Origin of the sequence: Lichenihabitans sp. Uapishka_5 (assembly GCF_033947565.1) — a bacterium.
In the GTDB taxonomy this organism is placed as follows: domain Bacteria; phylum Pseudomonadota; class Alphaproteobacteria; order Rhizobiales; family Beijerinckiaceae; genus Lichenihabitans.
Map to the genome: position 1 here is coordinate 1 of NZ_JARPVX010000006.1, position 55092 is coordinate 55092.

General features: G+C 67.0%; 56 protein-coding genes and 1 pseudogene (1 of these 57 only partly in view). 30 read left to right on the top strand and 27 right to left on the bottom strand.

The features are described from left to right. The coding region (locus tag P7D22_RS03990) for an AAA family ATPase (protein WP_319932921.1) at window positions 1–791 on the bottom strand (791 nt) is incomplete at its 3' end. Between the two features lie 165 nt (window positions 792–956). Here P7D22_RS03990 and P7D22_RS03995 point away from each other — a divergent pair. The 5 genes from P7D22_RS03995 to P7D22_RS04015 all read left to right on the top strand — a co-directional run bounded on the left by P7D22_RS03995 (window position 957) and on the right by P7D22_RS04015 (window position 4076). Next, a complete protein-coding gene (locus P7D22_RS03995; RefSeq protein ID WP_319932922.1) occupies window positions 957–1541 on the top strand; it encodes a DUF1285 domain-containing protein in 585 nt (194 codons plus the stop codon). Continuing rightward, window positions 1538–2203: a CoA pyrophosphatase gene (locus P7D22_RS04000; RefSeq protein WP_319932923.1), complete on the top strand. Its 666-nt coding sequence runs from the start codon at window positions 1538–1540 to the stop codon at window positions 2201–2203. The genes P7D22_RS03995 and P7D22_RS04000 overlap by 4 nt, the downstream gene beginning before the upstream one ends. Continuing rightward, on the top strand, window positions 2200–2460 hold the full coding sequence (locus tag P7D22_RS04005) for a DUF6111 family protein (RefSeq protein ID WP_319932924.1): 261 nt from the start codon (window positions 2200–2202) through the stop codon (window positions 2458–2460). Before P7D22_RS04000 ends, P7D22_RS04005 begins: the two co-directional genes overlap by 4 nt. Then, a complete protein-coding gene (locus tag P7D22_RS04010; protein WP_319932925.1) occupies window positions 2457–3740 on the top strand; it encodes a CCA tRNA nucleotidyltransferase in 1284 nt (427 codons plus the stop codon). Before P7D22_RS04005 ends, P7D22_RS04010 begins: the two co-directional genes overlap by 4 nt. A gap of 75 nt (window positions 3741–3815) precedes the next feature. After that, window positions 3816–4076 (top strand): hypothetical protein, encoded by a 261-nt coding sequence (locus P7D22_RS04015; protein ID WP_319932926.1) that lies wholly within the window; start codon window positions 3816–3818, stop codon window positions 4074–4076. 106 nt (window positions 4077–4182) lie between these two features. Here the strand turns inward: P7D22_RS04015 and P7D22_RS04020 are convergent. The 4 genes and pseudogenes from P7D22_RS04020 to flgF all read right to left on the bottom strand — a co-directional run. After that, window positions 4183–4851: pseudogene (locus tag P7D22_RS04020) on the bottom strand (response regulator transcription factor); the annotation flags it as partial. Between the two features lie 221 nt (window positions 4852–5072). Next, complete coding sequence (locus P7D22_RS04025) at window positions 5073–5594, bottom strand: hypothetical protein (protein ID WP_319932927.1); 522 nt, start codon at window positions 5592–5594, stop codon at window positions 5073–5075. Between the two features lie 20 nt (window positions 5595–5614). Then, the gene (fliI, locus tag P7D22_RS04030) at window positions 5615–6949 is read right to left on the bottom strand and encodes a flagellar protein export ATPase FliI (protein ID WP_319932928.1); all 1335 of its coding nucleotides are present in this window, start codon (window positions 6947–6949) and stop codon (window positions 5615–5617) included. 34 nt (window positions 6950–6983) lie between these two features. Beyond that, window positions 6984–7709, bottom strand: a complete 726-nt coding sequence (gene flgF, locus P7D22_RS04035) for a flagellar basal-body rod protein FlgF (RefSeq protein ID WP_319932929.1) — start codon at window positions 7707–7709, stop codon at window positions 6984–6986. Between the two features lie 228 nt (window positions 7710–7937). Between flgF and motA the strand changes: the two genes are divergently transcribed. Genes motA through P7D22_RS04070 form a run of 7 tightly spaced genes read left to right on the top strand, consistent with a single transcriptional unit; the run spans window position 7938 to window position 13306 of the window. Then, window positions 7938–8813: a flagellar motor stator protein MotA gene (gene motA, locus P7D22_RS04040; protein WP_319932930.1), complete on the top strand. Its 876-nt coding sequence runs from the start codon at window positions 7938–7940 to the stop codon at window positions 8811–8813. 4 nt (window positions 8814–8817) lie between these two features. Beyond that, window positions 8818–9864 (top strand): FliM/FliN family flagellar motor switch protein, encoded by a 1047-nt coding sequence (locus tag P7D22_RS04045; RefSeq protein WP_319932931.1) that lies wholly within the window; start codon window positions 8818–8820, stop codon window positions 9862–9864. Between the two features lie 28 nt (window positions 9865–9892). After that, window positions 9893–10192, top strand: coding sequence for a flagellar motor switch protein FliN (fliN, locus tag P7D22_RS04050; protein WP_319932932.1), 300 nt, complete (start codon window positions 9893–9895; stop codon window positions 10190–10192). 28 nt (window positions 10193–10220) lie between these two features. Further along, complete coding sequence (locus tag P7D22_RS04055) at window positions 10221–11243, top strand: flagellar motor switch protein FliG (RefSeq protein WP_319932933.1); 1023 nt, start codon at window positions 10221–10223, stop codon at window positions 11241–11243. Between the two features lie 22 nt (window positions 11244–11265). Continuing rightward, window positions 11266–12369, top strand: coding sequence for a flagellar biosynthesis protein FlhB (gene flhB / locus P7D22_RS04060; protein ID WP_319932934.1), 1104 nt, complete (start codon window positions 11266–11268; stop codon window positions 12367–12369). Then, window positions 12366–12851: a hypothetical protein gene (locus P7D22_RS04065; RefSeq protein WP_319932935.1), complete on the top strand. Its 486-nt coding sequence runs from the start codon at window positions 12366–12368 to the stop codon at window positions 12849–12851. The genes flhB and P7D22_RS04065 overlap by 4 nt, the downstream gene beginning before the upstream one ends. After that, window positions 12848–13306, top strand: coding sequence for a PilZ domain-containing protein (locus P7D22_RS04070; protein WP_319932936.1), 459 nt, complete (start codon window positions 12848–12850; stop codon window positions 13304–13306). The genes P7D22_RS04065 and P7D22_RS04070 overlap by 4 nt, the downstream gene beginning before the upstream one ends. A 34-nt stretch (window positions 13307–13340) precedes the next feature. Here P7D22_RS04070 and P7D22_RS04075 read toward each other — a convergent pair whose 3' ends face one another. The 8 genes from P7D22_RS04075 to flhA form a co-directional block, all read right to left on the bottom strand. Then, window positions 13341–13880, bottom strand: a complete 540-nt coding sequence (locus P7D22_RS04075; protein WP_319932937.1) for a hypothetical protein — start codon at window positions 13878–13880, stop codon at window positions 13341–13343. Between the two features lie 73 nt (window positions 13881–13953). Beyond that, complete coding sequence (locus P7D22_RS04080; protein ID WP_319932938.1) at window positions 13954–14397, bottom strand: hypothetical protein; 444 nt, start codon at window positions 14395–14397, stop codon at window positions 13954–13956. Continuing rightward, window positions 14394–14786, bottom strand: a complete 393-nt coding sequence (locus tag P7D22_RS04085; RefSeq protein ID WP_319932939.1) for a hypothetical protein — start codon at window positions 14784–14786, stop codon at window positions 14394–14396. Before P7D22_RS04085 ends, P7D22_RS04080 begins: the two co-directional genes overlap by 4 nt. 25 nt (window positions 14787–14811) lie before the next feature. Continuing rightward, window positions 14812–15336, bottom strand: a complete 525-nt coding sequence (locus P7D22_RS04090) for a rod-binding protein (RefSeq protein ID WP_319932940.1) — start codon at window positions 15334–15336, stop codon at window positions 14812–14814. A 321-nt stretch (window positions 15337–15657) separates the two neighbouring features. Beyond that, window positions 15658–16188 carry a hypothetical protein gene (locus tag P7D22_RS04095; RefSeq protein ID WP_319932941.1) on the bottom strand — a complete coding sequence of 177 codons (531 nt, stop codon included), beginning with the start codon at window positions 16186–16188 and terminating at the stop codon, window positions 15658–15660. A 77-nt stretch (window positions 16189–16265) separates the two neighbouring features. Continuing rightward, complete coding sequence (locus P7D22_RS04100; protein WP_319932942.1) at window positions 16266–16721, bottom strand: hypothetical protein; 456 nt, start codon at window positions 16719–16721, stop codon at window positions 16266–16268. Then, window positions 16718–17473, bottom strand: a complete 756-nt coding sequence (locus P7D22_RS04105) for a flagellar biosynthetic protein FliR (RefSeq protein ID WP_319932943.1) — start codon at window positions 17471–17473, stop codon at window positions 16718–16720. The genes P7D22_RS04100 and P7D22_RS04105 overlap by 4 nt, the downstream gene beginning before the upstream one ends. After that, complete coding sequence (gene flhA / locus P7D22_RS04110) at window positions 17470–19554, bottom strand: flagellar biosynthesis protein FlhA (protein WP_319932944.1); 2085 nt, start codon at window positions 19552–19554, stop codon at window positions 17470–17472. The genes P7D22_RS04105 and flhA overlap by 4 nt, the downstream gene beginning before the upstream one ends. A 389-nt stretch (window positions 19555–19943) precedes the next feature. On the opposite strand from flhA, the gene ldtR reads away from it, so the two are divergent. From ldtR to P7D22_RS04150, 8 genes are all read left to right on the top strand, one after another. Then, window positions 19944–20459 (top strand): transcriptional regulator LdtR, encoded by a 516-nt coding sequence (gene ldtR, locus P7D22_RS04115; RefSeq protein ID WP_319932945.1) that lies wholly within the window; start codon window positions 19944–19946, stop codon window positions 20457–20459. Between the two features lie 288 nt (window positions 20460–20747). After that, entirely contained in the window at window positions 20748–21011 is a 264-nt protein-coding gene (locus tag P7D22_RS04120) for a twin-arginine translocase TatA/TatE family subunit (RefSeq protein WP_319932946.1), read from the top strand. A gap of 101 nt (window positions 21012–21112) precedes the next feature. Continuing rightward, window positions 21113–21742: a Sec-independent protein translocase protein TatB gene (tatB, locus tag P7D22_RS04125; RefSeq protein ID WP_319932947.1), complete on the top strand. Its 630-nt coding sequence runs from the start codon at window positions 21113–21115 to the stop codon at window positions 21740–21742. Next, on the top strand, window positions 21739–22536 hold the full coding sequence (gene tatC, locus P7D22_RS04130; RefSeq protein ID WP_319932948.1) for a twin-arginine translocase subunit TatC: 798 nt from the start codon (window positions 21739–21741) through the stop codon (window positions 22534–22536). Before tatB ends, tatC begins: the two co-directional genes overlap by 4 nt. A gap of 28 nt (window positions 22537–22564) precedes the next feature. Next, window positions 22565–23848, top strand: coding sequence for a serine--tRNA ligase (gene serS, locus P7D22_RS04135; RefSeq protein WP_319932949.1), 1284 nt, complete (start codon window positions 22565–22567; stop codon window positions 23846–23848). Between the two features lie 11 nt (window positions 23849–23859). After that, a complete protein-coding gene (gene surE / locus P7D22_RS04140) occupies window positions 23860–24624 on the top strand; it encodes a 5'/3'-nucleotidase SurE (RefSeq protein ID WP_319932950.1) in 765 nt (254 codons plus the stop codon). 80 nt (window positions 24625–24704) lie between these two features. Further along, complete coding sequence (locus tag P7D22_RS04145) at window positions 24705–25331, top strand: protein-L-isoaspartate O-methyltransferase family protein (protein ID WP_319932951.1); 627 nt, start codon at window positions 24705–24707, stop codon at window positions 25329–25331. 127 nt (window positions 25332–25458) lie between these two features. Further along, window positions 25459–26829, top strand: coding sequence for a peptidoglycan DD-metalloendopeptidase family protein (locus tag P7D22_RS04150; RefSeq protein ID WP_319932952.1), 1371 nt, complete (start codon window positions 25459–25461; stop codon window positions 26827–26829). An 87-nt stretch (window positions 26830–26916) separates the two neighbouring features. Here P7D22_RS04150 and P7D22_RS04155 read toward each other — a convergent pair whose 3' ends face one another. The 3 genes from P7D22_RS04155 to P7D22_RS04165 form a co-directional block, all read right to left on the bottom strand. Beyond that, a complete protein-coding gene (locus P7D22_RS04155; RefSeq protein WP_319932953.1) occupies window positions 26917–27285 on the bottom strand; it encodes a hypothetical protein in 369 nt (122 codons plus the stop codon). A gap of 71 nt (window positions 27286–27356) precedes the next feature. Next, window positions 27357–27689, bottom strand: coding sequence for a hypothetical protein (locus P7D22_RS04160; protein ID WP_319932954.1), 333 nt, complete (start codon window positions 27687–27689; stop codon window positions 27357–27359). Between the two features lie 229 nt (window positions 27690–27918). Further along, entirely contained in the window at window positions 27919–28242 is a 324-nt protein-coding gene (locus tag P7D22_RS04165; RefSeq protein WP_319932955.1) for a hypothetical protein, read from the bottom strand. Between the two features lie 167 nt (window positions 28243–28409). Here P7D22_RS04165 and P7D22_RS04170 point away from each other — a divergent pair, with 167 nt between their 5' ends. Further along, a complete protein-coding gene (locus P7D22_RS04170; RefSeq protein WP_319932956.1) occupies window positions 28410–28787 on the top strand; it encodes a response regulator in 378 nt (125 codons plus the stop codon). Window positions 28788–28791: 4 nt separating this feature from the next. Here P7D22_RS04170 and P7D22_RS04175 read toward each other — a convergent pair whose 3' ends face one another. The 6 genes from P7D22_RS04175 to rfbB all read right to left on the bottom strand — a co-directional run bounded on the left by P7D22_RS04175 (window position 28792) and on the right by rfbB (window position 37503). Next, the gene (locus P7D22_RS04175) at window positions 28792–31110 is read right to left on the bottom strand and encodes a sensor histidine kinase (protein WP_319932957.1); all 2319 of its coding nucleotides are present in this window, start codon (window positions 31108–31110) and stop codon (window positions 28792–28794) included. 194 nt (window positions 31111–31304) lie between these two features. Next, entirely contained in the window at window positions 31305–33968 is a 2664-nt protein-coding gene (gene pepN, locus P7D22_RS04180) for an aminopeptidase N (RefSeq protein ID WP_319932958.1), read from the bottom strand. 115 nt (window positions 33969–34083) lie between these two features. After that, entirely contained in the window at window positions 34084–34959 is an 876-nt protein-coding gene (rfbA, locus tag P7D22_RS04185) for a glucose-1-phosphate thymidylyltransferase RfbA (RefSeq protein ID WP_319932959.1), read from the bottom strand. Then, on the bottom strand, window positions 34956–35846 hold the full coding sequence (rfbD, locus tag P7D22_RS04190) for a dTDP-4-dehydrorhamnose reductase (protein ID WP_319933046.1): 891 nt from the start codon (window positions 35844–35846) through the stop codon (window positions 34956–34958). Before rfbD ends, rfbA begins: the two co-directional genes overlap by 4 nt. Window positions 35847–35865: 19 nt before the next feature. Then, entirely contained in the window at window positions 35866–36420 is a 555-nt protein-coding gene (gene rfbC, locus P7D22_RS04195; protein ID WP_319932960.1) for a dTDP-4-dehydrorhamnose 3,5-epimerase, read from the bottom strand. A gap of 3 nt (window positions 36421–36423) precedes the next feature. Then, the gene (gene rfbB, locus P7D22_RS04200) at window positions 36424–37503 is read right to left on the bottom strand and encodes a dTDP-glucose 4,6-dehydratase (protein ID WP_319932961.1); all 1080 of its coding nucleotides are present in this window, start codon (window positions 37501–37503) and stop codon (window positions 36424–36426) included. A gap of 285 nt (window positions 37504–37788) precedes the next feature. On the opposite strand from rfbB, the gene prfB reads away from it, so the two are divergent. Next, window positions 37789–38917 (top strand): peptide chain release factor 2 gene (gene prfB, locus P7D22_RS04205; protein ID WP_319932962.1). Its coding sequence is split into 2 segments (ribosomal slippage): window positions 37789–37857 and window positions 37859–38917, totalling 1128 coding nucleotides; the frame shifts between segments, so codons are not numbered across the junction. A gap of 456 nt (window positions 38918–39373) precedes the next feature. On the opposite strand, the gene P7D22_RS04210 is transcribed toward prfB, so the two are convergent. Together P7D22_RS04210 and P7D22_RS04215 are read right to left on the bottom strand one after the other, a co-directional pair. Continuing rightward, entirely contained in the window at window positions 39374–40642 is a 1269-nt protein-coding gene (locus P7D22_RS04210; protein ID WP_319932963.1) for a patatin-like phospholipase family protein, read from the bottom strand. A 146-nt stretch (window positions 40643–40788) separates the two neighbouring features. Further along, complete coding sequence (locus P7D22_RS04215; RefSeq protein ID WP_319932964.1) at window positions 40789–42024, bottom strand: M23 family metallopeptidase; 1236 nt, start codon at window positions 42022–42024, stop codon at window positions 40789–40791. A gap of 159 nt (window positions 42025–42183) precedes the next feature. Here P7D22_RS04215 and P7D22_RS04220 point away from each other — a divergent pair, with 159 nt between their 5' ends. Next, window positions 42184–43518 carry an LLM class flavin-dependent oxidoreductase gene (locus tag P7D22_RS04220; protein WP_319932965.1) on the top strand — a complete coding sequence of 445 codons (1335 nt, stop codon included), beginning with the start codon at window positions 42184–42186 and terminating at the stop codon, window positions 43516–43518. Window positions 43519–43719: 201 nt separating this feature from the next. Then, entirely contained in the window at window positions 43720–44115 is a 396-nt protein-coding gene (locus P7D22_RS04225) for a hypothetical protein (protein WP_319932966.1), read from the top strand. 44 nt (window positions 44116–44159) lie between these two features. On the opposite strand, the gene edd is transcribed toward P7D22_RS04225, so the two are convergent. Further along, window positions 44160–45980, bottom strand: a complete 1821-nt coding sequence (edd, locus tag P7D22_RS04230; RefSeq protein WP_319932967.1) for a phosphogluconate dehydratase — start codon at window positions 45978–45980, stop codon at window positions 44160–44162. A gap of 136 nt (window positions 45981–46116) precedes the next feature. On the opposite strand from edd, the gene P7D22_RS04235 reads away from it, so the two are divergent. Beyond that, window positions 46117–47457 carry an 8-oxoguanine deaminase gene (locus tag P7D22_RS04235; RefSeq protein WP_442916024.1) on the top strand — a complete coding sequence of 447 codons (1341 nt, stop codon included), beginning with the start codon at window positions 46117–46119 and terminating at the stop codon, window positions 47455–47457. Window positions 47458–47712: 255 nt separating this feature from the next. On the opposite strand, the gene P7D22_RS04240 is transcribed toward P7D22_RS04235, so the two are convergent. Then, complete coding sequence (locus P7D22_RS04240; RefSeq protein ID WP_319932969.1) at window positions 47713–48102, bottom strand: hypothetical protein; 390 nt, start codon at window positions 48100–48102, stop codon at window positions 47713–47715. A 118-nt stretch (window positions 48103–48220) separates the two neighbouring features. Between P7D22_RS04240 and guaD the strand changes: the two genes are divergently transcribed. The 5 genes from guaD (at window position 48221) to P7D22_RS04265 (ending at window position 54510) form a co-directional block, all read left to right on the top strand. After that, on the top strand, window positions 48221–49576 hold the full coding sequence (gene guaD / locus P7D22_RS04245) for a guanine deaminase (protein WP_319932970.1): 1356 nt from the start codon (window positions 48221–48223) through the stop codon (window positions 49574–49576). Between the two features lie 109 nt (window positions 49577–49685). After that, window positions 49686–51290: an ABC transporter ATP-binding protein gene (locus P7D22_RS04250; RefSeq protein ID WP_442916025.1), complete on the top strand. Its 1605-nt coding sequence runs from the start codon at window positions 49686–49688 to the stop codon at window positions 51288–51290. Next, the gene (locus P7D22_RS04255) at window positions 51280–52404 is read left to right on the top strand and encodes an ABC transporter permease (protein ID WP_319932971.1); all 1125 of its coding nucleotides are present in this window, start codon (window positions 51280–51282) and stop codon (window positions 52402–52404) included. The genes P7D22_RS04250 and P7D22_RS04255 overlap by 11 nt, the downstream gene beginning before the upstream one ends. Continuing rightward, window positions 52401–53324: an ABC transporter permease gene (locus P7D22_RS04260; protein WP_319932972.1), complete on the top strand. Its 924-nt coding sequence runs from the start codon at window positions 52401–52403 to the stop codon at window positions 53322–53324. Before P7D22_RS04255 ends, P7D22_RS04260 begins: the two co-directional genes overlap by 4 nt. Before the next feature lie 103 nt (window positions 53325–53427). After that, window positions 53428–54510 (top strand): BMP family ABC transporter substrate-binding protein, encoded by a 1083-nt coding sequence (locus tag P7D22_RS04265; protein WP_319932973.1) that lies wholly within the window; start codon window positions 53428–53430, stop codon window positions 54508–54510. A 36-nt stretch (window positions 54511–54546) separates the two neighbouring features. On the opposite strand, the gene P7D22_RS04270 is transcribed toward P7D22_RS04265, so the two are convergent. Next, window positions 54547–55092: the final stretch of an O-antigen ligase family protein gene (locus P7D22_RS04270; protein WP_319932974.1), read on the bottom strand. 747 nt of this gene lie beyond the right edge of the window; 546 of the gene's 1293 nt are visible here — the last part of the coding sequence; its start codon lies beyond the right edge, outside the window — the gene reads right to left on this strand; the stop codon is at window positions 54547–54549.

The following is a 55092-nucleotide window of genomic DNA, read 5'->3' on the forward strand; positions in this document are numbered from 1 at the left end:
ATCGAGGCGGCGTCGGCGCCGCCCTCGCCGGGGCGGGCCGCGCGCACCAGGTCGAGGATCGCGTCCACCACGCTGTCGCCGACCGGCAGGCGGCGCACCAGCCGCTGCGCGCTCATCAGATCCTCGGCCGCCATGGCCGGGCGCGACACGGCGTCGTGCTCGCCGGTCGTCTCGACCAGGATGCGGCGTTCGGCGACGCGGTCCGGATACGGCACGTCGATCTGCATCAGGAAACGGTCGAGCTGCGCTTCGGGCAGCGGATAGGTGCCTTCCTGTTCGATGGGGTTCTGGGTGGCCAGCACATGGAACGGGCGCGGCAGGTCGTGGCGATGGCCCGCCACCGTGATGTGGCCCTCCTGCATGGCCTGCAGCAGGGCCGACTGGGTGCGGGGGCTGGCGCGGTTGATCTCGTCGGCCATCAGCAGCTGGGCGAAGACGGGCCCCTGCACGAACCGGAAAGCGCGGCGATGGTCGGCCGCTTCCTCCAACACTTCGGATCCGAGGATGTCGGCGGGCATCAGGTCGGGCGTGAACTGGATGCGCCGCCCGGCGAGGCCCAGCACGGTACTGAGGGTCTCGACCAGCTTGGTCTTCGCGAGCCCCGGCACGCCGACCAGCAGCCCATGACCGCCCGACAACACGGTGATGAGCGTTTCCTCGACAACCGTTTCCTGGCCGAACACCACCTGGCCGATGGCCGTCCGGGCCGCGGCCACGCGCTCCAGCGCCGCATCGGCGGCGCGTGCCGCGGCGGCTTCGAGGTTGGTGGCCGTGGTGTCGAATGCGTTCATGCCGAACCCTCAGATGCCCTGCCGGCACCGCCTTGCCCCACGGCCGGCGCCGTCCAGCCGCCCGGCGAGACAAGCGCCGCGCCAAGCGTCGACCGTTCGGCTAGGGTGTGGATGCGCGCCCGCGTCGCATGGTGCAAGGCCATCAGGTCAGGTTGGAGCCGGAACATGGCGAAAGCAAGTGAAGCTCCATCCACCTCGCCGGCCGGGCTCGACGCCCTGCAGGGGGCCCTCAAGACGGCCAGGGGCCGGCCCCCCCTCCACCTGTGGAACCCGCCCTTCTGCGGCGACATCGACATGCGTATCGCCCGGGACGGCACTTGGTTCTACGCCGGCACGCCGATCGGTCGGCCGGCCCTGGTGCGCCTTTTCGCCTCCGTGCTGCGCCGCGAGGGCGACGCCTATGTGCTGGTGACGCCGGTCGAGAAGCTGGGCATCACGGTCGAGGACGCGCCTTTCGTCGGCGTGGAGCTCGACACCACCGGCCCCGTGCTGCGGTTGCGCACCAACGTCGACGACTGGGTGACGATCGACCGCGAGCATCCCCTGCGGTTCGAGCCCGGCGCGGCGGACGGCCTCAAGCCCTATGCCATGCTGCGGGACGGCCTTTGGGTGCTGCTCGGGCGGCCGTTGTTCTATGAGCTGGTGGAGCGTGGCGAGGTGCGGCCCCTCGACGGCGTCGCCACCTTCGGGGTGGCGTCGGGCGACAGCTTCTTCGCCATGGCGCCGGCCGATGCGATCGGCCTCGCATGACAGGAGCCATCCCGACGGGGCAGGCTCCGTCGACCGCCGATTTCGTGCGCCGCGCGACGACACGCCTCAGCTTCGACCTGCCAACCGATCTGTTTGCCGATGGATATGCGGTGCGGCCCGGCGACCATGTGGCCGAAGGGCTCGTGGCCGGGGAAACCCTGACGAGGGCCAAGGCGGCGGCGGTGCTGGTGCCGGTGGTCGATCATCGCTCCGAGGCGACCGTGCTGCTGACCGAGCGGGTCGCGACCCTGCGGGCCCATTCGGGCCAGATCGCCTTTCCGGGCGGCCGCATCGACCCCGGTGACGCATCGCCGCTGGCGGCCGCGTTGCGGGAAGCCTGGGAAGAGGTGGGCCTTGTGGCCGAGCAAGTCACACCGCTCGGCTATCTGCCGCCCTATCTGATCGGCACCGGCTACCTCGTGGTGCCGACCGTGGCGCTGGTCAGACCACCGTTGCGGCTGCGGCTCAACCCGGACGAGGTGGCGGAGGCTTTCGAGGTGCCGCTCGCCTTTCTGATGGACCCCCGCAACCACCGGCGCCAGTCGCGCGACTTCGGCGGCACATTGCGCAGCTTCATCGCCATGCCCTATGCCGAGCGGAACATCTGGGGCGCCACGGCCGGCATGCTCCACAGTCTTCACCGGCAGCTTTACGCCTCATGATCCGGATCACCCTTGAAGGCGTTCTGTTGCTGCTGCTGCCCTTCGCAGTTTATGCGGCGCTGCTCCTCGTCGGGCCGCGGCTCGGGCTGGAACGGCGCGGCGTTTTCGGGGCGCACGGGATCGGCCTGATGGCCGCCGGGGTGGCCCTGGTGGTTCTGGCCCTGTTGGCGCTCGGCCTCTTCAGCGACAGGGCACGGGGCCCTTATGTCCCGGCCCATATCGAGGATGGGCGCCTCGTGCCGGGGCGGATGCGATGAGCCGCCCGCTCGCCTGCGATGCCGAGGGGCGCCTCACCAACCGGGTGTTCCTCGACGACCCGCGCATCGGCACCGTGCTGGACCTGCTCAACCGCGATGGCGAAGCCGCACGCGTGGTGGGGGGCGCCGTCCGCAATGCGCTGCTCGGCCTCACGCCCGGCGACATCGACGTTGCCACCACGGCGCTGCCCGAAACCGTGATGGCGCGCGCCAAGGCGGCGCGCTTGCGGACGATCCCGACGGGGCTCGCACATGGCACCGTGACGGTGCTGGCCCGCGGCCTGCCTGCCGAGGTCACGACGTTGCGCGAGGATGTCGAGACCGACGGCCGCCATGCGGTGGTGCGGTTCGGGCGCGATTTCGCGGCCGACGCGCATCGCCGCGATTTCACCGTCAACGCATTGTCGGTCGATGGGGACGGACGCCTGCATGACACCACCGGCGGGGTTGCGGATCTCGCGGCCGGGCGGCTCCGCTTCATCGGCGATGCCGCGACCCGCATCCGCGAGGATTATCTGCGCATCCTGCGGTTCTTCCGCTTTTCGGCCAGCTATGCGACGGGCCCGCTCGATCCGGAAGGACTTGCGGCCTGCGGGGCGGCGGTCGAAGGCTTGGCGCGCTTGTCGCGCGAGCGCGTGCGGGCCGAACTGCTGAAACTGTTGGTGGCGCCCCGTGCCGTGCCGGTGCTGGAGGAGATGGCGGCGGCCGGCCTGCTCGACGCCGTGGTGGGGCTGCCGTGCCGACCCGAGCGCTTCGCCCGCCTGGTCGCCATCGAGGCCGCCGGCGGATGGGCGCCTGACGCCTTGCGCCGTCTGGCCGGGCTGGCGCTCCGCGAAGTCGGCGATGCGGCGCTGCTGCGCGACCGCCTGCGCCTATCGAACGAGGAGCGCGACCGGCTGGCCGGGATCGCGGCGGCGATCGAGGGCCACGCCCCTTCGGGCGACGCCGCGCCCGATGAGGCCGAGATCCTCGCGCTGCTGCACGATTATGGACGCCTCGGCGCCAGTGACGCGCTCCTGCTGCGGCACGCCGATAGCCGTGCCGCGCCGGACGACGCGGCGTGGGGGACCGCGATCCGGCAGGCCGGGTCGGCTCCCGTGCCGGTGCTGCCGGTGTCGGGCCGCGACCTGCTCGGCCGGGGCCTTCCGGCCGGCCCGCTGGTCGGGGCCGTGTTGAAGGACGTGCAGGCGCGCTGGATCCGGGGCGGCTTTCCGTCCGATCCCGCCACCCTGCACGGCCTGCTCGACGCCGCCATCGCGGCGCGACTCGCAGACCGGTGAGCGACCTGTTAAGCTTACGCCGCTACATCGCTGGACGGAGATGATCGGCCGGCGCGAGCCGGGAGGAGTCCGCCGATGGCAAGCGACAGGAAGCCGGTCGAGGTGGCGCGCCGCCTCGGTGAGCGGCGTGACGAGCGGGCACGAGCCGGCACCAAGCGGTCCGACGCCTGGTGCCGCGAAACCTTCACCTTGACGCGCGAAGATGCCCGGCGCGCGGCACGCGACTGGTTCCAGCGCTTTCCGAAGGCCGCCTATATGACCGAGATCGAATCCTGGCGCGTGCTCGAGGACGGACGCATCGCGTTTACGATGCGTCGCCTGCCGTCGGCCGATTGAGGGTTGGCCCTTATGCCGCCGTGGCGAGGGCCCGCACGGGGGCGAGCGGTGCGACAAGCAGCGGCGCCGGGGCGGCGATGAACTCGGGCGTGGCGCCGCGCTCTTCCAGGCAATAGCCGAGATAGCGCTTCGATTCGATGAGGTCGTAGCCGAGCCGTTCGCGGAGCTTCTTGCGCAGCTTGCTGATGTGGCTTTCCACCACGTTCTCTTCCACCTGCTCGTCGAAGATGCCGTAGATGGCGTTGAAGATCTGCGTTTTCGTCACGCGGCGGCCGCGGTTCTTCACTAGATATTCGAGAATGCGGCGCTCGCGGCGCGGCAGCGACATGGCCTCCCCGCGGATCTCCGGATCGCGCCCGTCGAAGAACACCCGGACGTCGCCGAACTGTACGTCGTCCTTCTTGGAGGCCTGGGCCTGGGCGCGGCGACGAATGGCGTCGATGCGGGCCATCAACTCCCGCACATGGATCGGCTTGCGCACCACATCGTCGAAGCCGGCATTGAAGAGATCGAGCGTCTGCTCGAGCGAATGGGTTTCATTGATGGCGATGATGGGGGCGTTCGAGCGTTCCCGGATCGCCTTGGGATAGCTGTTGCGGTCCGTGCAGGCGCCGACCAGAAAGGCTTCCACGGCCGCGATGTCGGATTCCGACACGCCCGACACCCAATCGCGGAAGTCCGCCGGGCTCAGGCCGCTGCTCGACACGCCCTCGTTGCGGAACCCACCCATATAGCCGGTCGAGACGATTTCGCGATCATCAATAAGAACCAACATGTCGCTTGCCTCGATCCTGCCGCGCCTCCGGGGTGACCTCCCCCGCGAGTCGCGATGCACTGTTCGTGACAAGGATTAAACGGCGTCATGCTTAACAAAGCCTTGCCCACCGGCACGGATCAGCGTCGCTTTGTGGGATGAATCGCCACGTGGCCGATCGGCCACGCATTGGTCCTGCTGGCCGATGGGCCCCGAGATGGCCCTGCGGGCAGATCGGCCATTCAGCGGCGCTGCACGATCAGACCGCCGCTGGTTTCCACCACCCAGCCTTTGCGGCCGCGGGCGATTGACAGCACGCGTCCGGCGCCCTCGATGGTGGCGCCGGGCTGCACCATCCGCAACGTCCCCTGCGCCTCGACCAGCGCCGTGCCGTCGAAAGCGTCCCGCACGGCGAAATCCGGCAGCACCGTCCGGCTCGACAAGAGCTTCGCGTCGTCGGAGCTCACCGGTGCCGCCGGGATGGTTCCGGTCGGGTCGAAGTCGATGGTGTCGCCGGGCTGCTCGGCAACGGCATTGGGCGTGCTTTGCGCTTCAAAGCGCGGCGCATGGGATGTCGCCGTGCCCATCGCCAGCAGCGGCATCGGCCGGCTGGCTGGACCGGAGGCCGGTCCCGACACCGCCATATAGGCCGCGAAGCCGGCCGACACCACGGCGGCCGAAACCCCGAGGCTGCCGAGCCAGGCGTCGACGAGACGGTCGCGCGCCTGGGCCTCGATCACGTCCTTCGGAATGGGGATCAGCATCGGCGATCTCGGGGCGAAGCTCATTTGGGTTTCTGCAGGGCGTTGGCGAGGTCGCGGAACGCATCCTCGCTCGCGCCGGTGGCGGGGGATTGCACCAGGGCGCCGTAGATGCGCGGCACGAGGGCCACGGCCTGGTCGAGTTCGGCGTCGCTGCCGCTCTGGTAGCCGCCCATGGCGCGCAGGTCGCGGGTGTCCTCGAAGCGGGCGATCATCTCGCGCAGCCGGCTGACCAGCGTTGCCTGCTCGGGGCTCCAGACCTGGTGGGCGAGGCGCGACAGCGAGCCCAGCAGATCGATGGCCGGGTAGCGCCCTTGTGCCGCGATCTTGCGGTCGAGCACGATGTGGCCGTCGAGCGTGCCGCGGATCGTGTCGGCCACGGGGTCGTTGTGGTCGTCGCCGTCCACCAGCACCGAGAAGACGCCCGTGATGGTGCCGCCGCCCTCGCGGCCGGGTCCGGCGCGCTCGAGCAGGCGCGGCAGGTCGCTGAACACACTCGGCGCGTAGCCGCGCGCCACCGCGGGTTCGCCCGCCGCAAGCGCCACGTCGCGCGCCGCATGGGCGTAGCGGGTGACCGAATCGACGATCAACAACACCGAATCGCCGCGATCGCGGAACGCCTCGGCCACCGCCGTCGCGGTCTTCGGCGCGAGGCGGCGCATCATCGGGCTTTCGTCGCCGGTCGCCACCACCGTGATGGCCTTCGGACGGTTCGCCCCCAGCGATTCCTCGATGAACTCGCGCACCTCGCGGCCCCGTTCGCCCACTAGCGCGATCACCACCGTGTCGAAACCGCTCGCGCCCGCCAGCATGGCCAGCAGCGTCGACTTGCCGACGCCCGAGCCCGCGAAGATGCCGATGCGCTGGCCGGCACAGATCGGGCAGAAGATGTCGATGGCGCGCACGCCCGTCTTGATGCGGCTCTTCACCCGGGCGCGGTGCAGCGCGTTCGGCGGCTCGCCCGAGGCGCCGAGCTCCGGGCCGGTGCCGGGCCTGAGCGGGCCCGCGTCGTCGATCGGCTGGCCGAGCGCGTTGATGACGCGACCCTTCCAGCTCGGATCGGGGCGGAACGTGAAGGGGCCGCGCTTGCGCACCGCCGCGCCAAGCCGCGCGCCGAGCTGGTTGCCGAACGGTTTGACGGTGGCCGACGAGCGGTCGATGCGGACGATCTCGCCCACTTCCTCGCCGCCGCTGCCGCCGTCGAGCGTCACCGTGTCGCCGAGGGTAACGAAGGGCGACAGGCCGCCGATCCGGTACGAGGTCGGGGCCACATCCGTGACGGCGCCCGCGATTTCGACGAACGGCACCGCCACCATCGTGTCGCGCACCGCGTGGCCGAGGCGCTGCAGGGCGTTCATCGGTGCCTCGCGCCTGCGACGCGTCCGGCCGTGGTCACGAGGTCTGCCCCAGGGTCTTGATGGCGTCCTGCAGGGACGTGTCGCCCGCCTGATTGGCGTTGCTGACGCTGTCGAGGTTGTGCTGGATTTCGATCAGCTTCGAGAGCTCGAGGATCGGGTTGACGTTCGAGCCCTCGACGAAGCCCTGCGCCATGCCGGCGTCGGTGAAGTCGAGGATCGGCGTCGCGGCCTTGTCGGGGATGACGCCCGAATTCGCGGCCCGGGTCAGGTTTGCGGTCGGGTCGATGCTGAAGAGCCCGATGGCGCCGACCTGGCGGCCGCCCTGGGTCATCATGCCGTCCTGGGCGATCACCGGCGCGCCGGCGCTCGGGTCGAGCAGCATTGCCGAGCCGCCCGCGTCGAGGATGGGCAGGTTGGTCAGCGTCGTCAGCTCGCCGCCGGGGCCGATCTTCATGCGGCCGTCATGCGTATAGGCGACGCCCTTGGGCGTCTGGATGGCGATCCAGCTGTCGCCCTGCGTGGCGACGTCGAGCGGGTTGTCGGTCTTGGTCATTTCGCCCGACCGGCGCGAGATGAAGGTGGTGCCTTCGGACGAGAAGGCGACGGGCGTCTCGCCCGTGTTCGACAGCACGGTATCGAAGCTGACGCCGTCGGCGCGGTAGCCGGCCGTGTTCATGTTGGCGACGTTGCTGGCGATCGTCTGCAGACGCTTCTCGATGGCGATCTGCCCCGACATGCCGACGTAGAAATTGGATTGCACGCGCGCGCTCCACGCCGAGGAACCACGCCACGACGGGTGGCGGCGGCGCTCGGGCAGGGTAGGACCGGGACGGGAAGGCCTGGCCGTGTTGGCTGGCAATCTCCCCCGGCCGGCTTGCCTCAACCTGACGTCGGCGGCGGTTCTGGCCGGGCCTCCGGGCCAGCCCCACGCAAGGCAATCCTGGTGTCTTGGGTGGCGGCAGCATGGCCGAACAGCGGAGCGCAGGCGTTGAATTTCGGCATCGGTATGATCATCGCGATCGGTTGCGTGCTGGGCGGCTTCCTGGCCGGCGGCGGCCACCTGGTGGTGCTGTGGCAGCCCTATGAATTCATCGTCATCCTGGGCTCGGCGCTCGGCACCTTCGTGATCGCCAACCCGATGGCGACCATCAAGGACACCGGCAAGGGCCTGCTTGAAGCCATCAAGGGGTCTTCGCCGAAGTCGCGCGACTACCTCGACATCCTCGGCCTGCTCTACACGCTGATGCGCGAATTGCGCGGCACCGCCCGCAACGAGCTCGAGGGGCACATCGACAACCCCAAGGAATCCGAGCTGTTCAAGAAATACCCCAAGGTCCTGGCCGACAAGGACATGACCACCTTCATCTGCGACTATTGCCGCCTCATCATGATCGGCAACGCCCGCAGCCATGAGATCGAGGCGCTGATGGAGGAGGAGATCCACACCATCATGCGCGACAAGACCAAGTGCTCGCACGCCATGCAGTCGGTGGCCGATTCGCTGCCGGCCCTCGGTATCGTGGCGGCGGTGCTGGGCGTCATTCACGCCATGGGGTCGCTCGACCAGCCGCCGGAAGTGCTGGGCGAGCTGATCGGCGCGGCGCTGGTCGGCACCATGGCGGGCATCTTCTTTTCCTACGGCATGGCGGCGCCGCTCGCCCATTCGATCAAGGTGACGCGTGAAAAGCGGGTGCGGCTCTACACCATCATCAAGCAGTCGCTGATCGCCTTCATGAACGGCGCCGTGCCGCTGGTCGCCCTCGAACATGGCCGCAAGACCATCTCGGCCTATGCGCGTCCGACCATCGACATGGTCGAGAACGAGACCATGGGCGGCGGCGAGGCCCAGGCCAAGGCGGCGTGAGCCGATGAGCGACGCAGCCACCCAGGATCGCCGCGCCCCCGGGCGCGGGACCGATCGCTGGTTCCAGAAACCGGGCGGCTCCCCGGCCGACCGGATCCCGGCCTTCCAGGAGGCCTTGGCAGAGGTCGCACGCGCCTGGCAGCAGCGCTTTCAGGGGTTGGCGGCCGCAGAGGGCGAGATCAGCGTCAGCGCGGTTTCGGTGTGCAAGGTCGATGATGTGCTCGCGCGGCGCGGCGCCGGGCCGGTGCTGGCCGTGGTGGCGGCGCCGGGCTGGAACACCCGCATCGGCATCGGCTTCGACCGGGTCCTGGTGTCCACCGTGGTGGAAGCCCTGTTCGGCGGCGTCGGCGACGACACCGATGCCACCACGGCCATGCCGTTATCGCCCGTCGACCTGCAGATCGCCGACGTGGTGGTGCGGCACGTGTCCGAGGCGTTGGCGCTCGGCTTCGCCAAATGCCTGCCCTCGGCGTTCCGCCCCGAGGGCCTGCAAAGCAGGCTCGATCCGAGCTTCCTGGGCAAGCCTCTGACGGCCGTGGTGGCCGGCACCCTGAAGCTCGAAACGCTCGGCAGCGTTGTTTACCTCGATATCCTGGTGCCCCTCGCGGCCATGATGGCCTTCGCGGACGAGCTGGCTGTGCCGGTGGACGTCGAGCCCTCCTACGAGGACCCCCGCTGGACGCAACGCCTCGAAACCGAGATCAGCCGCACCAGCATGGTGCTGCAGGCCTGCGTCGACCTCGACCCGATGGCGCTCGGTGCCATCGCGAGCTTGAGCGTCGGCCAGCTGATCGCGTTGCCCAAGGGAGCCACCGGCAAGGTTCGCCTGCAATGCGTTGGAGACGATCTGTTTCGCTGCGAACTCGGCCAGTCGGCCGGCCTTTACACCGTGCGGGTGGAGGAGGTGGTCGGCACCGTGCCGGGCGAACCTCCGCCATCCGAGCCCACGCCCGACCTCGCGTCCGATGGAATGCCCGACTTCCCGTCGGGCCCTGGGCCCGACCAAGACCCCTTCGCGATGTCGTTGTCCATGCCGGACCTCGACCTGTGACCCTTGAACCCGTGACCCGAGGAGATTCATGAACGCCTCCGAAGCCGTTGCAGACGCGGGGGGAACCCCGAACCTCGACGCCATTCTGAAGATCCCCGTTTCTGTGCAGATCATGCTCGGCGGCACCACCATGCCGCTCGCCACCTTGATGAAGCTCGGCCGCGGCGCCGTGGTGCCGCTCGACCACAAGGTGGGCGAGCCGGTGGATGTGGTGGTGAACGGCCGCGTCATCGCCCGCGGCGAGATGGTGGTGATCGAGGAAGATGCGACGCGCCTCGGTGTGTCGCTTACGGAAGTGGTCGGACAGGACGCGAGCCGCCGGGACTAAGATCCCGCCTCCTTTCAGGAAACAGTCCATGAGCATGACCATGTCGGCCCCGGCGGGCCTCGACCGCCTCACGATGAGCGGCCCCGAAAAGGTTGCGGCCCTGTTGCTCGGCATGGGCAAGCCGCTGGCCAGCAAGCTCCTGAAGCATTTCGACGCCACCGAGCTCAAGATGGTGACGCGCTCGGCCGCAAGCCTCGGGGCGATCTCGATGGGAACGCTGGAAGAGCTCGTCGACGAGCTCGGGGCCGAGTTCTCGAAGGGGCTCGACCTGCACGGCACCGCGGCCGAGATCGAGCACCTGCTCGGCACCGTGCTGCCGCCCGACCAGGTGGCCGAGATCATGGCCGACGTGCTGGGCAACTCCAATTCCTCGATCTGGGTGCGCTTGTCCGGCCTGCCCGAGAAGGACATGGCCGCCTATGTCACCAAGGAACACCCGCAGACCGCCGCCCTGATCCTGTCGCGGTTGACGCCCGAATCGGCCGCCAAGACCCTGGCGGTGCTGCCGCGCGAGCAGCGCAACGCCTTGACGCGACGCATGCTGACCCAGAAGCCCGTCAGCGAGCCGACGATCCGCATCCTGGAAGCGAAGCTGCGCGACGACCTGTTGATCAACGTGTCGCGCGAGAAGGAAGGCGCGACGCAGATCCGCGTCGCCGACATCCTCAACCGCATGGACCCGGAACAGGCCGAGGACATGCTGAGCGCCATCGCGGAATCGAAGCCCGAAGACGCGGCCGTGATCCGCTCCAAGATGTTCTCCTTCACGGACCTCGTGGCATTGTCGCAGAAGTCGCGCTCCGTGCTGCTCGAGAAGGTGCCGGCCGAGCAGATCACCGTGGCCCTGAAGGAGTCCGACGACGCCCTGAAGGAAGCCGTGCTGTCCGCCATGGGGGCGCGCGCCCGCCGCCTCGTCGAGAACGAACTGAAGAACGCGCCCGGAACCACCAAGGAGGTCGCGGCCGCCCGCAAGCTCGTCTGCACCACCGTGCTGGAACTGATCGCGCTCGGCGAGATCGAGCCGCCGGACCTCAGCGGCGAAGCCAACTGATCGCCCGTCCCGGCCACCTCCGATGAGCGATCAATCCGGCGATCACGAAGACAAGACCGAGGAGCCGACGGAGAAGAAGCTCCGCGACGCCCATGAAAAGGGCGACCTTCCCCGCTCGCGCGAGGCGCTGTTGTTTTCCGGCCTGCTGGCTTCGCTCGTCGTGGTGTCGCTGATGCTGCGCCCGGCGCTGGCCCAGGTGGCCGAGGCGCTGGCCCACCTGCTCGACGGCATGGGGCAGATCGACCTGCGCAGCGGCGGCGACGTGGTGGCCGTGGTGGGGCGACTGGGGGCACCGGTCGCCACCCTGCTGATTCCCATCTTCCTGATCTTCATCGTGGCCGGGATCGCGACCTCCTGCGCCCAGGCGATGCCGAGCGTGGTGCTCGACCGCATCATGCCGGACCTGTCGAAGATTTCGCCCATGAAGGGCTTCGGCCGCCTGTTCTCGGGCCATGGCCTGATCGAATCCGGCAAGGGCGTCGGCAAGCTCATCGTGGTCGGCGTCGTGGTGTTCATCCTGTTGCGCTCCGAACAAACGGCCGTCATCGATGCGCTGTTCATGGAGCCGGCGGCGGTTCCCGACCTGATCCTCGGCATCGTGACCCGGCTGCTGGCCGGCGTCGCCACCGCCTTCGGGGTGATTGCGGTGCTGGATTTTCTGTGGACCAAGACGAGCTGGCGCAAGCGCCAGCGCATGACGCGTCAGGAGGTCAAGGACGAGATGCGGCAGGCCGAGGGCGACCCCATCCTCAAGGCCAAGCGGCGCTCGCTCCAGCTCGACCGGTCGCGCCGGCGCATGATGGCCGACGTGCCGCGCGCCACGGTGGTGATCGCCAACCCGACCCATTTCGCCATCGCGCTGCGCTATGTGCGGGCCGAGGGTGGGGCGCCGGTCGTGGTGGCCAAGGGCAAGGATCTCGTGGCGCTGAAAATCCGCGAAATCGCGGAAGAATGTGGCGTCGCCGTGATCGAGAACAAGCTCCTGGCAAGGTCGATGTACGACCATGTCGAGGTTGCCCAGGTCATTCCGCCGGAGTTCTACAAGGCGGTGGCCGAGATCATTCATTACATCCAGTCCCGGGCGGCCGGCAGGCCGGCGCCACGACCTCAGGCGGTACTGCGTTGACCTTTCTTGTTGAAAACGAACAGAACGCCTACGCCCGGCTTATCGCCGACGGCCTTAGGGATGTGCTCGAGGAACTGCACGCGATCGACCTCGTCGATCTGGTCAGCTTCATCCGCTTCGATCGCCACGCGGCGATCGAAGACCTCCTGCAATCCTCGACGGAGCTCTTCTTCAAGGAAGGCACCATCACTTTCGGGTGGAACGCCTGGGTCGACATGGCCTGGGGCGACATGCCGAGCGTCACGCTCGGCATGGAGTTCAATCATCGCGACGTTTGCGTGTTCTTCAACCTGACGCTGCGCGCCATGGAACAGGCCGTCGAGGTGGTGGCCGTGGTGTTCGACCCGGAATGCCCAGAGCCGGCCGAGCGGCGGCGGCGCCTTAAGAAGGCGCTGAGCGACGCCCTTCTGCCCCGCGCCGCCCGTCGGCTGCCGGTGCTGCCGCTGCGTCGGGGCTCCGGTCGCGCCGCGAGGCCGCGATGACGGCACGCCCGGCGCGCGCCGGCGTGGCGCCGATCATCGACGCCATCCGGGTCGAGGGCGATGCCGCCGCGGCCTGCGGCTTCACCTATACGGTGTTGATCGACCGCAAGCCCGCCGCCACGCCTGCGCGCGCGGGTGACGACCGCCGCGAAGCACCGCGGCGCCGCACCCGCCTGCGGTCCGGCAAGATCGTCGATGCGGCGGATCTCTTCGTGACCGAATGCCTTGTGCACGACCTGTCGGACACCGGCATGCGCCTGCGGCTGCCGATCGGCGTCGCGATGCCGGACCGCTTCCAGGTCTACGACGACCAGTCCGGGCAATTGCTGCGGGCGGAACTCTCGTGGCGGCGCGCCGACGAGGTGGGCATCCATTTCGTGCCCTACGAGGAAACGCCCCGCAGCCGCACGATCGCGGCCGACATGCGGCGCAAGTTCTACAAGCTGCCCCGTTAGCGCGGCGAAACCTGCGGCCTCTCCTTCATCCCGCTCAGCGGATGAAATCCTTCGCTTCGTCGAGTGTGGCGAAGACGCGGGTGCCGAACATGGTCTCCACCTCGACGGAGCCGTCCGGCAGGATCAGGTAATTGCGGTCCTTGGTGCGCGCCGGCTTCGGGCGCTCGGGCGGTTGCTGCCGGTCGGTCGCCATGCGCTCCGGTGCGATGACCGTGGGGGTGACGGTGATGATCTCGGGGGCCCGGGGGGCGTGGGGCTCGGGCGGCGTCATGACGGGCTCGGCCACGACCGGCTCAGGCTCGAGCGTGGCAGCGCCCCGGCCGCGCGGCGCGGCGGAGCGCTGCAGCACCGCATCGAAGAAGCGCGTCAAGGCGCCGAAGCCGGCCCGCAACGCCCCGACGATCGCGACCCCGAACCCCGTGCCGATCAGCGTCTGCGCCAGCGTCACAACATCGCCGCGCCACGCCAGGACGTCCACCAGGGTGCCGCCCCGGAACACGGTTTCGCCAGCCACGAGGCCGGTGACGAGGAGCACCCATCCGATCAGGGCGAGGCCGAAGCCTACCCATGTCATGCGGCCAATCTTCACCGTGCGGCTCCCTCGGCCGGTGACGCACCCGCGGCGCGGGCTGGCTTGATCGCCACCCTCAATCCTGGACGTTCTTCGGCGTGTAGTTGAACGACTCGACCAGCACGTCCTTGATCAACGCTGCGCCGAGGCGTGCGTTCGTCTGCTCCACCAGCAGCTTGGTGAAGGCCGGCATGTCCATGCGGTCCAGATGGTTGAAATCGGTCGTCTTGTCCATGTAGACGTCGTTGAAGGCGGCATCCATCAGGTAGGGCTCCGGCGGCACGCTCACGGTCTTCAGCACGGCGCTGTCCACCACATAGGTGAACTGCATGCCCACATAGCCCTGAAGTGCCCCGTCGACGATCACCGGCACGTTGATGTTGCGGGTTTTTTCGTGATGCAGCGCCGCCGTGTCGGCATGCGCCTCGGCCTTGCCGGCATTCGAACCCATCAGGCTGGCGCCATAGGTCGACCCGAGCGCCACGAGTGTCAGCCAGAGGCCGACCAGGAAGATCTTCACGCGCGTCCGGCCGCCATGGAGTAGGTGCCGTCCGACTCGGCGTCCCGCAAGGTGCGCGAGATGATGTCGGCCACCTGGCGCACGGCGCCGATGCGCACGTCGAGCACCTGACGGTTGGTTTCGAGCTTGGCCTCGAGCCGTCCCAGCCGGCCGCGCGCCCCTTCGCGTTCGGCAACGCTGGTGAGGCGCGGCATGAAGCGGCTCAGTTCGAGCAGGCTCTGGCGCTTGCGGCCGCAGGTGTCGATCAGGTCGCAAGGGCGGTTGCGGCGCAGCGACTCGGTTTCGTGGTCGAGCACCGCCTCGAGCCGCTCGGCCACGGCCAGAAAGGCCGCGAAGCTGAAGGTGCCGTTGGCGGCGGAAGGGTCGTTGGGGGCCGGACGCGCGGACATGGGTGGGGGCCTTGATCTGGCGCGGCTAGCCGCGCGGCAGTTGGGACAGGAGGGTTGCGGCGGGGTCGGCCGGCAGGGTGGCGGCCGGATCGGGGACGCTTGGGGCGGCTGCGGGGTGCAGCGACGCTTCCTTCTTCTCGATGGTCTGCGCGATGCCGAGGCGGCCGCTCTTGGCCACCTGGGCGGCGATCTGCTCGGCCAGCATCGACCGGTAGGCATCGCCTGAAAAGGCGTCGCCGAACAATTCGGTGTTCTTCGGCAGAACCTCCTGGATGAAGTTCTGCAGCACCACGGCCTCGAACTTCTGGTAGGTCGAGCCGGGCGCCGCGTGCATCTGGTGGCCGCGTGTGATCTCGGGTGCCTGGCGGGAAGCCTGGTCGCTTCCGTTCAGGATCGGCCGCGATCGCGCCTGCAGCACGGAAGCGAAATCGATGTCGCTCGCGGCCGTGCCGGCCATGCTGGCGAGCTTGGCGGCCGCCGCCTGCACCCGGGTCGGGTCCGCGGCCTGGGCGACGTCGAGGACGATGTCTGAGGGCGGTGCGATGGACACGGGGGAAGCGGCGATCCTCGGTGGGCTTGCTCGCGCTGGGCGAGGCTGCCACTACCCTGGCGCTTCAAGCTTTCGGCAGGCTTGCCGCTCCCGTGAGGGCCTGTCGGGCTCTTTCAGGTCTGACGGGCCCTGACGCTCTTTTTGGTCAGCAGCCCGATCAGGCGAACTGGGGTCTACTCCGCCTGAGCTTCCTGGGTATGGTTCATCCGCTGACATCCGTTGACACACAAGATGTGCTAGGATGCGTCGCTCCTTTAAATCGTGGCCAGACCGGCGGCAAACGACTGATTGTATTTTGGTTTTAAACCATGAACATACAATCTACAATGTCGAGTTCTTCGATGTTGGCCGACCGATAGAAAGTTCATGGTCTATTGTTGCGTTCCAGAATAGATTGATCATGCTAAGCGGCGCAGAGAGACCGGCCGGGCAGAACGCTATGGTGGCATTAAACCTGCCATCAGCGACCTTTCCCTGGTAGGCACACTGGAAATACCGAAAGCCGCATCCGTTCACCTGTTTGAGAACGGAGACGCAGGACCTGCTTTCCATGCTGATCGGGCCAGTCTTTTGGATCTTGACCTCGAGGTCTTCGAGCTTGGCTCGGCTCACATAAGGCGATGGGAAAAGGCTTGGCCGATCTGCCGCGGCTCCCAACTTGGCAAAATCGGTCAGCATGGCTTCACCGTGAGATTCCGCATCAGACAACCCGCTAAAAAGCCACACTGCGCTTAGGGCGGTCGTCAGGATAACGCCAATCAGTGCGATGAAACCGATCTTCCAGACGTTTCTCCCTGGAGCTTGCGGGCGGCTCGTCGAGACCGAGCTGTCTGGAACGATGCTGTTGGTCATCTATCATCACGCGTCGCAGACAGAGATTAGGCACCCAATTCATACAGCGTAAACAGGAGGGTCGGAAAGTGCCGCGCCTACGACCGTATCGTACTTGCTTCGTCATCCGCGATGCTTTGTTGGTCGATGCGGTTGACGCCCCCCTCCTCGGCCTGCTGCCGCGCCACGGCACCCTCGATGAGCACTTCGAGGCTGCGCCGGTCTTCGACCACCCGGTCTTCGGCCGCCACCGTCTCGGTGATGCGTTCGGCCAGCCGGTGGCGCCGCTCGGCCGCCTGCACCTCGCCGCGTTGCCGGTCGCGCTCGATGCCGGTGTCGGCTTCGCGCTCGGCCAGGCGTCGCGTCTGCCGCAGGGCCAGCACCGCCAGCGGCCCCACCAGGCTTTCCGTTTCGACGAAATCGCCGAGCGCGGTGCGGGCGGTCACGAGGGCGGCCTTGCGGTTTTCGATCTCGATCAGCTTCCATTCGGCCAGCCGCTTGCGCTGCGCCTGCATGGCGACGATGCGCTGCATGGATTTCAGGCGATCGCTCATCCGGACACCAGGAACCGGCTGAAGGCGTCGGTGAACAAGCGCAGCAGGGTCGGCATGGTGAGATACAGCAGCACCAGCCCGAGCATCAGCACGATCGGCGAGGCCAGGAAGAAGGTCTGCACGTTGGGTACCAGCCGGCTCGCAAGCCCGATGCCGAAATTCATCACGAGCGCCAGGATCAGAAACGGCGTGCCGAGTCGCAGCGCCAGCGTGAAGGCGAGCGTCGCCTTGCCGCCGAGCTGGTTCAGGGCGAATTGCGCCGTGAAGCCGTCGCTCACCGGCAAACTGCCGTAGCTGGCCGCGATGGCGCGCAGCACCTCGAGGTGCTGGTCGGTGAGAAAGATCATCAGCGTCGCCGACAAGGTGATGAGCGTCGTCACGGCCGGCAGCGGCTCGTCTTCGTTGATCGGCACGCCGAGGTTCTGGGTGATGCCGATCGACATCGCCACCGCCATGCCGATGGCCTCGAGCGCGATGAAGAAGAAGCGCCCCATCAGGCCGATCGTGATGCCGATCAGCAGTTCCGACCCGAACACCCGCAGCAGGCCGAGCGGCGTCACGCTTTGGATGGCGCCCTGCAGCGTGTCGAAGGAGAGCGGCGCCAGCGTCAAACTGAGCGACACCGCCACGAAGAGCCGCACCTGTATCGGAATGCGGCTCGACGAATAGCCCGGCATGAGCAGCAGGCAGGCCCCGACCCGGCAAAAGATCAGGAAGGCCACGAGATCGAGGTCGGAGGCCTGTCCGGTCACGAGATGGAGCCTAGCGCCTTCATCTCCACGCCTCGGGCGATCTCCAGATGCGACAACACCGGCAGGGTCGCGAACATGCGCTCGACGATCATCCGGACATAGGTGCGTACCTCCGGGGCCGCGATCAACACGAACTGGTGGCCCTGGTCCATGCGGTCTTTGATGGCGTTCTGGGCTTCGGCGCCGAACTGTTCCACCATGCGCGGGTCGAGCTCGAACTCCACCACCTCGCCCTTGCCGTCGCGCTTGAGGCTTTGGTGGAAGGCGAGGTCCCATCGGTTGCCGAGCCGCAGCACCTTCAGGGCGCCGCTGTCCGACAGGTCGCCGCAGATCTGCTGCGAGATGCGCATCCGCACATGCTCGACCACCTGTTCGGACCGCCGGGCATGCGGCACGATCTCGGCGATCGATTCGAGGATCAGGTGCAGGTTGCGGATCGACACCCGCTCGGCCAGCAGCAGCTTCAACACCGCCTGCAGCCCCGAATAAGAAATCTGCGACGGGCAGATATCGTCGACGAGCTTCTTGTATTCGGGCTCGAGCCGGTCGAACAGTGCCCGCATGTCCTTGTAGGACAAGAGCTGGCTGAGGTTGTTGCGGATCACCTCGCTGACGTGGGTCAGCACCACCGACAGGGTGTCGACGGCCTGCAGGTTCTGCCGCTTCAACTCGCCCACGAAGGCTTCGGACACCCAGACGGCCTTCATGCCGAAGGCAGGTTCGCGCACGTCGGTACAGGGCACCCCCGGCTTCGGCCGGTCGCCGGTGATGACCAACACCTCGTTGATCCGCATCTCGAACGACGCCACGACGGTGCCGTGGATCTTGATCTGGTAGAGCTTCGGGTTGATGTCGATCGACTCGGTGACCTTGATGTCCGGCACCACGAAGCCGTATTGCCGCGCGAATTTGCGGCGCATCTTGATGACGCGGTTGCCGAGCTCGTCGCGGGCGCCGAGCATCTTGGCGGCCAGCTGCTTGCCGATGCAGAGCTCGATCTCGGCGGTCTTCAGGATGTCCTTGACCGAGTCCTTGGCTTCGGCGGTGGTCTTCTTCTCGGCGTCGGCGGCCTTCTGGGCGTCGACTGCCTTCTGGGCCAGCAGCTTTCTCGGGATCGTATAGGCCACGAACAGCATGCCGCCGCCCAGCAGCGCGAAGGGGAAGAACGGCAGGCCGGGCACGAAGGCCAGCAGGAACAACAACACCGCCGCCACGAAGAGCGCGCGCGGAAAGTTGCTGAGCTGGTCCAGCACCGCCTTGTCGGTCGAGCCGCGGGTGCCGCCCTTCGACACCAGCAGCGCCGCGCCGAGCGACACGATGAGGGCCGGGATCTGCGACACCAGGCCGTCGCCGACGGAAAGCTTGGCGAAGACGTCGGCCGCCTTGCCGAGCTCCATCCCGTGCCGGGTGACACCGATGATGATGCCGCCGAAGATGTTCACGGCCAGGATGATGAGGCCCGCCACCGCGTCGCCGCGCACGAACTTCGAGGCGCCGTCCATGGAGCCGAAGAACGAGGACTCTTCCTCGAGCTCGCGGCGGCGGCGCTGCGCTTCCTTGTCGTTGATAAGGCCGGACGACAGGTCGGCGTCGATGGCCATCTGCTTGCCCGGAATGGCGTCGAGCGTGAAGCGGGCCCCCACCTCGGCGATGCGGGTGGCGCCCTTGGTGATAACCACGAAATTGATGGTCAGCAGGATGGCGAAGACGATCAGGCCGATCACGAAATCGCCGCTCATCACGAGGCGCGAAAAGCCGCCGATGATGTAGCCGGCTGCCGTCTCGCCCTCCGAGCCATGCGCCAGGATCAGGCGCGTCGTGGCGATGTTGAGCGCCAGACGGGTCAGCGTCGCCATCAGCAGCACGGTGGGGAAGGCCGAGAAGTCGAGCGGCCTCTCGATCCACAGCGCCACCATCAGGATCAGCACCGACAAGGCGATCGAGAAGGCCAGCCCCAGGTCGATCATGAAGGCCGGGATCGGCAGAAAGAAGATCGACAGGATCACCACGATCACCAGCGCGAAGCCGATGTCGCGCGCGCTGCGGCGTTCGGGTTTGGCGGGCTTCGGGGGAGGGGTCATGCCGGATCCATAGGGGGTCCGGTCGGCAGTCACGGCCGGAACGCGTCGTGACACTCGCGTGCGAAGCTTGCGTCAGCGTGATGCTGGCGCGCTGAGCCATGGCCGCGGCGGAGCCAGCGGGCCCGCAACGTCGCCGCGGAGTATTGATTCGGTCCTGCAAGTGTTGCGATGATGAAGGCTGTGGAAAGCGGCAAGGTTGCCAAGCCATGAACGGTCAAGTGGGCCGGCTAAGCCCTCGATTTGACAGTGTTGGTTTACCTTGCGCTGTGGACATCTCGTAAAAAACGCATTCATTCTATTTTTTAGAGCCGCATTCACGAGGCGTGGGTAGGGTCTTCCCATGACAGGCGCCGCATGATGCAGGCGCTCCCCGACCCGGAAGGCCCGCCATGAACACCGCAGCCAAGATCGCACCGGACGCCACAAGCCGCTCGAGCCGCGTCAAGGACGTGCGCCCGGTTTATCTCGAATGCCTCACCATGGTGGAGCGGCTGCATCGCCGCCTGCTCGACGTCATCAAGGACGAGTTCGACCGCAAGACCCGCAGCGACATCAACTCGGTGCAGGCGCTGCTGCTCTACAACATCGGCGACAAGGAGCTGACGGCGGGCGAGTTGCGCACCCGGGGCTATTACCTCGGCTCCAACGTTTCCTACAACGTCAAGAAGCTCGTCGAGCTCGGCTTCCTGCACCACGCCCGCTCGCGGATCGACCGCCGTTCCGTGCGCATCAGCCTGACCGAGAAGGGCAAGGAGGTGCATGACATCGTGGCGGCCTTGTACGAGAAGCACGTCATGACGGTGGAGCAGATCGGCGGCATCAGCCTCGAAGAGTTCCAGGCCCTCAATGTGTCGCTGGCACGGCTCGAGCGTTTCTGGACCGACCAGATCAAGTATCGGCTGTAAGAATTGATGCGCGGTCCGTCAGAGGAGACACCGAGACCGAGAAACCTCCTGCCGTCCTTGCGAGGCAACGCAGTTGCCGCGGCAATCCAGGCGGCGCTGGGTCCTGGATCGCTTGGCTCCGCTCGCAATGACGGGATCGGGTGAGACATAAGCACCGCCACCCGGGTGCAAACGCAATCGCCGGTGGGCACAGGAGCCGCGATCTTGTTTTTGCCGAGGTCAGCGCCTACGGTCTAAGCCAGAAGGACGCTCGGAACGCGTCAGGCACGATTGCATGGAGTGGCTGTCATGGGCGGCATGAGCATGTGGCACTGGATCATCGTCGGCGGCATCCTGCTGCTGCTGTTCGGTGGCAAGGGCAAGGTCTCCGACATCATGGGTGACTTCGCCAAAGGCATCAAATCCTTCAAGAAGGGCATGGCCGACGACGATGTGGCCGAGGCGCCCCGCGTGACGCCGGTGGACACCACCCGTCCGGCCGACCCGCTGCGCACCATCGATCACCGCACCGCACCGGTCGACGCTCCGGTGGATAGCCGCCGCGTCGGTTGATCGGCCTGCAGTCCAGGCGGTTCCAGTCTCGAGCCGGTTCGGCGATCCCCGCCGCAACCGGCTTTTCTCCGTCCATCTGACCCGGTGCCGTTCGCGACCCCATGTTCGACATCGATACCAGCAAGCTGCTGATCGTCGCCGTCCTGGCTTTGATCGTGATCGGTCCGAAGGAACTGCCGCGCGTGATGCGGCAGATCGGGCAGGCCGTGGGCAAGCTCCGCCGCATGTCGGCGGAGTTCCAGGGCCAGTTCATGGACGCCATCAAGGATGCCGAGATCGAGGACATCCGCCGCGAACTGAAGGACCTGGAGAAGACCAGCCACTTCAATCCCGTGGCTGACATCCAGGCCGAAGTGTCGAGTTTGAAGACCACGGTCGAGAGTGCGATCGGCAGCGTCGATACCGACGCTGCCGTTGTGTCGCCAGCCTCGCATTTCGATCTGCCGGCCGTTCCCGAGGCTATGCTGGCCGAAGCCGAAGCCGATGCCGCCGCGGAACCGACGCTGCTGGCCGAGGGGATCGCCCCCGTGGCCGGGGAGGACACGCCCGTGGCCACACCCGCGCCGCTGGACGACAGGCGCAAGCGCAAGCTGTTCGTCAAGCCGCATCGCAGCCGCTTCGCCCGTATGAACAGCGAGCGCACGGCCGACCTGACCGGTCAGGCGATCGCCACGCGGCAGCGCTTGGTCCGGGCTCGCAGAACCATGCCGCACGAGGCGCTGAGCCGATGAGCACCACCCAGGCCGACGCCGATGCCATCGAGGCCAGCAAGGCGCCCCTCCTCGAACATCTGGTCGAACTGCGCTCGCGGCTCATCAAGGCAGTTGCGGCCTTTCTGGTCGCTTTCGTGTTCTGCTTCTATTTTTCCCGGCATCTCTACAACATCCTGATCTATCCCTTCGTGGATGTGGTCGGGGCCGCCAACGCCAAGCTGATCGCCACCCATTTCCTCGAACAGTTCTTCACCAACATGAAGCTGTCGATGTTCGGGGCCGCCGTGATCGCCTTTCCGGTTATCGCCAGCCAGATCTACATGTTCGTGGCGCCAGGCCTTTACCGGCACGAGAAGAAGGCTTTCGTGCCTTATCTGGTGGCGACGCCCGTGTTTTTCGTGGCCGGCGGCGCGCTGGTGTATTTCGTCGTGCTGCCAATGTTGATCCGCTTCTCGGTGTCGATGCAGCAGCTCGGCCAGCCCGGCGAGGCGACGATCGAGCTGCTGCCCAAGGTCAGCGAATATCTGTCTCTCATTGAGTCGCTGATCTTCGCCTTTGGGGTGGCGTTTCAGCTACCGGTGATCCTGACCCTGCTCGGCCAGATCGGCGTCGTCGATGTGGCGTTTCTCAGGGCCAAGCGCCGTTATGCGATCGTGCTCGTCGCCGTGGTTTCAGCCGTGCTGACGCCGCCCGATGCGATCTCGATGCTGGCGCTTGCGCTGCCCATGCTGCTTCTCTACGAAGGCGCCGTCGTGGCTGTGGCCATGATCGAGAAGCGACGCGCGCGCAAGGCGGCCTCCCCGTCGACCTGAGCGGGCCAATCCGCAAGGCTTTCAGCTCATGTACGACATCCGGTGGATACGCGACGCCGCGGCGGCCTTCGATGCCGGCCGCGCGTCGCGGGGTCTGCCCCCCCTGGCCGATACGCTGATCGGCCTTGATGACCGGCGACGGGCCGCCATCGCGGCGTCGCAAGCCTCGCAGGAGCGGCGCAACCAGGCCGCCAAGGCCATCGGCCAGGCGATGGGCCGCAAGGACATGGCAGAGGCCGAGCGCCTGAAGGCCGAGGTCGCGGCCTTGAAGGCCGAGGCGCCGGCGCTCGAGGCCGCCGAACGCGAGGGCGTCGCGGCCCTGCATCAGGCCTTGTCGGAGATCCCAAACACACCGCTGGCCGACGTGCCGGCCGGCCGCGACGAGCACGACAACGTCGAGCTGCGCCGTGTCGGTGCGCCGCGTGAGTTCGGCGCGTTCGCCCCCCAAGAGCATTTCACCATCGGCGAGGCGCTCGGCCTGATGGACTTCGAGGCCGCGTCCCGATTGTCTGGCTCCCGCTTCGTGGTGTTGAAGGGCGCGCTGGCACGGCTCGAGCGCGCCATCGGCCAGTTTATGCTGGACCTGCAGACCGACCAGCACGGCTATCTCGAGGTGAACCCGCCGTTGCTGGTGCGCGATGCCGCCGCCTTCGGCACCAACCAGCTGCCGAAGTTCAAGGACGACCTGTTCCGCGTCGGCAATGAATTCTGGCTGATCCCGACCGCCGAAGTGCCGCTGACCAATCTGGTGCGCGAGGGAATCGTCGAGGAAGCGGTGCTGCCGCTGCGCTTCACCGCTTTGACGCCGTGCTTCCGGTCGGAAGCCGGTTCGGCCGGCCGCGACACGCGCGGCATGATCCGCCAGCACCAGTTTTCCAAGGTCGAGATGGTGTCCATCACCACGCCCGAGACGTCCGCGGCCGAGCATGAACGCATGACCGGCTGCGCCGAGGCCGTGCTGAAGGCGCTTGGGCTGCCCTACAGGGTGATGCTGCTGTGCAGCGGCGACATGGGGTTCGGAGCGCAGAAGACCTACGACCTCGAGGTCTGGCTGCCAGGGCAGGGACGCTACCGCGAAATCTCATCCTGCTCGGTCTGCGGCGACTTCCAGGCCCGTCGCATGGACGCGCGCTACCGTCCCACAGGCGCCAAGTCGACCCGCTACCTCCACACGCTGAATGGCTCCGGTCTCGCGGTCGGCCGCACGCTGGTGGCGGTGCTTGAAAATTACCAGAACGCCGACGGCTCCGTCACGGTCCCGGAGCCGCTCCGGCCCTATATGGGCGGGCTCGACGCCATCCGGCCGGCCTGACGGGAGTTTCCATGCGCATCCTCATCACCAATGACGACGGCATTCATGCGCCTGGCCTCGCGGTGCTGGAACGCATCGCGCGTGCGATCAGCAACGACGTCATCGTGGTGGCGCCCGAAACCGATCAGTCGGGCGTCGCGCATTCCTTGTCGCTGAACGATCCGTTGCGGCTGCGTGAACTCGGCGACGCGCGTTATGCCATCAAGGGTACCCCGACCGATTGCGTCATCATGGGCCTCCGCTCGATCCTGGCCGACCGGCGGCCCGACCTCGTGTTGTCCGGCATCAATCGGGGTCAGAACGTCGCCGAAGACGTGACCTATTCGGGGACTATCGCGGCCGCCATGGAGGGGACGTTGCTGGGCGTGCCGTCGATCGCGCTGAGCCAGGCCTATGGGCCCGAGTCGGGCCGTAAGAACATCCATTGGGGCTGCGCCGAAGCCCATGCGGCGGCGGTGATCCGCAAGGTTCTCGATCAGCGCCTGCCGCGCGAAACCCTGGTGAACATCAACTTCCCCGATTGTCCGGCCGACGCCGTGCAGGGGGTCGCCGTGACCCGGCAGGGCAAGCGCGACACCGAACTGATGCGCGTCGAGGCGCGCGAGGATGGTCGCGGCAACCCGTATTACTGGGTGGCTTTCGCCAAGGGCAAGCACGTGCCGGCCGAAGGCACCGACCTTTATGCCCTGGCCGAGAAGAAGATCTCCGTGACGCCGCTGCGGCTCGACCTGACCGACGAAGCCAGCCGCAAGGCCCTGGCACAGGGCTTCGCCTGAGCCAGGGCCCCGATGACGCGGCGGCGCCTACGGCCGCGACGCTCCCCGCCTTCGAGGCCCGGGCGGCCTTTCTGCTGGGCTTGCGCGAACGGGGCATCCGCGACCTCGCGGTGCTGCGGGCCATTGAGGCGGTGCCACGCGCGGGTTTCGTGGCCGAACGCTATGCGGATCTGGCGCTCAAGCCCATCGACCTGCCGGCCGAGCGGGGCCAGAGCGTGCCCGAGCCGTTCTTCGTGGCGCGCATGCTGGTGGGGGCGCGTTTGGCGGCCCACCACCGCGTCGCCGTGGTGGGTGTGGGGGCCGGGTACCTGACGGCCGTGTTGTCGGGCCTCGTCGCCAGTGTGGTGGGGTTCGAGCGCCTGCCTTCCCTGGTGACGGCGGCGCGGTCGCGGTTCGATCGGATGGGCCTCAGCAATATCGCGCTCATCTGTGCCGACGGCCTCGCGGCCGATCACGACGGCCTCTACGATCGCATCCTGCTGGTTGGCAGCGTCGATCCCCTGCCGCCGCGACTTTGGGCCAGCGTGGCGCCCGCGGGGACGATCCTTTACGCGCGGCGGGACGCGACCGGTCCCCGCCCTGGCGATCAGGTCCTGGTGCGCGGTGAGCGGCAAACCGACGGCATCCTGCGTCAGGTGGTGCTTGGGCCGGCCCGTCTCGCCCCGCTGCGCCCAGGCGTGGTGGCGGCTTCGGGTGTCCAACCGTAAACGACTTGTTTACACGTTCGGCCCTGTTGCGTCGACTTTGCGAAAATCGATTCATCTTAAACCGTCCCTTAACCGGGCCCCTGTTTACTTCAATCCATGCAAGGGTTCTGGTGCGGGTGCGGATCCGATGAGTAAGGTATTGTTGACCGGTCGACACCGCGTTGCGCTGAATGTTTGCGCAGCCGGTGCTCTGGCGGCCCTGATGAGCGGCTGCTCGGCCGATGCGACGCGCCTCGGCGACCCCTTCGGCAATCCGTTCTCGTCGGCCTCGAACGACGCCCCGATGGCGCAGCGCCGGCATGTGGCGGCCCGTGACGTGATCCCGGCCGGTCGCATGCCGCCGGTGACCAGCACGGCCCTGGCTCCAAGCGCCGTGTCGGTGGCCTCGCTGGCCCCGTCGCGACCCGCGTTCCGGGCGCCGGTGTCGAGCGAAACCACAGGGTCGATCGATCGCGGCCCGACCCGTATGGCCAGCGGGGCCTCGTTCGGCGGCTGGTCGTCGGCCGGCGGCACGCCGATCCAGGTCGCGGATGGCGAATCCGCCGAGATCATCGGCAAGCGCTATGGTGTGCCCACGACCGCGCTGCTGCAGGTCAATGGCCTGCACAGTGCCGCCGAGGTGCGTCCCGGCACGCAGATCACCATTCCGATTTATACAGCATCAGGCCGCGAGGCCGTGGCGCCCCGCATGACGGAAGCCGCCCCTCAGGCCAGCGCGCCGGTGCGGAAAGCCGAAGCGGTGCCGGCCCGGGCCACCACGCCGACCACCCATGTGGCGGCCGTCGCAACGCCGCGCGCCGCCAAGAACATGGCCGAAACCACGCCGGTCTCCAAGGCATCGGGTCAGCCATCGTCCAGCAAGACCGTTGCGGCCAAGTCGACGCCGGTCACGACCGCATCGCTGCAGCCGCACCCCTTGGGTAAGCTCCCCGTCGGCAAGGCCGCCGTTGCGGCAACGGCGCCTCAGGTTGCCAAGGCTGAGCCGGTCGCGGCTCCGGTCCCTGCCGCGAAGGCCATGAAGGTCGCCACGGCGGCGGCCGCCGTCCCGGTGGCGCCTGCGGCAGCCCCGGCCGTCGATCCCGCTCCTGCGCCAAGCGCCGCTCCTGCGGCTACGGCCGAGAACAACCCGGAATTCCGCTGGCCGGCACGGGGCCGCATCATCCAGGGCTTCAAGGGCGGTTCGGGCGGCAACGACGGCATCAACATTGCGGTGCCGGAAGGCACGGCCGTGAAGGCGGCCGAAGGTGGCGTCGTGGCCTATGCGGGGAGCGAGCTCAAGGGCTACGGCAATCTCGTGCTGATCCGCCACCCCAACGGCTATGTGTCGGCCTATGCCAACAATGGCGAAATCGACGTGAAGCGCGGCGAAACGGTCAAGCGCGGCCAGCAGATCGCCAAGTCGGGCCAGTCCGGCAACGTGTCGTCACCCCAGCTACACTTCGAGCTCCGCAAGGGCTCAACCCCTGTCGACCCCACCCAGTATCTGGCCGGGCTCTGACCAAGGAACTCACCTGATCGCCCGCGAGACACGTGCGGACAGGTGCAAGCGGCGGGTCCAAAGACAGGCCCGCCGCTTTTTCGCGTTCTACCAGCGGTTGACGGACCCCCGGTCGTAAAGCGCCGTATCGTCCCCGCCGCTCGGCCCAAGGTCGTTGCCGTAGCCGCCGACGCCATCGAGGCCGTAGGGAAACTGCACGCCGCTCGTCACATAGGGCGACGGCGAGAAATCACGGATGTTGTTGTAGCGCGTCGGCCCGTCCTGGTAAATTTCCTCATCGTCCCGCGGGACGACCGGAGGACGGGTCACGGTCAGGCCGCGATATGCGGGCATCGGCGCGGTCGGTTGTGCCACCAGCCGCGCGCCACGATGATGACCGTCCTGCGCGGCCGCAGGGACGGCCAGACAACAGAGCGCCATGCCGGCAGCCCAGGCGGCTTTTCGCGTTTGGTTCATGGCACCACCGATCACACCCTGAAGCTATGCCGGGTGAACGCGGGGCTAGGCCGAACGGTTGCCAAGCCGCTTCATGGCATCGCTGGGGCGAAGCTGATCAGAACCGTGGCGACGATCGCCAGTACCACGCCGGCCCCTTGCAGGATCGACATGCGCTCGCCGTAAACCAGCACGCCCACAAGGCTGACGGCCACGAGTTGGAACACGGCCGACAGGCTGAAGGCCGTCGCCATGCCGAGACGCCGGATCAGGCGCAGCATGACGAGGTTGCCGGTGGAATAAAGAGCGAGCGTCAGCACCAGCAGGCCAAGCCCCGGCGACAGGGCCCAGGCCTTTGCGGTCGTGGCCGCCGCGATGAAGATGCCGGTGGCGAGCGCCAGCAGCACCAGGGCCGCCATCGTCATGCCAAAGCTGCCCGGGCGGGAAGAGACCGGCACGCCGCTGCTGTGTTTTCGGCCAGGAGGGATGCCCAGCTATGCAAAAACATCATTTGTGTTTTCGTAGCTCCCGCGACTAGACTGTGGTGTGGCGCTCCGGCGTCACTGCCCTTTTGGGCGTTTCCTCCCTAGACTTGGGCCGCCTTCGGGCGGCTCTTTTTTTGTTCCAACGCCTCGGCGACCGAGTAGCCTTCGCCTACGGGGCGGAGCCATGCGTCAGAAGCGCAAGGATTTGCGCGCCGGCTCGGGCCAATTGAGGCTGGAACAACAGCAGAGCGGTCAGCACCAGAAGCCACAGCAGGCCGAACAGCAGGAAAAACGACCGGGTCGGCGCCGAACTGTGCTGGTGCGTCAGCACCACGAGGTTGTTGCGGATGTCGTGGTAGTCCTTCCGCACCGTGATCAGGTCGCGCTTGATCAGGTCGAGGTCGCGGCGCGTGAACGTCGCCTCGCTGGCCGGAACCGGGAGGGCGGCGCGAGGGGGCGCAGCTTCATCCGGAACGATCTTCAAGTCGCTCATCCAGTTGTCCTTTGCGGCAGCCTGCGCCGCGCTCGAAGATAGGGCCGATGTTTCCGCCCTGACAAGCGTCTCGGCGGACGATCCCTCGGCGCGGTGAGCGCCAGGTTTACGGGTGCGCGGAACGAAGGTCAGCGACGCGCGTTGCGTGCACACATCGGAGGCCTCACATGCCAAGGACAATCGTGCTCGTGGTCGAGGACGACCCGATGAACCGCCTGCTGGCCGTCGACGCGCTCGAACGCTCCGGTTTCGAGGTGGTCGATTTCAGCAATGCCGATGCGGCGGCGCTCTACGCCAACCAGGGGGCCGAGAACATCGTCGCCCTTCTGGCCGACGTCAATGTGCCGGGCGAGTGCGACGGTCTCGATTTCGCAGCTGATTTTGCGCGGCGCTGGCCGGAAAAGTTCGTGCTGGTGACGTCCGGCTGCACCAGGGACGACGTGATGGCCGGCCTGCCGACCAGCATCGACTTCCTGCCGAAGCCCTGGACCGCCAAAATGTTGATGGACCGGATCGCGGCGGCGCGCCCGGGCGGCGCCGCCTGATCGATCAGGCGGCGGCCGAATTCTGATGGGGAACCTCGTTCCGGATCGGCAAGGCCGACGGGATCGAGGCGGTGACGCTGGTGCCGTGGCCCACCGTCGACTGGATCGACAGCGCGCCGCCATGCAGCTCCATGATCGAACGCACGATCGCCAGACCGAGGCCGGACCCCTTCATGCCATCGACCAGGGTGGCACCCGGCTGCTCGAAGGGGCGACCCAGGCGTGTCAGGGCCGCCGGTGCGATGCCGACACCATTGTCCTCCACCACCAGCGCGACGCCATGTTCGGCCAAGCTGGCCCGGGCCACGATCCGCCCCTGCGAGGGCGTGAACCGGATCGCATTGACCAGCAGGTTGTGGACCACCTTGCTCAGCGCCATTCGATCGGCCCGAACCAGGATGCCGGAATCCGCCTCGAGCGTCAGCGACACACCGCGCGCCGATGCGCTGTCGCGGTGGCGGTTGATGGCGTCTTCGAGGACGCCCTTCACGGCGAACAAGGAATAATCGAGATCCACCCGGCCGGCCTCGAGCCGGGACATTTCCAGCACGTCCGAAATGACGCCAAGCAGACGCCGGCCACTGTCGTGGATGTCGACCGCGTAATCGACGTAGCGGGTCGAGCCGAGGGGACCGAGCACCTGCTGGCTCATCATCTCCGCAAAGCCGATGATGGCGTTCAGCGGCGTCCGCAGCTCGTGGCTCATGTTGGCCAGGAACTCGGATTTGGCGCGGTTGGCGCCTTCCGCCTCGCGCTGCTTTTCGGCGTGGCGCTGCGCCAGATCGGTCAGCTGCAGCGCCTGCCGCTCGAGCGTCTGACGGGAGCGGCGTAGGTCCGCCACCATGGCCATTAGGCGTCGCTCGGAATCCATCAGTTGTTCTTCATGGCGCTTCAGCGCCGTGATGTCGGTACCGACCGACACATAGCCGCCGTCGCGGGTGCGGCGCTCGTTGATCTGCAACCAGCGACCGTCAGCCAGCTGCGCCACATAGGAGCTTCCCTCCGACACGGTGCGGTCGGGCCCGGGCATCGCGGCGCGCACCGGGGGCGGCGTCGAGTGGTCGATGATCTCGCTGTAAAGCATGCCGGGCTGCGCGAGGTGGGGTTCGAGCGCGTGCAGGTTGAGGAAACGCGAATTGTAGGTGACGAGACGGTTGTCGGCATCCCACAGCACGAAGGCCTCAGACAGCCCCTCGACGGCCTCGCTGAGCCGTTCGTTGGCGGTGCGGGTCTGTTCGGCCTGGCGCTTTTCGTCGCTGATGTCGATCGCGATGCCGACGAGATGCGGCGACTGCTTGGCCTCGTCGCGCTTGATAACGGCGCGGATGCGCAGCCACGTCCACAGGCCCTGGCCATTGAGCAGGCGGAACGAATGGTCGAGAACATCCGGAACGTGGCTCGACAACAGGCTGTCGACATCGAGCAGCGCCCGGTCGTCGGGGTGCAGCCGGTCGAGGAGGTCGCCAAACGAGATGAACTCGGAATCGGGCTTGAGGCCCAGGATGGCGTACATCGATTCCGACCAATAGATGCGACCGCGCGCGAGGTCCCAGTCCCAAAGGCCGCAGCGCCCCTGGTTCAAGGCCGTGTCGATGCGGCCATGCACGCGGGAATGGATCGCCTCGGCCGCCATGGCCTGCCGGGCCTGCCAGGAATAGGCGGCCGCGAGACCCATCAGGATCAGGGCGGCGGCCGCGATCAGCGTCATGGTGCGGCAGGAGGCCGACCACCAGTCGCCGAGCAGGCCCGACATCGGGTCGATCAGCGCCACCTGGCCGAAACGACCGTGCAGGCTCCGCACCGTGGCCAGCGCCTCGGTGCCGTCCGGCAGGGTCACCTGCATGACGCCGGCCTTGTCGGCGAAGATCGTCAGGGCCTGGGTGGGACCGAGCGCCTCGGGCAGGGTTTCGCGCCCGGTGAGCGGCGGCAGCGCCGCCACGATGGCGCCGGCGGGGTCCGACACCAGGATCTGTCGGCCGGCCGCCAGGGTGCGCGATGGCAGATGGCGCTGCAGCGTATCGGCGATGTCGAGGTCCGGCGCTTGCGTGATGGCGGCGTTGAGATCGTTCGCCACCAGGGTGGCGATAAGTTCCATATCGCCGAACCCGTCCGCCTTGGTGCGTTCGCGCGCCTGCATCATCTGCACGAAGGATGCGATCGCAAAGGCGAGCACGAAGAACAACGCCGCCGCGGGAACGAGACGGCCGGCCCTCGGCGCCATGGTCGCGATGCGACCGGCCTGTGCTCCTGGCTGCAAGCTGCGGACCAGCCCTTGCATGGAGCCCGCGCGTGCAGAACCACAGGCCACGTTCGCACGCGCCATCAACCGGCCTCCTGCATCTGATGAAGCGAGGCCAATGTGCCGCATCGAGCCTCGAATCGAGCCTATATGAGTCCCGCTTTAAGGCTTTGTCCAGGTTTCCCGGTCGCCGATTCGGGGTTTCGGCGACCGGTGTTCCGGTTCGGCAAGAGTGTGTCGTAGGGGACTCACATCTTCGTGAGCCGGAGACCGGGCGGTCAGTTGGCGAGCAGCCGGGTCAGGATGTCGCCAACATCGGTCGACAAGGAGGTCTGCTGGGTGATGCGCCGCAAGGCGGCCTCGGCCAGGGTCCTGCGCGTGCTCTCCATGGTGCGCCACAAGCGGAACGCGTTCAGCATGCGCGCCGCCACCTGTGGGTTCTTGCCGTCGAGCACCAGCACGATCTCGGCCAGGAAGGCGTAGCCCGCGCCATCGCGACGATTGAACTGCGATTGGTTGGCCGCGAAGCCGCCGATCAGCGCATAGATCCGGTTGGGCGTGCCCATCGAGAAAGCCGGATGCGTCATCAAGTGGCGCACCCGGTCGAGCGTTCCCGGCTCCGGGATCGACGCCTGCAAGGCGAGCCATTTGTCGGTGACGAGCGGCTCGTCCGCGAACGATGCGTGGAAGCGCGCCAACATGTCTTCCCGGCCCGGTCCAGGCACCAGGCAGGCGGTCGCCAGGGCCGCGAGTTGGTCGGTCATGTTATCGGCCGCGGCGAAACGTGCCTCGGCCAGGGCCTGCCCTTCCTCGGGCGCACCCGCCGCCAGCAGCGACAGGGCGGTGTTGCGCAGGGCGCGCCGCCCGGCATCCGCGGACGCAGGTGAATAGGGCGCCGCGGTCTCGGGGGCCGCTGCATGCCGCCGCAGGCTGTTGCCAAGAGCGCGGCCGAGGCCGAGCCGCATGGCCTCGCGCGCGGCATGCAGGGCATCGGGGTCGACGTCCTGCCCGAGGTCGCGCGCGAGGTCGGCTTCGCCCGGCAGGGTCAGAACCTGGGCCACGAAAGCGGGATCGGCCTGCGGGTCGTCGAGCACCGCCGCGAAGGCCGCCGTCAGGGATGGCGGCAGCGGGGCCGCGGCTTCGCCGCGTCGCATGCGCGCTGTGTCGTCGAGCAGGACACGGGTCGCAAGCGTCTGGGCCGCCTGCCAGCGGTTGAAACTGTCGCTGTCATGGGCCAGCAACGTCGCGAGATCCGCTTCCGACAGGTCCGTCACCAAACGCACCGGCGCCGAGAAGCCCCGCAACAGCGACGGGACCACCGGATGGTCGAGGCCCCGCAGCACGATGCGTCGTTGGGGCGTGTCGAAAGCGATGACGCCGCTGCGCAACTCGGCCTCGCTCAGCCCGTCGGCCGTGATGCCGTCGAGACGGACCGGCGCTCCGTTCCGGTCCACAAGCCCGAAGTCGATCGGGATCACCATCGGTCCCTTCGAGGGTTGCCCCGGCGTCGGCGCCGTGATCTGGGCGAGATCGATCACCAAACTGTTCGAGGCGGCATCGAACTGGGTTGAGACCCGGAGCTCGGGTGTGCCGGCCTGATCGTACCAGCGCCCAAAGGCCGTGAGATCGCGGCCCGACGCTTCGGCGAAACAGCTGAGGAAGTGTTCGATCGTGGCGGCGGTGCCGTCGTGACGATCGAAATACAGCGTCATGCCCTGATCGAAAGCGGTGCGGCCGATCAGGTGCCGCAGCATGCGGATAATCTCGGCGCCTTTCTCATAGATGGTCGCCGTATAGAAATTGTTGATCTCGACGTAGCGGTTCGGCCGCACGTTATGGGCCAGGGGCCCGGCATCCTCGGTGAACTGGCGCAGCCGCAGCGTGCGGACGTCGGCGATGCGCTTGACGGCCCTGGAGCGTTCGTCGGCCGAAAACTCCTGGTCGCGGAACACCGTCAGGCCTTCCTTCAGGCACAGCTGGAACCAGTCGCGGCAGGTGATGCGGTTGCCGGTCCAGTTGTGGAAATATTCGTGCGCGATCACCGTTTCGATGCCGGCGTAATCGCCATCGGTGGCGGTGCGGGGCGAAGCGAGAATGTATTTGTCGTTGAAGACGTTGAGGCCCTTGTTCTCCATGGCGCCCATGTTGAAGTCGGACACCGCCACGATGTTGAAGACGTCGAGGTCGTATTCGCGCCCGAACGCCGTCTCGTCCCAGCGCATGGAGCGCTTCAGGGCGTCCATCGCATAGACGGCCTGGGCGGTCTTGCCGGGCTCGACGTAGATGCCGAGTTCCACGATGCGGCCGCTCGCCGTGGTGAAGCTGTCGGACAGGCAGTCGAGAGCACCGCCAACGAGCGCGAACAGGTAGCAGGGCTTTGGAAACGGGTCGTGCCAGACGGCATAATGCCGGTCGGGGTCAGGGCAGGGGCCGGCCTCGATGCAATTGCCGTTGCCGAGCAGCACGGGCGCATCCCGCCGGTCGGCCTCGATCCGGGTGGTATAGACCGCCAGGACATCCGGCCGGTCGAGCATATAGGTGATGCGCCGGAACCCCTCGGCCTCGCATTGCGTGCAATAGGCCGAGCCGGACCGGTAAAGGCCCATCAGCTGGGTATTGGCCGAGGGGTCGAGCAGCGTCTCGACCTCGAGCGTGAAGGCGTGGCGCGGCGGCGTGGCCAGCATCAATCGGTCCGGCGTCACGAGGTCGGCCGTCACCGGCAGGGCGGTACCCTCGAGCCAGACCGCATGGGGCACAAGCCCGTCGCCGTCGAGCCGCAGCGGCGCGTCGGCACGCCCGGCCGGGTTGGGCCGGATGCGCAGGCGCGAGCGGACCCGGGTCGCGGTGCGGTGCAGGACGATGTCGAGCTCGACCGTCTCGATCAGGTGGTCGGGCGGCCGGTAGTCGCTGAGGAGGATTGGCTGGCCTTGGTCGGTCCGCATCGGGGCGCTTCTCCTGGATGATTCAGGAGCGGGGTAGCGCCTTCGCGGGGCAGGCTCAAGGCCGGCGGGACGCCGTGGTGTCGGCGCGGTCCCGGCCGGCCATCGTGACGCCGGCTCAGAAGCCGGGCGTGTCGGCGATGCGTAGGAGGTACTGGCCGTAGGTGCTCTTGCCGAGGGCCTTGCCGAGCGTGCGCAACTGTGCCGCGTCGATCCAGCCCTTCTCGAAGGCGATCTCCTCGGGGCAGGCGATCTTGAAGCCTTGCCGGTGCTCGAGCGCCTGCACGAAGGAACTGGCCTCCGTCAGGCTGTCGGGCGTGCCGGTATCGAGCCAGGCGAAGCCGCGGCCCATGCGGGTGACGCTGAGCTTGCCGCGTTCGAGATAGACCTTGTTGACGTCGGTAATCTCGAGCTCGCCGCGCGGCGAGGGCTTCAGGTCGGCGGCGATCTTTACAACCTCGGCGTCGTACAGGTAGAGGCCCGTGACGGCCCAGTTCGAGCGCGGCTGCGGGGGCTTTTCCTCGATCGAGATGGCGCGGCCCTCACCGTCGAACTCGACCACGCCATAGCGTTCGGGATCGGTGACGTGATAGCCGAAAACGCTGGCGCCCTGCAGGGTCTTGCAGGCGTTGGCCAGCAGGTCCGGCAGGCCGTGGCCGTAGAAGATGTTGTCACCGAGCACCAGCATGGAATCGTCGGTGCCGACGAAGTCGGCGCCCAGGATATAGGCCTGCGCCAGCCCCTCGGGCTTGGGTTGCACCACATATTCGAAGCGCACGCCCCATTTCTCACCCGTGCCGAGCAACTGCCGGAAGCGGGGCAGGTCGTCCGGGGTGGAGATCACCAGAATCTCGCGGATGCCGGCCAGCATCAAGGTTGACAGAGGGTAATAAACCATCGGCTTGTCGTAGACGGGCAGCAGCTGCTTCGAGACCGTCAAGGTCATCGGATGCAGGCGCGTGCCGCTGCCGCCGGCCAGGATGATGCCCTTCATGGAGTGGAGTCCTTCACAAGGCGGATGACGCAGCGCTCGACCGCGTCCTGCCAGGGCGGCAGGGCGGCGCCGTGCAGGCGCGCGAGCTTGGTGCAGTCGAGCCGCGAATTGGCCGGCCGTCGGGCCGGCGTGGGATAGTCTGCGGTGGTGATGGGGTTGACTCGGGCCGTCGGGCCCCCGGCATTCCGCGACGCTTGGAAGATCGCTTCCGCAAAGGCGGCCCAGCTGGTTTCGCCGGAGCCGCTCATGTGGAAGGTGCCGCGCAGGGCCGGGTCGGGGCGCTCGACGAGGTTGCGGGCGACCCGCAGGATCGCATCCGCCATGTCGAGCGCCGACGTCGGGCAACCGATCTGGTCGCCGACGACGCCGAGCGCGTCGCGGCCGGCCGCGACCCGCAGCATCGTCTTGACGAAATTGGCCCCGAACGGGCTGTAGACCCAGGCGGTGCGCAGGATGGCGTGGTTGGCTGTGGCGGCCGCCACCGCTTCCTCGCCGGCGCGCTTCGACTGCCCATAGATGCCGAGCGGCGCCGTGGGGTCGTCTTCTCGGTAGGGCCTGTCGAGGCTGCCGTCGAAGACATAGTCGGTGGAGATCTGGATCACCGGCACCCCGAGGGACGCCGCCGCCTCGGCCACCGCCTTGGCGCCGGCTGCGTTCACGGCCCAGGCCTGCTCGGGTTCCTGCTCCGCCTTGTCGACGCCCGTATAGGCGGCCGCGTTGACGATAACGTCCGGCATGGCTTCGGCCAGCACGGCCGCCACCCCGGCCGGATCGGCGAGGTCGAGGCTCGGGCGGCCGAGCGCGACCACATCCGCCATGCCGGCGGGCCCGCGCTCCATCAAGGCGCGCACGACCTGGCCGTCGCGTCCGGTGACGACGACGCGGATCAGCTCGGGATCGGCCGCCTCAGGCGAAAACATGCGGCTGGTCCTTGAGGCGCGGGTGCTTGCCGTCCTTGACCGAGAGCGTCGCGCCGCCGGGCGCGACCGGCCAAGCGATCCCGAGATCCGGGTCGTCCCAGGCGATGCCGCAATCGTTGGCGGGGGAATACAGGTGCGTGACTTTGTAAAGCACCTCGCAATCCGGCACAAGGGTGCAGAACCCGTGTGCGAAGCCCGGCGGCACCCAGAGCTGGCTCCAGTTCTCAGCCGACAGCTCGACCGCCACGTGCTGGCCGAAGGTCGGAGACGAACGACGGATGTCGACCGCCACATCGAGGATGCGCCCCTTGGCGCAGCGCACCAGCTTGCCTTGGGCGGCGGGCTCCGTCTGGTAATGCAGGCCGCGCACCGTGCCGGGCGTCGCCGACAGGGAATGATTGTCCTGCACAAAGGTGAAGAGGCCGAGCGCCTCGGTAAAGGCCTGGGCGTTGAAGACTTCCGAGAAAAAGCCGCGGTCGTCCCCGAAACGCTTCGGGGTGACGATCACGACATCCGGAATGGCGGTGCGGACGATCTCCATGGCTCAACCAGGCTCCTTCGCGTCGAGCCCGAGGCGCTCGCCCCGGTAGCCGCCCGAGCGCACGCGCTCCCACCAAGCCTTGTTATCGAGGTACCAGCGTACCGTCTTGCGCAAGCCGGTGTCGAAGTTTTCTTCGGCCTTCCAGCCGAGCTCGGTCTCGATGCGGGTTGCGTCGATGGCATAACGGCCGTCGTGGCCGGGGCGGTCGGTCACGAAGGTGATGAGATCTTCGCGGCGGCCGATCGCAGCGTCGGGCGCCATCTCATCGAGCAGAGTGCAGATCTGGCGCACCACGTCGATGTTCTTGCGCTCGTTGCGACCGCCGACGTTGTAGCTTTCGCCGGGCGTGCCCTTCTCGACCACGAGCAACAGCGCCCGGGCATGGTCGTCGACGAACAGCCAGTCGCGGATGTTGTCGCCTTTGCCATAAACCGGCAGCGGCTTGCCCTCGAGCGCGTTCAGGATGACGAGCGGGATCAGCTTCTCGGGAAAGTGGTACGGCCCGTAGTTGTTGGAGCAGTTGGTCAGCAGCGTCGGCATGCCGTAGGTGTGGTGCCAGGCGCGGACGAGGTGGTCGGAGCCGGCCTTCGAGGCCGAATAGGGCGAGTTCGGCTGGTAGGGCGTGGTTTCCGAAAAGGCGCCGGTCGGGCCGAGCGAGCCGAACACCTCGTCGGTCGAGATGTGGTGGAAGCGGAATGCCGCCTTGGCCTGATCGTCGAGCCCGCGCCAATGGCGCAGCGCCGCCTGCAGCAGGCTGAACGTGCCCATGATGTTGGTTTGCAAGAAGGCGCCGGGGCCGTCGATCGACCGGTCCACATGGCTTTCGGCCGCGAGATTCATGATGATGTCGGGCCGGTGGGCCTGCATCAGGGCGTCCATATGAGGCTCGTCGGCGATGTCGGCCTTCTCGAAGCTGTAGCGGTTGGACTGCGAGACCGGAGCCAGGGAATCGAGGTTGCCCGCATAGGTCAGAGCATCGACCACGATCACGCGATGGGACGTAGCCTCGATGATGCGGCGCACCAGCGCCGAGCCGATGAACCCGGCCCCACCCGTGACAAGAATGGTCTTGGAATCCGCCAAACTGCGCTCCTCTTCGAGGTTTTCCGACAAAAAAGCCGGCAAGTCCGCCAGCCGAAGTATTAAAACTCCTTTAGCCGAGCCCGGCACCCATTGTCACGGTGCAATGCCGTCCGGACGCCGCAGATAGCAGCCATGCTTACCGATGATGTTGTGCGACGCTGGCTAGACCCAAGTCGATCGACGCCGCGCGATGCGCCTAACCTCGACATCGCGTCCCGAACTCCATAGGGTCCGGCGCGTGACGCGCTCCCGCGTCGCCCAGCCCATCAACGCGAGCAAGGATCCATGCGCGCCGAAGCGTTGCAACTGATCGCAGACATCGAGCAGTCCGCAGGACTGCTGAGGAGGCATCTTTGACGTCGATACGGCGACGCGACGCCTCGCGGAACTGAATGCGAAGTCGGAGGATCCGACCTTCTGGAACAACCCGGAGCTTGCCCAAAAGCTGATGCGCGAGCGCACCGAGCTTGAGGACAGCCTCGGCGCCGTCGGCAAGATCGAACGCGAGCTGACCGATGCGACCGAACTGATCGAGCTGGCCGAGGCTGAAGGCGATGCGGGCGTCGAGGACGAAGGCGTCTCCATGCTGCGGGTCCTCAAGGCCGAAACCGACCGGCTCCAGGTGGCGGCGCTGTTGTCCGGCGAGGCGGATGGCAACGACACCTATCTCGAGGTGCATTCCGGTGCTGGCGGCACGGAAAGCCAGGACTGGGCCCGCATGCTGTTCCGCATGTACAGCCGATGGGCGGAGCGGAGCGACTTCAAGGTCGAGATCATGGACGAGACGGCAGGCGAGGAGGCGGGCATCAAATCCGCCACGCTGCTGGTCAAGGGCCACAACGCTTATGGCATGTTGAAGACGGAATCCGGCGTGCATCGCCTGGTCCGGATCTCGCCGTTCGACTCGAACGCGCGGCGCCACACGAGCTTCGCTTCGGCGTGGGTCTATCCGGTGGTGGACGACAAGATCAACGTCGACGTCAACGAATCGGATTGCCGTATCGACACGTTCCGCGCCTCGGGCGCCGGCGGCCAGCACATCAACACGACGGATTCGGCGGTCCGCATCACCCACCATCCGTCGGGAATCGTCGTGGCGTGCCAGGGCGAACGCTCCCAGCATAAGAACCGGGCTACCGCCTGGAACATGTTGCGCGCCCGCCTTTACGAGATGGAGCTCGAAAAGCGGGAAGCCGCCGCAAATGCGGACGCGGCCTCGAAGACCGAGATCGGCTGGGGGCACCAGATCCGATCCTATGTGCTGCAGCCCTATCAACTCGTGAAGGACCTGCGCACCGGCGCCACCTCGGGCACGCCGGGCGATGTCCTCGACGGCGACATCGACGCCTTCATTCAGGCATCGCTGGCGCAGCGCCTGACCGGGCGCAAGGCGGACATCGAAGACGTCGATTGATTCGGATGGTGGAAGATGAGGCGACGCCTTGGTGTTCACCTGGGAAGACAGGCGTTGTGCCTCAGCTCATCCCGCTTTGTGGGTCCTACCACCGGAATAGTGAGTGTTTGAGATCACATCGATCCGTCTTTAGGCTTCAACTGCGGGTGGACCGGCTTGTGCGCACGTTTCGGTTGCGTTCCCTTCTTGCGTCACGAAGATTTTGAAGTCAGCTTGTGCGTCTAAAAACACAACCGCAAAGCGAGTTCCGTCCTCGGATCGTGCCAAGGCAGCGTTACTTGGGAGGCTAGAACAGGATGAGTGGATTGGAAGGATCTGGCTTTGCGCTCCCCGTAATGGTGGGGCTCGGTATTCTGGTGGTCATCATCTTCGTGTCGGGTTGGGCCTTCGGTCAGTGAGGCGCAACGGGGCGCGTGGTGGCCCCGTTCGACGCTGATCAAAGGCCGATGCCTGTCTTCAGCCGCCCGTCGCAGCTGTCTTGGCCAGGGTCGTGGCAGCCGATTCCGGTGGTGAACTGCCGCTGGGTGCATCCGGAGACAAGACAGGCGAATGGGTGAGGGGCGGCGTTGCGCTCCAGGGCTGTGCCTCGCGACCGCGTTGCTTCCCCATGTCGTACACATAGCTCATGTAGGTTTTGCCGAACTCTTCCTCGGCGCGGCTTGGCGGCAGGTCTGGGATCGCGGCGTCGATATAGGCAACGTGGTAGCCGATGCCGTTGCGTTTGGCATAAGCATAAGCGCTCATGACGTTGTTGCGTCCTTCGCGCTTCAGAATGGTGGCCAGCGATCGGGCGCCGACCTGCAGGGTCGCATCCGGAACGACGTCGAAGGTCGGGTCGACCTTGTTGTTCACCAGGATGTACAGGTCCTTGATGCCCGTGCTGCCGTTTTTGCCGCTTTCCCCATAGATGGTTTCGTCCGGCGCCACATAGATCTGGCGCAGCGTGCCGCCATCCACGTGCAATTCCTGGAACGACTGGCCCGACGCTGTGACCTCGATGCGACGGGGCGGAAACAAGCCCGGCACCGAGGCCGAGGCCGCCATGACCTGCCGGAACAGCGCGAGGGCGTTCGGCGCGCCGCTCGAGGCGATCGCGCCCATGTCCCAGATCTCGGAGCGCTGGGCATCGAGGTTGGTGGTGACGATCAACAAGCGCCGGCCTCTGCGGTGTTCTGCCGCGACCTTCTGCAGGATGCCATCGTCGATGTAGCGGGCGATGAGGCGGCCCAGCTTGTCGCTGTCGACGAGCGAGTTGCCGAACAACCCGTTCAGGACGTTGACGTCCTTGACGAGCGTCGAAGCGAAGCCCGACGTGTAGAGATCCTGCAGGGTCGCGTCGTAATCCGGGCCCAGGAACACGAAGGGCGCCATCAAGGCGCCGGTGCTGACGCCGGACACGATGGTGAAGTTGGGCCGATGCCCCGCTTCCGAAAGGCCGCGCAGGAACCCGGCCCCGAAGGCGCCGTTGCCGCCACCACCCGAAAGCGCCAGATAGCTGACGCTTTCATGTCGGGCCGTGGCTTGTTGAACCACCTGCTGACGGAACCGGTCGAACACCGCCGCTGGAGCGTCGCCGGAAAAGCGGATGTTGCCCATGTTGGGGACCTCGGCCTTGGCGGCTTCGGCGGGCGTGTAGGGGATGCGCTCTGCCGTGGTCGAGCAGGCCGACAAGGCAGTGCCAAGCAGCGCCACGACGAGGATGGGAAATGTCTTGGCCTGTGCCATTGAATGTTCTGTCCGCCTCAACCTGCCCGATCGTGCCCTGGGCGGCTTTTCATTTGTCTAAGGCCCAGAACGAACTTGTCCGGATGGTTTCTTTTCCCGTCGGCTAAAATGCGCCGGCTGTGACCTTTTTGGAACGTCGCCTTACCTCAGGGCGCATCGCCTTCGGCGAGGGTCCGCCCGGCGTTCAGGAACCGCACGGGATCGACGGGCTCTCCATCGATGCGCGTTTCGTAATGAAGGTGGGGGCCCGTGGCGCGGCCGGTCGCGCCGACCCGGCCGATGCCGTCACCGGCCGTGATGGGCGTGCCGACCGCAACCGTAATGGCCGATAGATGTGCATAGCGTGTCGAGAGCCCCGAGCCGTGATCGATCTCGACCATGTTGCCGTAGCCGCTGGCGGTGCCCGCGAAGCTCACGCGTCCGGCAGCCGTGGCCAGGACGGTCGTGCCGGCGTCCTCCCGCAGGTCGATCCCGGTATGCAGCGCTAAGCGACCGAGGAACGGATCGGTGCGAGCTCCGAACGGCGACGTCACCTCCGGCGTGCCCTCGAGGGGTTTTTCGAAGGGCGTGTGGTCCACGGCGGCCTTGAGCCGTTCGGCCTGATCGAGCGTGCCCTTCAGCATCAACGAAGCGCGCTCGAAAGGCGATGCGATCGTCGAGGCAGCGAGCGGCACGAACGGGCCCCCGACAGCGGCGTCACTGGCTGGCGCGAAGCGTGCCATCGTCAGCCCCGCCGTGCCGAGGGCGGCCCTCAATCGGCTCAAACGCGACGCCGCGACGCCCTGAAGGCGGAGAAGGGCAGTCTGCTGGTCGTCATCGACCCGGGACAAGGCCGTCGTCAGCGTCGCAAGGCGTAGCGCAGGGCTGTCGCCTGACGGGTCGCGCGCGGCCTCAAGGCTCCCCGAGGGTGCCCTCGACGCGGTCGCGCCCTGCGCGGCTGGCGTTGCCTCCGCCCGGGCCGTGTCGCCGGCGCGTGGCGCGAGATGCCGGACGGCCTCGGCAAGGCTGGTAAGGACCGCAGCCTGGCGATGAAGGTCGCTTTCCTGAGCCGATAAGCTATCGAGGCGCGTGCTGACGGTGCGCTCCAGCTGGCTTTTTAGGCTGGTGGAGCGGTCCAGTTGGCGCTGCAGCGCCACGATACGATCCTCATAGCCGTATTGCAGGTCGCGCTCGTGCCGCATTGCGGCTGCCAGGAGGCTGTCGTGGCCGATCACATAGGCGGTGCAGCCCAGCAACCACACGGCGGCGACCGCCATCGCCGAGGCCGCCATCATGGCGGCCCAGCGCGGCACCGCCACAGTCTTCTGCCGGCGCCCATAGGCCGCCGTCACGAACACATGGGTCGAGGGTAGGGATGCGGCGCCCATCGTCCACCCAGCCATGGCCGGCCTCCGTCTGATCACAGGCGCTCAGGCCCTGCGGCTAGAGTGATCTCTTAAGGTTAACGCATCGGAAGCGACGCGGGCCATGCTGTCCGGCGGCTCGCCAAAACAAGCCCGCATAGGTACGATGGGAGACGTTCCTTGGCCGGATGGATTCTCATGCCCGCGCGTCAGCTCGTTCTTGGTGCCTTCATGCGGCCTGTCAGCATTCACACGGCCGCCTGGCGCTATCCCGGCGCCGTCGTGGATGCGAATTTCAACCTGCCGGCGCTGGTGCGCTTTGCCCAAACGCTGGAGCGGGGCAAGTTCGACGCCTTCTTCATGGCCGACCACCTGGCCGTGATGAACATGCCCATGGAGGCGCTGAAGCGCAGCGCTACCGTGACCTCCTTCGACCCGCTGACGCTGCTGCCGGCGCTCGCCATGGTGACAAGCCGGCTTGGGCTGATCGCCACGGCCTCGACCACCTATAACGAGCCCTATCATGTGGCCCGCAAATTCGCCTCGCTCGACCACATCAGCCAGGGCCGTGCTGGCTGGAACCTCGTCACCTCGGGCAATCCGGCCGAAGCCATGAACTTTGGCCGCGACGAGCACGTCGAACATGCCACCCGGTACCGTCGGGCGCGCGAATTCTACGATGTGGTGACGGGCCTGTGGGATTCCTGGGCCGACGACGCCTTCACGCATGACGCGGAGACCGGCGTCTTCTTCGACCCGACGAAGTTGCATCGCCTGGATCACCGGGGCGAGTTTCTGAAGGTGCAGGGCCCGCTCAACATCGCCCGGCCGGTTCAGGGCTGGCCCGTGATCGTGCAGGCGGGATCGTCGGAAGCCGGTCGGCAGATCGGTGCCGAAACCGCCGAGGCGATCTTCACGGCGCAATCCGACATCGGGGAGGCGAAAACCTTCTATGCGGACGTGAAGGCCCGTATGGTGCGGGCCGGACGCCACCGCGACCATTGCAAGATCATGCCGGGCTGCTTCGTGGTGGTGGGTGACACCGTCGCGGAGGCCGAGGCCAAAAAACGCCACCTCGACAGTCTGGTGCATCCCGACAGCGGCATGGCGTCCTTGTCGGTGCAGCTCGGCACCGACGCGTCGCGCTTCGACCTCGATGCGCCCTTGCCGAAGCACCTGCCCGAGTCGAATGCCAGCAAGAGCGCCCGCGATCGGCTCATCGCCAAGGCCGAGCGTGACCAGCTAAGCGTCCGCGAGCTGGCCCAATATGTCGGCGGGGCCTTCGGCACCTTGGAGATGATCGGCACGCCGCGCACGATCGCCGACACCATGGAACGCTGGCTGCACGAGGAAGCGGCCGACGGGTTCAACGTCATGTTCCCGTTTCTGCCCGAGGGGCTCGACGACGTGGTCGACAAGGTTGTGCCGGAGTTGCAACGGCGCGGGCTGTTCCGCCGTGACTATGAAGGCACCACGCTGCGCGATCACCTGGGTCTGCCGCGGCCTGCGAACCGCTTTTTTTCGACCGCCTGAGGGGCCCATGGGCGTAGCGTTCCGTCGCGCTGCAGCGGTAACGCAATTGGTTCCCTGCGGCCAAGGCAAAGCTGCCCCGCGTCCGAACCGGCCTGCCTGCCCAGATCTGGCCGCGGTGCCGCCTCATTACCGACCTAGCTAGCGGGCTCGTCCGGCGTCGTCCACCGATGACATGTGCCGGTTCGCGTTGAGGAGTTTCCCATGAGGAATCTGAATCGTGCGGCGCTCGTCGCGCTTGCCACCGTGTCGGTTCTGTCGGTTGCACCGGCTGCCTTCGCCCAGCCCTACGGTTACGGCAACCCGCCGGTCGTGGTCGGCATGGCACCGCCGCTCGAGGGTCGTCCCCTGACGGTCATGCCGCGCCAGCGTTACAACCCCTATGACAACGGTCTCGGCACCGTCGTGACGGCTCCGCTCAATGTGGCCGGCGAGCTCGTGGCCCTGCCGTTCCGTGTGGTCAACGCCGTGTTCCCGGCAGATCCGCGTTCGCCGCTGTCCTTCATCGGCGCGCCGGTGGCGGCCGTCGGCCAGGCCGTGCAGTATCCGTTCCATGTCGTGCAGGCGCCGTTCGGCGACCGCACCATCTACGGTCAGTAAGACGACCAACCTTCCCGGGCCGCGAGGCCCGGGAAGGGTCTAAGCTAGAACCGAAAGATCGTCGCGCCCGCGTCAGCGGCCCCGACTGCGGCCCGCAAGGGCGCGAAAAGCTCGCGGCCGATGCCCACATGGCTCGGCGCCATATCCTCCCACGCCAAATCCCGGCTCTGCCATTCGTCGTTGTCGACCAGGATCTCGATGAGGCCTGCCACGGCATCGACACGGATCAGGTCGCCGTCCCGCACCTTTGCGATAGCGCCGCCTTCGGCGGCCTCGGGCGTCACATGAATGGCGGCCGGCACCTTGCCGGAGGCGCCCGACAGGCGTCCGTCCGTGACGAGCGCCACCTTGTGACCCCGGTCCTGCAGGACGCCGAGCGGCGGCATCAGCTTGTGCAATTCCGGCATGCCGTTGGCCTTGGGTCCCTGGAACCGCACCACCGCCACGACATCGCCCGCGAGATCGCCGGCCTTGAAGGCCGCCTGCAGCGCTTCCTGGGTGTGGAACACCCGGGCCGGAGCCTCGATCACATGCCGTTCCGCCGCCAGCGCCGACGTCTTGATGATGGCGCGACCGAGATCGCCGCCCAGCACCTTGAGGCCGCCCGTCGGGTGGAACGGCGCCGCCGCGCCCCGCACCACCGCCGTGTCGGCGCTGGCGGTCGCACCCTCGCGCCAAGTGATCGTGCCGTCGGAGGTGAGGCAGGGCTCGAGCGTATAGGCATCGAGCCCTTCGCCGAACACCGTCGTTACGTCGCGGTGCAGCAGCCCGGCGCCAAGCAACTCGCGGATGATCAGCGCCATGCCGCCGGCCGCATGGAAATGGTTCACGTCAGCGCGGCCGTTGGGGTAGACGCGGCACAACAGCGGCACGGCTTCGGCAAGGTCGGAAAAGTCGTCCCAGCTCAGCTGGATGCCGGCCGCCGCCGCCATGGCCACGATGTGCAGCGTGTGATTGGTCGAACCGCCCGTGGCATGCAGCCCGACGATGCCGTTCACGAAGGCGCGCTCGTCCAGCATGCGGCCGATCGGCGTGTAATCGTTGCCGAGGGCCGTGATGGCCAGTGCCCGCTTGGTCGTTTCGGCGGTCAGCGCGTCGCGCAGCGGCGTATTGGGGTTGACGAAGGAGGCGCCCGGCAGGTGCAGGCCCATGATCTCCATCATCATCTGATTGGTGTTGGCCGTCCCGTAGAACGTGCAGGTGCCGGGCCCGTGATAGGAGGCCGCTTCCGCCTCAAGCAGCGCCTCGCGGCCGACCTTGCCCTCGGCGTAGAGCTGGCGGATGCGCGCCTTCTCGGCATTGGGCAGGCCGGAGGTCATCGGCCCGGCCGGCACGAAGACGGCCGGAAGGTGGCCGAATGCCAGCGCGCCGATCACCAGACCCGGCACGATCTTGTCGCAGATGCCGAGGTAGACGGTGGCGTCATAGGTCTGGTGCGACAGCGCCACCGCGGTCGAAAGCGCGATCACCTCGCGGGAGAACAGCGACAGCTCCATCCCGGCCTCGCCTTGCGTGATGCCGTCGCACATGGCCGGCACGCCGCCCGCCACCTGGGCTGTCGAGCCGAGGCCGCGGGCGATGGCGCGGATCTGCTCGGGATAGGTTTCATAAGGCTGATGCGCCGACAGCATGTCGTTATAGGCCGTCACGATGGCGAGGTTCGCTCCGATGCCGTCGCGCAGCATCTGCTTGTCGCGCGGGCCGCAGGCCGCGAAGCCATGCGCCTGGTTGGCGCAGCCAAGGGCCATGCGTCGAGGCCCGGACTCGGCGGCCTGGCTCAAACGGGCAAGGTAGCGGGTGCGCGTGTCCCGGCTGCGAGCCGCTATGCGGTCCGTTACCGCGCGGATGCTGGCCTGAAGCGTCATGCATGGAGCCTTTCTGTCGAAGCCCATCCTAACGATGCGAGCGAAATCGGGCAATTGTGCAGTCGATGCACAAATACTCTTGGCGTGGCTGGTTGACGCCAGTCATGCGTTGCCGGCATCGTCGCACGACTGGCGGATGGATGCACACGTGCGAACCTGGCTGAAGACCCCGCTGGCGATCCTGCATGCCGATGCGGCGGGCGGTCTCGTGATCGATGGCGCCAAGATTGTCGAATGCCTGCCGGCCGGCGCCATGCCGGCGACGCCGGTCGATGCGGTGCAGGACCTGTCGCGCCATGTGGTGTTGCCCGGGCTGATCAACACCCACCACCACATGTACCAGACGCTGACGCGCGCCCATCCGGCCGCCATCAACCGCGAGTTGTTCGACTGGTTGAAGGCGCTCTACCCCGTCTGGGCCCGTGTGGTGACGCCGGACAGTTTTCGCCTCGCCACCCGACTCGCCCTGACCGAACTGCTGTTGTCGGGCTGCACCACGGCGGCCGACCACCAGTATTTGTTCCCGCCCGGTCTCGAAGGGGCGCTCGACATCCAGGCGACCGAAGCCGGGGCGATCGGCATGCGCATGACGTTGATGCGCGGCTCGATGAATCTGTCGGTCAAGGATGGCGGGCTGCCGCCCGATTCGGTGGTGCAGGACCAGGACACGATCCTGTGCGACAGCGAACGGGTGATCGGCCGCTACCACCAGGCCGAGGAAGGCGCCATGCTGCAGGTGGCCCTGGCGCCGTGTTCGCCGTTCTCCGTGACGCCCGCGCTGATGCGCGAATCGGCCGAACTCGCGACGCGCTGCGGCTGCCGACTGCACACTCACCTCGGGGAGACCCACGACGAAGATGCCTTCTGCGAGGCGCGCTTCGGTTGCCGCCCGGTCGATTACCTCGAACAGAACGGCTGGTTGCACGACCGCACCTGGCTGGCCCATGGGGTGCATTTCCGGGCCGAGGAGATCGGCCGCCTCGGCGGGGCCGGCGTCGGCGTCTGCCATTGCCCCACCTCCAACATGCTGCTCGCCTCCGGGCAGTGCCGCACGCGCGAGCTCGAGGCCGCCGGGGCGCCGCTTGGCCTCGGGGTCGACGGCTCGGCCTCGAACGATGGCTCGAACCTGATGCAGGAGGTGCGCCAGGCCCTGCTGCTGAACCGCCTCACTTATGGCACCGCCGTCACCCACCTCGACGCGCTGCGCTGGGCCACCGAGGGGTCCGCCCGCTGCCTCGGTCGCACCGACATCGGCCGCATCGCGGTGGGCGCGCAGGCCGACCTCGCCTGCTTCACGCTCGACGAACTGCGCTTTTCCGGCGCCGGCGATCCGCTGGCGGCGCTGGTGCTCTGCGGTGCCCACCGGGCCGACCGGGTCATGGTGGCGGGGCAATGGCGCGTCGTCGACGGGCAGCCGCTCGGAATCGACGTCGAGGAGTTGCGGCGGCAGCACGGAAACATTTCACTTAATCTTTGACAATCATGCAATCACTTCGGATTGGGACCGGCTCGAAAGTATAACCTCCTTTACTATCAATTTTTGGATTAAGAGAGAAGCAATAACTTGTGCTCTTAACCGACTTATCAAATATTTCACTCCAATCAGCATGGCCCCATGCTGCTAAAATACCCTTTCCCTCAGATGCCTTTTGCAAAGTATCCCTGGGTACTTGTATGGGGACAAGAATGCTGTCTCCGGCTGGTCCTAAAACGGAGTTGTGTAATTCGATATTTACATACGGCTTGAAAAAATCTTGGCTATTAGGGACACTGCCATCGAAATAATTGACTGATTCCCATGCGATAAATTTATTTGTGCGGGTTCCGCCATAGTTATGAAACTTTGCGGCAAAGCATAATCTCCGGCTTTCCCATCTTGCAGTTGTGGTACAATAATAAATCCGTCAAACACGACCGAAGCTTTCAGCTGTGCGCGATTGTCCTCCTGCTGCGATATAGAGGTTGAGTACTGTTGGTAAATGAACCAGTCGCTAACTGCTGATGTTACTACGAGGAGCAGCGTGAAAATTGCTACTGCTCCTGTCCACCAAAGCATTGGATTCATCCGGTGCGAGGTCTGGCCTGGGCTACGACCTTGTTTGTTTTGAGCCGGTTGTGTCATTCTTGTGTAGATAATCCATGTATATTAGCTAAAAATTTGATGATTAAAATGTCGACGCTGGCGACTTGGTTGGCAAGGCTAATCTCTTATCTCAAATGGGGTTTCCCCAGGAAAGCGCATGCCTGCAACAATCGCGATACGCGGAGGGCTTGTAACCTTCCGCGACGACCCGTTCCGTCATCCGTCGCGCGATTGCCTCTTGCATGAGCTCGACGCGCTGATCCTCATCGTGGATGGCCGCATCGCCCAGGTCGGCCCCTATGCGACCCTGCGCCATGCCGTGCCGGACGGCGTGCCGGTGACCCACTACGAGAACGCCGTCATTTCGGCCGGGTTCGTGGATTGCCACGTCCATTATCCGCAACTGCCGTTGATCGCCGCCTATGGGGCGCAGTTGCTGGAGTGGCTGGAGCACTACGTCTTTCCCGTCGAGGCGCGTTATGCCGATCCCGTCTTTGCGGCGGAGGTCGCGGCCACCTTCCTGCGTGAACTCCTGCGCAACGGCACCACCACGGCGGCGGTCTATTGCACCGTGCATCCGCAATCGGTCGAAGCCTTCTTCACCGAGGCGGCACGCTTCGACGCCCGCATGGTGGCCGGCAAGGTGCTGATGGACCGCCATGCGCCGGACGATCTGCGCGACACCGCCCAGCAGGGCTACGACGAATCGGCGGCGCTGATGGACCGCTGGCACGGGCGCGGCCGGGCCCATTATTGCGTGACGCCGCGATTCGCCCCGACCAGCACGGACGCGCAGCTCGAGGCTGCCGGTGCGCTTCTGAAGCGGGCCGACGGCCTCTACATGCAGACCCACATCGCCGAGAACCGGGCCGAATGCGCCTGGGTCGAGACGCTGTTTCCGGAGCGCGCCAGCTACCTCGACGTTTACGCCCATGCGGGGCTGATCGGCAGCCGTTCGGTGCTGGGCCACGGCATCCATCTCGGCGAGGCGGACCTGTGCGCCTGCCATGCCGCCGGTGCGGCGCTTGCCCATTGCCCGACCTCGAATCTGTTCCTCGGCAGCGGGCTGTTCCGGCTGTTCGACGCGCTCGATCCGCGACGTCCGGTGCGGGTGGGGCTCGGCACCGACGTCGGGGCCGGCACCAGCCTCGGCCAGCTCGCCACCCTCAACGAAGCCTACAAGGTCGCCCAGATGACGGGCCACACGCTGTCGGCCGCCCAGGCCTTCTGGCTCGCCACCGCGGGGGGCGCCGAAGCGCTGTCGCTTGGTGACCGCATCGGCCGCGTGGCGCCGGGCTTCGAGGCGGACCTCTGCGTACTGGACCTCGGGGCGACGCCGCTGATGCGCTTCCGCATGCCGTTCTGCGACACTCTGGACGACCAGCTCTTCGCCCTGATGACGCTGGGCGATGACCGGGCCGTGCGGGCCACCTATGTGGCCGGCCGCAAGGTTTATGATCGTGATGCGGACGACTTCTTCCCGCTCCCGGACCGTCCCGAGGCCCGCCGATGAGGCGCGGCCGTGGTCGGCCTCGACGCCGCGGCGCGTGATCGCTTGTGGGCCGCCGCTTCGGGTCCCGGCATGAAGCTTGCTGATCGCCCCGGGATGTGGAGACTTCTTCATGAGGTCGCAATCGGGGGCGCATCGGACGCAAGTGGCTGAACACGGGAACACGATCGACCGATTGTTGTTGCGCGGGCTGACCAAGCGCTTTCCCGGCGTCGTGGCCAATGCCGACGTGGACCTCGGCGTCAGGCCCGGGGAGATCCACGCGCTGCTGGGCGAGAACGGCGCCGGCAAGTCGACGTTGGTCAAGATGATCTACGGCATCCTGCAGCCCGACGAGGGCGAGATCCGCTGGAACGGCGCTCCGACCGCCGTGCCGAACCCCCATGCGGCGCGGGCGCTCGGCATCGGCATGGTGTTCCAGCACTTTTCGCTGTTCGAGGCCCTGACCGTGGGCGAGAACGTGGCGCTCGGCCTCGACCGGCCCGAGAAGCCCAAGGCCCTGGCGGAGCGCATCCGGACCGTCAGCCAGACCTATGGCCTGCCGCTCGATCCCCATCGGCACGTCTACGACCTGTCGGTCGGCGAGCGGCAGCGCATCGAGATCGTGCGGTGTCTGCTTCTCGGCCCAAAGCTGCTCATCATGGACGAGCCGACCTCGGTGCTGACTCCGCAGGAGGTCGACAAGCTGTTCGAAACGCTGCGGCTGCTGGCCGCGCAAGGCTGTTCGATCCTCTATATCAGCCACAAGCTGGCCGAGATCAAAGCCCTGTGCGACCGCGCCACCATTCTGCGCGGCGGCCGTGTGGTGGGGGCTTGCGATCCCCGCGCCGAAACCGCTGCCAGCATGGCGGCCTTGATGATCGGCGCCGAGGTCAAGTCCGTCGCGCGCCGCGCCGGAGGCAAGCCCGGTGCCGAGCGTCTGCTGGTTGGTGGGCTCGACCTCAAGGCCGACGCGCCGCATGGCATCGCCTTGAAGGGCATCTCCTTCACGGTGCGGGCCGGCGAGGTCTTCGGCATCGCGGGCGTGGCCGGCAACGGACAGAACGAGCTGCTGCTGGCGCTGAGCGGCGAGCGAACGGTGGAAACGCCCGGGGCCGTGCTGCTCGACGGCCGTCGCGTCGGCCATCGCGGCGCCGCGCACCGCCGGGCGCTCGGGCTCTGCGCCGTGCCGGAAGAACGCAACGGCCATGCCGCCGTGCCGGAGTTCAGCCTCGTCGACAATGCCGTGCTGAGCGGCCACGGCCGCGAGGGCCTGGTGGCGGGCGGCCTGATCCGGACCCGCAAGGCGGCCGATTTTGCCCGCCGCATCATCGCGGGGTTCGATGTGCGGACGCCAGGGCCGAACGTCGCCGCCGCGAGCCTGTCGGGCGGCAACCTGCAAAAATTCATCGTCGGGCGCGAGATCCTGCAGAACCCCGGCGTGCTGGTGGTTTCGCAGCCGACCTGGGGCGTTGATGCGGGCGCGGCGGCGGCCATCCATGCGGCGCTGCTGCGGCTCGCCGCGGCCGGCTCGGCCGTGGTGGTGATCAGCCAGGACCTCGACGAGTTGCTGGCCATCAGCGACCGTGTCGCGGTCATCAACGTCGGCCAACTCTCGGAGGCGATGCCGACCGACGGCGTGTCGCTCGAGAAGCTGGGCCTGTTGATGGGCGGCATGCACGGCGCCGAAGTCGCTCAAAGCGATGTGCCCGCACGGGAGCCCGCTCATGCGCCTTAAGGTCGAGCCGCGACGCGAGGTGTCGCGGGCCCTGCAATGGTTGACGCCGCCCTTGTCGGTGCTGGCCACCGTGGTGGCGGCCTTCGGGCTTTTCGCTCTGATGGGCTACGACCCCGTGCGGGCCTTGACGGACCTGTTCGTGACGCCGCTCACCAGCCAGCAGGGGCTGGCCGAACTGGCCCTGAAGGCCTCGCCGCTGGTGATGATCGCGGTCGGGCTCGCGATGGGGTTCCGGGCCAATGTGTGGAACATCGGCGCCGAAGGGCAGCTGATGATGGGCGCCATCGCGGGCGGCGGCGTCGCGCTGTTGTTCTACGGCCAGGAAGGCTGGTGGATCCTGCCGTTGATGGCGCTGGCGGCCGTGGGGGGCGGCATGGCCTGGGGGGCCATCCCGGCGCTCTTGAAGACCCGGCTTGGCGTCAGCGAGATCCTGGTCAGTTTGATGCTGACCTATGTGGCGGAACAGTTCCTCAGCTATCTCGTGCTCGGCCCCTGGAAGGATCCAGAGGGCATGAACTTCCCGCAATCGCGGATGTTTTCCGAGTCGGCGACGCTGCCGATCCTGCTCGAAGGCACCCGGGTCCATGCGGGCGTGCTGGTGGCGCTGCTCGTCGTGGGGGTGGGCTGGCTCGTGATGTCGCGCTCGATCCTCGGCTTCGAGATCCGCACGGTCGGCTCGGCACCGGCCGCGGCGCGCTATGCCGGTTTCAGCCAAACCCGCACCGTATGGCTGACCCTGATGGCCGCGAGCGGCCTGGCCGGGCTCGCCGGCTTGTTCGAGGTGGCCGGGCCGATCGGCCAGCTGATCCCGAAGATCACGCCCGGCTATGGCTTTACGGCCATCATCGTGGCCTTCCTGGGCCGGTTGCACCCGCTCGGCATCCTGCTGGCCGGGTTGGTGATGGCCTTGTCGTATATCGGCGCCGATCAAGCGCAGGTCGACATGGGGCTGCCCAATGCCGCCACCGGACTCGTGCAGGCGATGTTGTTGTTCTTCCTGCTCGCCTCGGATTTCCTGGTGCGCTACCGCGTGCGCGTGGTGAGGCCCGCCGCGGCTGTGCAGGCCGCGATCGGGGCGAGCCAGCCCGCCGACCGCAAGGCCGTGACCTCATGACGATCCTGGTTCCCCTGCTGGTCTCGGTCATCACGGCTGCGACGCCGCTTCTGTTGGCGGCGCTCGGCGAACTCGTGGTCGAGCGCGCCGGGGTGTTGAACCTTGGTGTCGAGGGCATGATGCTGGTCGGCGCCATCGCGGCCTTTGCGACGATGTCGCTGTCCGGCAGCCCCGCCCTGGCCGTGCTCGCAGCCGCGGCCGCCGGCGCCGCCATGGCGGCCTTGTTCGGTCTGCTGGTGTTGACGCTCGCCTCGAACCAGGTGGCGACCGGTCTGGCGTTGACGCTGTTCGGTCTCGGCCTCAGCGCGCTGGTGGGCGCCAACTTCGTCGGCCATCCCATCGTGCCGCTGGCGAAGCTCGCCGTGCCGGGCCTGTCCGACCTGCCGATCCTCGGGCCGCTGCTGTTCGGCCACGACGCGCTCGTCTACCTGTCGGTCGCCTTGACGGCCGGAGTGGCCTGGTTTCTCGGCCGCAGCCGCCCCGGGCTCATCCTGCGCGGCGTCGGCGAGGCGGACGGCTCCGCCCATTCGATCGGCTATGACGTGCTGCGCATCCGCTACGGCGCCGTTTTGTTCGGCGGCGCCATGGCGGGGCTTGGCGGGGCCTATCTGTCGCTCGCCTATACGCCCATGTGGGTGGAGGGCATGACGGCGGGCCGCGGTTGGATCGCCCTGGCGCTGGTGGTCTTCGCCGGCTGGCGGCCCTGGCGGGTGCTGGCCGGGGCTTATCTGTTCGGCGGCGTGACGGTGCTGCAGCTTTACGCCCAAGGCAGCGGCCTGACGGCGGTGCCGACGCAGTTTCTGGCCATGCTGCCTTATCTCGCGACGATCCTGGTGTTGACCCTCATGTCGTCGCCTTCGGCCCGACGTCGACTCGCCGCGCCGGCCTGCCTCGGCAAGCCGTTCCGACCTGCCACTTAAACAAGCAAACCTGCCGAAAAACCGTGCTTGGCCGAGGCGTTGGGCCATGCTTTGACAAACACCGGTCCGGGCGCCGCCCGCCCTTGCAATCGAAGGAGCCCCCATGGATTTCGTTCTCCCGCGTCGCCGGTTCCTGGCCGGGGCCGCCACCACGACGGCGGCGCTGGCCCTGGGCGGCCCCGCCGCCCGTGCGGCCGGCGGTCCAATCAAGGCCGCATGGGTTTATGTCGGCCCGGTGGGCGACTTCGGCTGGTCGTATCAGCACGACCAGGGCCGCAAGGCCGTGGAAAAGGAATTTGGCGACAAGGTGAAGACCTCCTTCGTCGAGAAGGTCGCCGAGGGACCGGATGCCGAGCGGGTGATCCGCCAGCTGGCGCAATCGAACGACATCGTCTTCACCACCTCGTTCGGCTTCATGAACCCGGCCGAGCGCGTGGCGAAGCAATTCCCGAAGGTGAAGTTCGAGCAGGCCACCGGCTACAAGACCGCCCCGAACTTCGCCGAATATAATTCCCGCTTCTATCAGGGCCGCGCCATCACGGGCGCCATCGCGGGCCACCTGTCCAAGAAGGGCGTCGCCGGCTATGTCGGTTCGGTGCCGATCCCCGAGGTGGTGATGGGCATCAACGCCTTCACGCTGGCGGCCCAGAAGGTGAACCCGAACTTCCAGACCAAGGTGATCTGGGTCAATGGTTGGTTCGATCCCGGCAAGGAGGCCGATGCGGCCAAGTCGCTGATCGACCAGGGCGCCGACTTCCTGTGCCAGCATACTGACAGCCCCGCCGTGGTGCAGACCGCCGAGGCCCGCGGCATCCCGGCCGTCGGCCAGGCCTCCAACATGCAGAGCTTTGGCCCGAAGGTGCAGGTCACCTCCATCATGGACAATTGGGCGCCCTATTACATCGAGCGCATCAAGGCCGTGATGGACGGCACCTGGAAAACCCAGAGCGTCTGGATGGGCCTGAAGGAAGGCTTGGTCGATATGGCGGCCTACGGGCCGATGGTCACCCCCGAGGTCGCGGCAGCGGCCGACAAGGTCAAGGCCGGCCTAATGGACGGCAGCTATCAGGCGTTCGCGGGCCCGATCAAGGACCAGAAGGGTGTCGAGAAGGTCTCGGCCGGCAAGTCCCTGACGGACGAGGAGCTGCTCAAGCTCGATTGGTACGTGCAGGGCGTCCAGGCCTGATCACGGTTGTTCGGCCCCCTCCGGGGCCGGACACGATCACGGACCGGGCTCCGCCACCACCGCGGCGGTGGAGCCTGCCGGGTGGTGGCGCAGCACCGTGAAGGCGCCCCAGCACACGGCCAGCGAGGCGAGCCACCAGGCATCCCAGGCCTGAACCCCGACGAGCCCCATCATGGTGGCGCTGATCAGGAAGGCCACGCGGGGCGCCAGATCGAGCGGCGGCAGGCGGCTCAGCCGTCCCATCATCCAGGCCAATCCCACCAGCACGCCGATGCCGCCCACGAGGCCGAAGTCGATCCATACCTGGAGCAGTTGGTTGTGCGGGTGGATGTCCCGGATGACGCCATCCCCCGGGCGTTCGGCTGACGTGTCGGCTGCGTCGCCGAGCCGGAAGCTCGCGTCGAAACCGTGCCCGATCCAACTGCGTTCCCACACGCGTTGCTCGAAGGTGGTCCAGATGGCGATGCGTTCTTTCGCGTGCTGGTCTTCGAGCAAGCGCTCGAGCCGCGGCGGCACCGCATAGGTCATCAGCGTGCCGGTCCAGGGCGCGGCCAGCAGGCAGAGCACGATCGCGGTGCCGAA

What these genes read in the sequence shown, in the direction of transcription:
- P7D22_RS03995 (WP_319932922.1), top strand. Translation starts at nt 957, where the DNA reads ATGGCGAAAGCAAGTGAAGCTCCATCCACCTCGCCGGCCGGGCTCGAC.
- P7D22_RS04000 (WP_319932923.1), top strand. Translation starts at nt 1,538, where the DNA reads ATGACAGGAGCCATCCCGACGGGGCAGGCTCCGTCGACCGCCGATTTC.
- P7D22_RS04005 (WP_319932924.1), top strand. Translation starts at nt 2,200, where the DNA reads ATGATCCGGATCACCCTTGAAGGCGTTCTGTTGCTGCTGCTGCCCTTC.
- P7D22_RS04010 (WP_319932925.1), top strand. Translation starts at nt 2,457, where the DNA reads ATGAGCCGCCCGCTCGCCTGCGATGCCGAGGGGCGCCTCACCAACCGG.
- P7D22_RS04015 (WP_319932926.1), top strand. Translation starts at nt 3,816, where the DNA reads ATGGCAAGCGACAGGAAGCCGGTCGAGGTGGCGCGCCGCCTCGGTGAG.
- P7D22_RS04025 (WP_319932927.1), bottom strand. Translation starts at nt 5,594, where the DNA reads ATGCTGATCCCCATTCCGAAGGACGTGATCGAGGCCCAGGCGCGCGAC.
- fliI (WP_319932928.1), bottom strand. Translation starts at nt 6,949, where the DNA reads ATGAACGCCCTGCAGCGCCTCGGCCACGCGGTGCGCGACACGATGGTG.
- P7D22_RS04045 (WP_319932931.1), top strand. Translation starts at nt 8,818, where the DNA reads ATGAGCGACGCAGCCACCCAGGATCGCCGCGCCCCCGGGCGCGGGACC.
- fliN (WP_319932932.1), top strand. Translation starts at nt 9,893, where the DNA reads ATGAACGCCTCCGAAGCCGTTGCAGACGCGGGGGGAACCCCGAACCTC.
- P7D22_RS04055 (WP_319932933.1), top strand. Translation starts at nt 10,221, where the DNA reads ATGAGCATGACCATGTCGGCCCCGGCGGGCCTCGACCGCCTCACGATG.
- flhB (WP_319932934.1), top strand. Translation starts at nt 11,266, where the DNA reads ATGAGCGATCAATCCGGCGATCACGAAGACAAGACCGAGGAGCCGACG.
- P7D22_RS04070 (WP_319932936.1), top strand. Translation starts at nt 12,848, where the DNA reads ATGACGGCACGCCCGGCGCGCGCCGGCGTGGCGCCGATCATCGACGCC.
- P7D22_RS04075 (WP_319932937.1), bottom strand. Translation starts at nt 13,880, where the DNA reads ATGACATGGGTAGGCTTCGGCCTCGCCCTGATCGGATGGGTGCTCCTC.
- P7D22_RS04085 (WP_319932939.1), bottom strand. Translation starts at nt 14,786, where the DNA reads ATGTCCGCGCGTCCGGCCCCCAACGACCCTTCCGCCGCCAACGGCACC.
- P7D22_RS04095 (WP_319932941.1), bottom strand. Translation starts at nt 16,188, where the DNA reads ATGACCAACAGCATCGTTCCAGACAGCTCGGTCTCGACGAGCCGCCCG.
- P7D22_RS04100 (WP_319932942.1), bottom strand. Translation starts at nt 16,721, where the DNA reads ATGAGCGATCGCCTGAAATCCATGCAGCGCATCGTCGCCATGCAGGCG.
- flhA (WP_319932944.1), bottom strand. Translation starts at nt 19,554, where the DNA reads ATGACCCCTCCCCCGAAGCCCGCCAAACCCGAACGCCGCAGCGCGCGC.
- ldtR (WP_319932945.1), top strand. Translation starts at nt 19,944, where the DNA reads ATGAACACCGCAGCCAAGATCGCACCGGACGCCACAAGCCGCTCGAGC.
- P7D22_RS04120 (WP_319932946.1), top strand. Translation starts at nt 20,748, where the DNA reads ATGGGCGGCATGAGCATGTGGCACTGGATCATCGTCGGCGGCATCCTG.
- tatB (WP_319932947.1), top strand. Translation starts at nt 21,113, where the DNA reads ATGTTCGACATCGATACCAGCAAGCTGCTGATCGTCGCCGTCCTGGCT.
- tatC (WP_319932948.1), top strand. Translation starts at nt 21,739, where the DNA reads ATGAGCACCACCCAGGCCGACGCCGATGCCATCGAGGCCAGCAAGGCG.
- serS (WP_319932949.1), top strand. Translation starts at nt 22,565, where the DNA reads ATGTACGACATCCGGTGGATACGCGACGCCGCGGCGGCCTTCGATGCC.
- surE (WP_319932950.1), top strand. Translation starts at nt 23,860, where the DNA reads ATGCGCATCCTCATCACCAATGACGACGGCATTCATGCGCCTGGCCTC.
- P7D22_RS04150 (WP_319932952.1), top strand. Translation starts at nt 25,459, where the DNA reads ATGAGTAAGGTATTGTTGACCGGTCGACACCGCGTTGCGCTGAATGTT.
- P7D22_RS04155 (WP_319932953.1), bottom strand. Translation starts at nt 27,285, where the DNA reads ATGAACCAAACGCGAAAAGCCGCCTGGGCTGCCGGCATGGCGCTCTGT.
- P7D22_RS04160 (WP_319932954.1), bottom strand. Translation starts at nt 27,689, where the DNA reads ATGACGATGGCGGCCCTGGTGCTGCTGGCGCTCGCCACCGGCATCTTC.
- P7D22_RS04165 (WP_319932955.1), bottom strand. Translation starts at nt 28,242, where the DNA reads ATGAGCGACTTGAAGATCGTTCCGGATGAAGCTGCGCCCCCTCGCGCC.
- P7D22_RS04170 (WP_319932956.1), top strand. Translation starts at nt 28,410, where the DNA reads ATGCCAAGGACAATCGTGCTCGTGGTCGAGGACGACCCGATGAACCGC.
- P7D22_RS04175 (WP_319932957.1), bottom strand. Translation starts at nt 31,110, where the DNA reads ATGGCGCGTGCGAACGTGGCCTGTGGTTCTGCACGCGCGGGCTCCATG.
- pepN (WP_319932958.1), bottom strand. Translation starts at nt 33,968, where the DNA reads ATGCGGACCGACCAAGGCCAGCCAATCCTCCTCAGCGACTACCGGCCG.
- rfbA (WP_319932959.1), bottom strand. Translation starts at nt 34,959, where the DNA reads ATGAAGGGCATCATCCTGGCCGGCGGCAGCGGCACGCGCCTGCATCCG.
- rfbC (WP_319932960.1), bottom strand. Translation starts at nt 36,420, where the DNA reads ATGGAGATCGTCCGCACCGCCATTCCGGATGTCGTGATCGTCACCCCG.
- P7D22_RS04210 (WP_319932963.1), bottom strand. Translation starts at nt 40,642, where the DNA reads ATGGCACAGGCCAAGACATTTCCCATCCTCGTCGTGGCGCTGCTTGGC.
- P7D22_RS04215 (WP_319932964.1), bottom strand. Translation starts at nt 42,024, where the DNA reads ATGGCTGGGTGGACGATGGGCGCCGCATCCCTACCCTCGACCCATGTG.
- P7D22_RS04220 (WP_319932965.1), top strand. Translation starts at nt 42,184, where the DNA reads ATGCCCGCGCGTCAGCTCGTTCTTGGTGCCTTCATGCGGCCTGTCAGC.
- P7D22_RS04225 (WP_319932966.1), top strand. Translation starts at nt 43,720, where the DNA reads ATGAGGAATCTGAATCGTGCGGCGCTCGTCGCGCTTGCCACCGTGTCG.
- edd (WP_319932967.1), bottom strand. Translation starts at nt 45,980, where the DNA reads ATGACGCTTCAGGCCAGCATCCGCGCGGTAACGGACCGCATAGCGGCT.
- P7D22_RS04235 (WP_442916024.1), top strand. Translation starts at nt 46,117, where the DNA reads ATGGATGCACACGTGCGAACCTGGCTGAAGACCCCGCTGGCGATCCTG.
- P7D22_RS04240 (WP_319932969.1), bottom strand. Translation starts at nt 48,102, where the DNA reads ATGACACAACCGGCTCAAAACAAACAAGGTCGTAGCCCAGGCCAGACC.
- guaD (WP_319932970.1), top strand. Translation starts at nt 48,221, where the DNA reads ATGCCTGCAACAATCGCGATACGCGGAGGGCTTGTAACCTTCCGCGAC.
- P7D22_RS04250 (WP_442916025.1), top strand. Translation starts at nt 49,686, where the DNA reads ATGAGGTCGCAATCGGGGGCGCATCGGACGCAAGTGGCTGAACACGGG.
- P7D22_RS04255 (WP_319932971.1), top strand. Translation starts at nt 51,280, where the DNA reads ATGCGCCTTAAGGTCGAGCCGCGACGCGAGGTGTCGCGGGCCCTGCAA.
- P7D22_RS04260 (WP_319932972.1), top strand. Translation starts at nt 52,401, where the DNA reads ATGACGATCCTGGTTCCCCTGCTGGTCTCGGTCATCACGGCTGCGACG.
- P7D22_RS04265 (WP_319932973.1), top strand. Translation starts at nt 53,428, where the DNA reads ATGGATTTCGTTCTCCCGCGTCGCCGGTTCCTGGCCGGGGCCGCCACC.